At 64.9% G+C, this 57,671-nt stretch carries 46 protein-coding genes (2 of these 46 running past the window's edge); 31 read left to right on the forward strand and 15 right to left on the reverse strand.

What is annotated here, in order from left to right:
* The 11 genes from Pla111_RS17250 to Pla111_RS11035 all read left to right on the forward strand — a co-directional run.
* On the forward strand, positions 1-110 hold the 3' portion of the coding sequence (locus Pla111_RS17250) for a hypothetical protein (RefSeq protein ID WP_197524957.1). It extends 61 nt beyond the left edge of the window; the window shows 110 of its 171 coding nt (coding positions 62-171); its start codon lies off the left edge, out of view; it ends in the stop codon at positions 108-110.
* A gap of 68 nt (positions 111-178) precedes the next feature.
* Entirely contained in the window at positions 179-733 is a 555-nt protein-coding gene (locus Pla111_RS10990) for a hypothetical protein (protein ID WP_146574307.1), read from the forward strand.
* A 25-nt stretch (positions 734-758) separates the two neighbouring features.
* The gene (locus Pla111_RS10995; protein ID WP_146574309.1) at positions 759-2,039 is read left to right on the forward strand and encodes an NAD(P)/FAD-dependent oxidoreductase; all 1,281 of its coding nucleotides are present in this window, start codon (positions 759-761) and stop codon (positions 2,037-2,039) included.
* A 136-nt stretch (positions 2,040-2,175) separates the two neighbouring features.
* Positions 2,176-2,394, forward strand: coding sequence for a DUF3311 domain-containing protein (locus Pla111_RS11000; protein WP_146574311.1), 219 nt, complete (start codon positions 2,176-2,178; stop codon positions 2,392-2,394).
* A complete protein-coding gene (locus tag Pla111_RS11005) occupies positions 2,391-4,013 on the forward strand; it encodes a sodium:solute symporter family protein (protein WP_146574313.1) in 1,623 nt (540 codons plus the stop codon). The genes Pla111_RS11000 and Pla111_RS11005 overlap by 4 nt, the downstream gene beginning before the upstream one ends.
* Positions 4,014-4,061: 48 nt before the next feature.
* Complete coding sequence (locus Pla111_RS11010) at positions 4,062-5,357, forward strand: glycosyltransferase family 4 protein (RefSeq protein WP_146574315.1); 1,296 nt, start codon at positions 4,062-4,064, stop codon at positions 5,355-5,357.
* Positions 5,358-5,444: 87 nt separating this feature from the next.
* Entirely contained in the window at positions 5,445-5,717 is a 273-nt protein-coding gene (gene rpsR, locus Pla111_RS17495; RefSeq protein ID WP_231930954.1) for a 30S ribosomal protein S18, read from the forward strand.
* Between the two features lie 181 nt (positions 5,718-5,898).
* The gene (locus Pla111_RS11020; protein ID WP_146574317.1) at positions 5,899-6,327 is read left to right on the forward strand and encodes an acyl-CoA thioesterase; all 429 of its coding nucleotides are present in this window, start codon (positions 5,899-5,901) and stop codon (positions 6,325-6,327) included.
* 105 nt (positions 6,328-6,432) lie between these two features.
* Positions 6,433-7,113, forward strand: a complete 681-nt coding sequence (locus Pla111_RS11025; protein WP_146574319.1) for an ABC transporter ATP-binding protein — start codon at positions 6,433-6,435, stop codon at positions 7,111-7,113.
* Positions 7,114-7,159: 46 nt separating this feature from the next.
* Positions 7,160-7,549 carry a hypothetical protein gene (locus Pla111_RS11030; RefSeq protein ID WP_146574321.1) on the forward strand — a complete coding sequence of 130 codons (390 nt, stop codon included), beginning with the start codon at positions 7,160-7,162 and terminating at the stop codon, positions 7,547-7,549.
* A 35-nt stretch (positions 7,550-7,584) separates the two neighbouring features.
* Positions 7,585-9,240, forward strand: coding sequence for an ABC1 kinase family protein (locus tag Pla111_RS11035; RefSeq protein WP_146574323.1), 1,656 nt, complete (start codon positions 7,585-7,587; stop codon positions 9,238-9,240).
* 100 nt (positions 9,241-9,340) lie between these two features.
* Here the strand turns inward: Pla111_RS11035 and Pla111_RS17255 are convergent, their stop codons facing one another.
* Positions 9,341-9,478: a hypothetical protein gene (locus Pla111_RS17255; protein ID WP_197524958.1), complete on the reverse strand. Its 138-nt coding sequence runs from the start codon at positions 9,476-9,478 to the stop codon at positions 9,341-9,343.
* 275 nt (positions 9,479-9,753) lie between these two features.
* On the opposite strand from Pla111_RS17255, the gene rpsU reads away from it, so the two are divergent.
* Complete coding sequence (gene rpsU, locus Pla111_RS11040) at positions 9,754-9,948, forward strand: 30S ribosomal protein S21 (protein WP_146574689.1); 195 nt, start codon at positions 9,754-9,756, stop codon at positions 9,946-9,948.
* 282 nt (positions 9,949-10,230) lie between these two features.
* Here the strand turns inward: rpsU and Pla111_RS11045 are convergent, their stop codons facing one another.
* The 4 genes from Pla111_RS11045 to ligA all read right to left on the reverse strand — a co-directional run bounded on the left by Pla111_RS11045 (position 10,231) and on the right by ligA (position 16,771).
* Positions 10,231-11,424, reverse strand: coding sequence for an Lpg1974 family pore-forming outer membrane protein (locus Pla111_RS11045; RefSeq protein ID WP_146574324.1), 1,194 nt, complete (start codon positions 11,422-11,424; stop codon positions 10,231-10,233).
* A gap of 403 nt (positions 11,425-11,827) precedes the next feature.
* Positions 11,828-12,640, reverse strand: a complete 813-nt coding sequence (locus Pla111_RS11050) for a PEP-CTERM sorting domain-containing protein (RefSeq protein ID WP_146574326.1) — start codon at positions 12,638-12,640, stop codon at positions 11,828-11,830.
* An 824-nt stretch (positions 12,641-13,464) separates the two neighbouring features.
* Complete coding sequence (gene nadC / locus Pla111_RS11055) at positions 13,465-14,385, reverse strand: carboxylating nicotinate-nucleotide diphosphorylase (protein ID WP_146574328.1); 921 nt, start codon at positions 14,383-14,385, stop codon at positions 13,465-13,467.
* A gap of 49 nt (positions 14,386-14,434) precedes the next feature.
* The gene (ligA, locus tag Pla111_RS11060) at positions 14,435-16,771 is read right to left on the reverse strand and encodes an NAD-dependent DNA ligase LigA (RefSeq protein WP_146574330.1); all 2,337 of its coding nucleotides are present in this window, start codon (positions 16,769-16,771) and stop codon (positions 14,435-14,437) included.
* 158 nt (positions 16,772-16,929) lie between these two features.
* Here ligA and uvrA point away from each other — a divergent pair, with 158 nt between their 5' ends.
* The 3 genes from uvrA to Pla111_RS11075 are packed head-to-tail and all read left to right on the forward strand — an operon-like array spanning position 16,930 to position 21,792.
* Entirely contained in the window at positions 16,930-19,920 is a 2,991-nt protein-coding gene (uvrA, locus tag Pla111_RS11065; protein WP_231930956.1) for an excinuclease ABC subunit UvrA, read from the forward strand.
* Complete coding sequence (locus Pla111_RS11070) at positions 19,910-20,710, forward strand: hypothetical protein (RefSeq protein WP_146574332.1); 801 nt, start codon at positions 19,910-19,912, stop codon at positions 20,708-20,710. Before uvrA ends, Pla111_RS11070 begins: the two co-directional genes overlap by 11 nt.
* Before the next feature lie 26 nt (positions 20,711-20,736).
* Positions 20,737-21,792 carry a ThiF family adenylyltransferase gene (locus Pla111_RS11075; protein WP_146574334.1) on the forward strand — a complete coding sequence of 352 codons (1,056 nt, stop codon included), beginning with the start codon at positions 20,737-20,739 and terminating at the stop codon, positions 21,790-21,792.
* A 118-nt stretch (positions 21,793-21,910) separates the two neighbouring features.
* Here Pla111_RS11075 and Pla111_RS11080 read toward each other — a convergent pair whose 3' ends face one another.
* Positions 21,911-22,204 (reverse strand): hypothetical protein, encoded by a 294-nt coding sequence (locus Pla111_RS11080; RefSeq protein WP_146574336.1) that lies wholly within the window; start codon positions 22,202-22,204, stop codon positions 21,911-21,913.
* A 223-nt stretch (positions 22,205-22,427) separates the two neighbouring features.
* Between Pla111_RS11080 and Pla111_RS11085 the strand changes: the two genes are divergently transcribed.
* The 3 genes from Pla111_RS11085 to Pla111_RS11095 all read left to right on the forward strand — a co-directional run bounded on the left by Pla111_RS11085 (position 22,428) and on the right by Pla111_RS11095 (position 24,519).
* Positions 22,428-23,345: a serine/threonine-protein kinase gene (locus Pla111_RS11085; RefSeq protein ID WP_146574338.1), complete on the forward strand. Its 918-nt coding sequence runs from the start codon at positions 22,428-22,430 to the stop codon at positions 23,343-23,345.
* Positions 23,346-23,422: 77 nt separating this feature from the next.
* Complete coding sequence (locus tag Pla111_RS11090; RefSeq protein WP_146574340.1) at positions 23,423-23,842, forward strand: ComEA family DNA-binding protein; 420 nt, start codon at positions 23,423-23,425, stop codon at positions 23,840-23,842.
* 101 nt (positions 23,843-23,943) lie between these two features.
* Entirely contained in the window at positions 23,944-24,519 is a 576-nt protein-coding gene (locus Pla111_RS11095; RefSeq protein ID WP_146574343.1) for an NAD(P)H-dependent oxidoreductase, read from the forward strand.
* A 93-nt stretch (positions 24,520-24,612) separates the two neighbouring features.
* Here Pla111_RS11095 and Pla111_RS11100 read toward each other — a convergent pair whose 3' ends face one another.
* Positions 24,613-25,275, reverse strand: coding sequence for an MBL fold metallo-hydrolase (locus Pla111_RS11100; RefSeq protein ID WP_197524959.1), 663 nt, complete (start codon positions 25,273-25,275; stop codon positions 24,613-24,615).
* 325 nt (positions 25,276-25,600) lie between these two features.
* Between Pla111_RS11100 and Pla111_RS11105 the strand changes: the two genes are divergently transcribed.
* A complete protein-coding gene (locus Pla111_RS11105; protein WP_197524960.1) occupies positions 25,601-26,479 on the forward strand; it encodes a nucleoside hydrolase in 879 nt (292 codons plus the stop codon).
* A 33-nt stretch (positions 26,480-26,512) separates the two neighbouring features.
* Here the strand turns inward: Pla111_RS11105 and Pla111_RS11110 are convergent, their stop codons facing one another.
* A complete protein-coding gene (locus Pla111_RS11110) occupies positions 26,513-27,460 on the reverse strand; it encodes a DUF1559 domain-containing protein (RefSeq protein WP_146574346.1) in 948 nt (315 codons plus the stop codon).
* A gap of 188 nt (positions 27,461-27,648) precedes the next feature.
* Positions 27,649-28,086, reverse strand: a complete 438-nt coding sequence (locus tag Pla111_RS11115) for a VanZ family protein (RefSeq protein WP_146574348.1) — start codon at positions 28,084-28,086, stop codon at positions 27,649-27,651.
* 270 nt (positions 28,087-28,356) lie between these two features.
* On the opposite strand from Pla111_RS11115, the gene uvrB reads away from it, so the two are divergent.
* The 4 genes from uvrB to Pla111_RS11135 all read left to right on the forward strand — a co-directional run bounded on the left by uvrB (position 28,357) and on the right by Pla111_RS11135 (position 35,162).
* Positions 28,357-30,441 carry an excinuclease ABC subunit UvrB gene (gene uvrB / locus Pla111_RS11120; protein WP_146574350.1) on the forward strand — a complete coding sequence of 695 codons (2,085 nt, stop codon included), beginning with the start codon at positions 28,357-28,359 and terminating at the stop codon, positions 30,439-30,441.
* A 48-nt stretch (positions 30,442-30,489) separates the two neighbouring features.
* Positions 30,490-32,499 carry a mechanosensitive ion channel family protein gene (locus tag Pla111_RS11125; protein ID WP_197524961.1) on the forward strand — a complete coding sequence of 670 codons (2,010 nt, stop codon included), beginning with the start codon at positions 30,490-30,492 and terminating at the stop codon, positions 32,497-32,499.
* Between the two features lie 46 nt (positions 32,500-32,545).
* Complete coding sequence (locus Pla111_RS11130) at positions 32,546-33,697, forward strand: SGNH/GDSL hydrolase family protein (protein ID WP_197524962.1); 1,152 nt, start codon at positions 32,546-32,548, stop codon at positions 33,695-33,697.
* Between the two features lie 136 nt (positions 33,698-33,833).
* Positions 33,834-35,162 carry an alpha/beta hydrolase gene (locus Pla111_RS11135; protein ID WP_197524963.1) on the forward strand — a complete coding sequence of 443 codons (1,329 nt, stop codon included), beginning with the start codon at positions 33,834-33,836 and terminating at the stop codon, positions 35,160-35,162.
* Between the two features lie 24 nt (positions 35,163-35,186).
* Here Pla111_RS11135 and Pla111_RS11140 read toward each other — a convergent pair whose 3' ends face one another.
* Positions 35,187-37,541 carry a carboxylesterase family protein gene (locus Pla111_RS11140; RefSeq protein WP_146574358.1) on the reverse strand — a complete coding sequence of 785 codons (2,355 nt, stop codon included), beginning with the start codon at positions 37,539-37,541 and terminating at the stop codon, positions 35,187-35,189.
* A gap of 308 nt (positions 37,542-37,849) precedes the next feature.
* Between Pla111_RS11140 and Pla111_RS11145 the strand changes: the two genes are divergently transcribed.
* The 3 genes from Pla111_RS11145 to Pla111_RS11155 all read left to right on the forward strand — a co-directional run bounded on the left by Pla111_RS11145 (position 37,850) and on the right by Pla111_RS11155 (position 40,652).
* Positions 37,850-38,371: a hypothetical protein gene (locus Pla111_RS11145; RefSeq protein WP_146574360.1), complete on the forward strand. Its 522-nt coding sequence runs from the start codon at positions 37,850-37,852 to the stop codon at positions 38,369-38,371.
* Between the two features lie 146 nt (positions 38,372-38,517).
* Positions 38,518-39,927, forward strand: coding sequence for an HD domain-containing protein (locus tag Pla111_RS11150; protein WP_146574362.1), 1,410 nt, complete (start codon positions 38,518-38,520; stop codon positions 39,925-39,927).
* 260 nt (positions 39,928-40,187) lie between these two features.
* Positions 40,188-40,652, forward strand: a complete 465-nt coding sequence (locus tag Pla111_RS11155) for a DUF1569 domain-containing protein (protein WP_146574365.1) — start codon at positions 40,188-40,190, stop codon at positions 40,650-40,652.
* Between the two features lie 98 nt (positions 40,653-40,750).
* On the opposite strand, the gene Pla111_RS11160 is transcribed toward Pla111_RS11155, so the two are convergent.
* From Pla111_RS11160 to Pla111_RS11180, 5 genes are all read right to left on the reverse strand, one after another.
* Positions 40,751-42,238: a DUF1501 domain-containing protein gene (locus Pla111_RS11160; RefSeq protein WP_146574367.1), complete on the reverse strand. Its 1,488-nt coding sequence runs from the start codon at positions 42,236-42,238 to the stop codon at positions 40,751-40,753.
* Positions 42,239-42,243: 5 nt separating this feature from the next.
* On the reverse strand, positions 42,244-45,183 hold the full coding sequence (locus Pla111_RS11165; RefSeq protein WP_146574369.1) for a PSD1 and planctomycete cytochrome C domain-containing protein: 2,940 nt from the start codon (positions 45,181-45,183) through the stop codon (positions 42,244-42,246).
* Positions 45,184-45,256: 73 nt separating this feature from the next.
* The gene (locus tag Pla111_RS11170; protein ID WP_146574371.1) at positions 45,257-46,858 is read right to left on the reverse strand and encodes a hypothetical protein; all 1,602 of its coding nucleotides are present in this window, start codon (positions 46,856-46,858) and stop codon (positions 45,257-45,259) included.
* Between the two features lie 31 nt (positions 46,859-46,889).
* The gene (locus tag Pla111_RS11175) at positions 46,890-49,769 is read right to left on the reverse strand and encodes a protein kinase domain-containing protein (protein ID WP_146574373.1); all 2,880 of its coding nucleotides are present in this window, start codon (positions 49,767-49,769) and stop codon (positions 46,890-46,892) included.
* The gene (locus tag Pla111_RS11180; RefSeq protein ID WP_197524964.1) at positions 49,766-50,398 is read right to left on the reverse strand and encodes a sigma-70 family RNA polymerase sigma factor; all 633 of its coding nucleotides are present in this window, start codon (positions 50,396-50,398) and stop codon (positions 49,766-49,768) included. Before Pla111_RS11180 ends, Pla111_RS11175 begins: the two co-directional genes overlap by 4 nt.
* Before the next feature lie 206 nt (positions 50,399-50,604).
* On the opposite strand from Pla111_RS11180, the gene Pla111_RS11185 reads away from it, so the two are divergent.
* From Pla111_RS11185 to Pla111_RS11205, 5 genes are all read left to right on the forward strand, one after another.
* Entirely contained in the window at positions 50,605-51,048 is a 444-nt protein-coding gene (locus Pla111_RS11185; RefSeq protein WP_146574377.1) for a putative quinol monooxygenase, read from the forward strand.
* Positions 51,049-51,087: 39 nt separating this feature from the next.
* On the forward strand, positions 51,088-51,924 hold the full coding sequence (locus tag Pla111_RS11190) for an Fpg/Nei family DNA glycosylase (RefSeq protein ID WP_146574378.1): 837 nt from the start codon (positions 51,088-51,090) through the stop codon (positions 51,922-51,924).
* On the forward strand, positions 51,921-52,205 hold the full coding sequence (locus tag Pla111_RS11195; RefSeq protein ID WP_146574380.1) for a DUF3253 domain-containing protein: 285 nt from the start codon (positions 51,921-51,923) through the stop codon (positions 52,203-52,205). The genes Pla111_RS11190 and Pla111_RS11195 overlap by 4 nt, the downstream gene beginning before the upstream one ends.
* A 60-nt stretch (positions 52,206-52,265) precedes the next feature.
* The gene (locus tag Pla111_RS11200) at positions 52,266-57,125 is read left to right on the forward strand and encodes an Lhr family helicase (RefSeq protein WP_197524965.1); all 4,860 of its coding nucleotides are present in this window, start codon (positions 52,266-52,268) and stop codon (positions 57,123-57,125) included.
* An 89-nt stretch (positions 57,126-57,214) separates the two neighbouring features.
* A protein-coding gene (locus tag Pla111_RS11205) for a DNA-formamidopyrimidine glycosylase family protein (RefSeq protein ID WP_146574382.1) crosses the window boundary here: on the forward strand, positions 57,215-57,671 show its 5' portion. It continues 476 nt past the right edge of the window; only the first 457 of its 933 coding nucleotides appear in the window; its start codon is at positions 57,215-57,217; the stop codon falls past the right edge of the window.

Raw genomic sequence — 57,671 nt, forward strand, 5'->3', positions numbered from 1 at the left:
CTTTGCTGAGCAACTGGGGCTTTGGCTTCGCCATCCCCGAGCCGCAGGCGCTGCTGCTGGCGCTCGCAGCGTGTGTAGCCGGCGGCCGGCGGAGGGTTGCCGTCAGGTAAGCGGGCTGTCTTCGGCTATAATCAGGGCTGGCCCGTCGTGCGATCGTTCCCCTGCTGGTGCCAACACCATGCCCGCTCCGCCGCTGACCGAGCAGCACAGCGCTCTCCATCGGAACGAAGCCGAGGCGCTGGCGGTGCCCTTCTTTCCGCACCTGGGCGAGCTGGAGCCGGTTGGCCTGGCCGACCTGCCCCCCGCCTACCAAACCCTGCTGGGGCACGAAGGGCACATGACCGTCACGCTCGAAGCGTGGCACGAGTCGCTCATGGACGTACGGGTGGTCGGCGAACACGCCGAGGGAAGCCAATACGCCCGCCACAGCTTGCTCGCTCGTCAGTCGGACGGCCGGGTCGTACAGTCAGGGGTCATGCGGATCGACCTGGCGGGTCTCCCCCCCGAGGTGCAGCAGCGCGTCGCCGCAGGGGGCTGCCCGCTGGGACGTATCCTCATACGCAGCAACCTGTTGCGCGAAGTAGAGCTGCTCGCCCTGTGGCGCATCACGCCGGGCGAACAGCTGGCCGCAGAGCTGCAAACCGACGCTGGTGAAGTGATTTACGGCCGCTGCGCACGGATAATAGTAGAGAACCGCAACGCGGTTGAGCTGCTGGAAATCGTGAAACCCTAGCCCCTTGAGTCTCACTCACGATCGCATGAGTCCCACGCAAGACGCCTACGACTGTGTTGTTCTTGGTGCCGGCCCGGCGGGCTGCACGGCCGCCACGCTGGTTGCCAAAGCCGGTTTTTCGACCCTGCTCGTGGAACGCGAAAGCCTGCCGCGCGAGCACGTGGGCGAATCGCTGATGCCCGAAACCTACTGGACCTTCGAGAAGCTGGGCGTGCTGGACAAGCTCCGCGCGAGCCGCTTTAGCAAGAAGGTCGGCGTGCAGTTTGTCGACGCGTCGGGCCGCGAGTCAAAGCCGTTCTTCTTCCGCAGCCACTTCGACCACGACTCGAGCGATTCCTGGCATGTCGAGCGGGCCGAGTTCGACCGCATGCTGTTTGACAACGCCGCCGAGCACGGTGCCGAGTGCCTCGACCAGACGCGCGTGCTGGAGGTGCTCTTCGACAACGAGCGCGCGGTGGGCGTGAAGCTCAAGACCTCAGCGGGCGAGCGCCGCATCGCGAGCCGCGTGGTGATCGACGCCACGGGACAGTCGTCGCTGATCGCCAATCGGCTGGGGCTCAAGCAGATCAACCCGGACCTCAAGAAGGCGGGCATCTGGCGGCACTATCGGGGAGGGGATCGCGACGAATCGGGCGGCGGCGTCAAGACGATCATCTCCCACACGTCCGACCAGCAGGCATGGCTGTGGTACATCCCCCAATCGAACGATGTCATTAGCGTGGGCTGCGTGGGCGACGCTGACTATCTGCTGAAGGGCCGGGGCCCCGCCGCGCAGGTGTTCGACGAAGAACTCGCCAAGTGCGAAGGGGTCGCCCGCCGCCTCGTCGACGCCGAGGCGGTAGACGATCTGGCGGTCGCCAAAGAGTTCTCTTACACGACGACCCACGCCGCCGGTGACGGATGGACGCTGGTCGGCGACGCCTGGGGCTTTATCGATCCGGTTTATTCCTCGGGCGTGTACTTCGCGCTCAAGTCGGCCGACATGGCGAGCGCCTGTGTCGTCGATGCGCTGCGGACCGACGATTGCAGCGCTGCGCGGCTGGGCGCTTGGAACGCCGAGTTCAAGGCGGGCACGCAGTGGGTGCGGAAGCTGGTCCACGCGTTTTACTCGGGCTCGTTCCGCGTGGGGCAGTTCGTTAAGGAGTATCCGCAACACGCCGGCCCCCTGACCGACCTGCTGGTGGGGAAGATGTTTGCCCCCGAGATGCCGGCGCTCTTCGCGGACCTCGATCCGTGGCTAGAAAAGGCGGCCGCCGAGGGGGGCTCGGCCGGCGATTCGGGCGAACAGCTAGCGGCAATCGCCTAACGCCCCGCGATCCGCACGCAACCGACCCGAGGTGGCTGGCAGGCAAGCAAGGACGGGGCGCTCTGGGGCGCTCTCTGGGCGGGGGCCGTGGAGCCCTCTAGACTCGTGGGGTCTCTCTGGCTCGCGAGGATTAACGATGGTGAAAGTTGTTTGGGCCCTCGTGCTCCTCCTGATCGTGCTCCACCAGGACCTTTGGTTCTGGGAGGATCAGCGTCTGGTGTTCGGATTCTTGCCGATCGGGTTGGCGTGGCACATGGGGATCAGTATGGGTGCCAGCCTCACCTGGCTGCTCGCCACGTGGTTCTGCTGGCCTAAGGGTGACGCCCACTCAACCGCCCCTGGAGACGCAGCATGATCCAGCTAACCATCATCATTGGTTACCTTGCGCTGCTGTTGCTGCTGGGCTTCGGTGCCAGCCGGTTCGGACGCGGCACGTCGAAAGACTACCTGCTCGCCAGCCACTCGATCGGGCCGGTGCTGCTGCTGCTGTCGCTGTTCGGCACGACGATGACCGCCTTTGCGCTGGTCGGTTCGACCGGCGAGGCGTTCCGCCGCGGTGTTGGCGTGTACGGCATGCTGGCCTCGTCGAGCGGCATCATCCATTCGCTCTGCTTCTTCGTGCTGGGCGTGCCGCTCTGGCGGCTTGGCCAGAAGTATGGCTACCGCACGCAGGTGCAGTTCTTCCGCGATCGGCTCGACAGCGATCGCATCGGGCTCGTGCTGTTCCCGGTGCTTGTGGCGCTGGTGATTCCGTATCTGCTGATCGGCGTGATGTCGGCGGGACTGTTTATCAATGTCGTTACGCAGGGTCGTGTCGTCCCCGGAGCCGAAGGCTCCATGACGATCCAGAATCCGACCTTCAGCGAAGGCACTTTCCCCAGCTTTCTCGAAGCAGGCTACGCCACCCCCGCAGGCAGCAAGGGGGGTGTGCCGCGTCACTTGGCGTCGCTGGTGATCTGCGGCGTGGTGCTGAGCTACGTGTTCTTTGGCGGCATGCGCGGCACGGCATGGGCCAACGGCTTTCAGACGCTGCTCTTTATGGTGCTGGGGGTCGTGATGTTCTATCTGCTGGCGCAACAACTCGGTGGCGAGACCTCGTTCTTCGCGAACCTCAAAAAGCTTGGCGCAAGCATCCCGCCCGAGAAGCTCACGCGGAGCGACATCTCGCCCTGGAAGTTTCTCACTTACATGTTCGTGCCATTGTCGGTGGGGATGTTCCCCCACTTGTTCCAGCACTGGCTCACGGCCCGCAGCGCGGAGAGCTTCAAACTGGCGGTCGTGCTCCACCCGGTTTTTATCATGATCGTGTGGGTGCCCTGCATCCTGCTGGGTGTGTGGGCCGCGGGAGAGCTGGTGAACGTCCCTCCGCCCGTCGCCGCCGAACCCAACAAGGTGCTGGCCTTTATGGTCAAATCGACGGGCTGGCCCGTTCTGGCGGGGTTGCTGACCGCCGGTGTGCTGGCGGCCATCATGTCGAGCCTCGACAGCCAGTTCCTCTGCCTGGGAACCATGTTCTCAGAAGACGTGATGCTGCACTACGGCGGCCGCGATCGGTTCACCGACCAGCAGCACATTTGGACCGCGCGAATGTTCATCATCGCGATTGTCGGCTTGACCTACTTCTTCAGTCTGTTCGAGCCACGCCAGGTGTTTACGCTGGGCGTCTGGTGCTTCAGCGGTTTTGCCAGCCTCTTCCCGCTGGCGGTGGCAGCGCTCTACTGGCGCGGGCTGACCAAAGCGGGAGCCTACGCCGCTCTACTCACCGCGATCGGCATGTGGTTCTGGCTGTTCCGCGCCTCGGGCTACGCCGACGACGAGGCTTACGCGATCGCGTTCAACGTGGGCGGCACGCTGATCGAAGTCATGCCCGTCGCGCCGATGGTGCTCGCCTCGACCCTGGGGATGATCGTCGTTTCACTCGTAACGCCCAAGCCCAACGCCGCGACCCTGGCCAAGTTTTTCCCGGCCAGCTAGTTCACCGGGATATCGAATAACTGTCGGGTCGTTTGTGGTTGCCCCTATATGCGGATCGCTTATCTAGCCGCCGGCGCAGGGGGCATGTATTGCGGCAGTTGTCTGCACGACAACACGCTGGCGGCTGCGCTGCTGGAGCGCGGCGAAGACGTTACGCTCATCCCCACCTACACGCCGCTGCGGACCGATGAACGCAGCGTCGCTAGACGGCGGGTGTTCTTCGGGGGCGTTAACGCCTACTTGCTGCAAGAGTCGGCTTGGTACCGCCGCGTGCCGCGCTGGCTGCGGCACCTGCTCGACACACCTTCGCTGCTCCGACTCGCCACCCGCGGAGCGGGGAGTGTCGATCCCGCGCAGCTGGGCCCGCTCACCGTTTCCACGCTGGAAGGTCTTGCCGGCAACCAGCGTGATCAACTCGCCGAGCTCGCCGATTGGCTCGCCACGGAGATCCGCCCCGAGATCGTCCACCTTAGCAACTCCATGCTGCTGGGCATGGCCCAACCGATTGCCGCCGCCTGCAACTGCCCAGTGGTTTGCAACCTGTCGGGCGAAGACCTGTTTCTCGAAGGCCTCGCGCCCCCCTACCACGATCAAGCACTCACTCTGCTAAGAGCTAACGCCCAGCATGTCACGGCGTTCACAGCGCTCAACACCTACTACGCCGACTTCATGGCCGATTACCTAAGGGTCGAACGTGATCGCGTTCATGTTGTGCCGCACGGCTTGCGGCTCGACGAAGCGGTTGCGGTCCGCGACGCCGAGCCCGCTTCGCCCACGCCGATCATTGGCTATCTGGCCCGGATCTGTGAAGACAAGGGATTACACCTGCTGGTCGAGGCCGGCATGCTGCTCGCTGAACGCCTCCCCGATCTGCCGTTCGAGATTCAGGCCGCCGGGTATCTGGGAGCTGCCGACTGTGGCTACCTGATCGATCTGCATCGCCGCGTGGACCGAAGTCCCCTGGCCGGCCGGTTTCGGTACCGGGGAGAGCTCACGCGGGACAAGAAGTTTGCGTTCTTGCGTTCGCTGGCGGTGTTCTCCACGCCAACCGTCTACGCCGAAGCCAAGGGCCTGCCGGCGCTCGAGGCGTTAGCGGTCGGCGTGCCGGTGGTGCTGCCCGACCACGGGGCGTTCCCCGAGCTGATCCGAGCCACCGGCGGCGGATTGCTGCACCCGCCACGAGACGCCACCGCCCTGTCCGCAACGCTCGAAGCACTGCTCGAGGATGCGGATAACCGTCAATCGTTGGGGCAAGCCGGGGCCGCGGCGACCCGCGAGCGGTACTATGCCGACCGCATGGCGCAAGAGACGCTGGCGGTCTACCAGCACATTTTGGGGGACTAGCCGGGGTGGCACCGCTTGCGTCGGGCCGAGAAATCCGTATCCTACGGAGCTCGGAACGAGTCTTTCACCATCTTTCAGCAGTTCGTTATGCCCGGTCCCCGTCGCCCCCGTCGCGCCCCCTCCAAGCGTCGCCCAAAGCTCAAGACGCCGAAGAAGGATCCGCTGTACATCGATGGCGTTAAGCCGACCCCGATGTACGTCGATTACAAAGACATCGATCTGCTGAGCAAGCTGACCAATCGGCACGGCCGGATTGTCAGCCGCCGCAAGAGCGGTTGCCACGCAGCCAGCCAACACGCGGTCGCCCGCGGGATCAAGCGCGCGCGGTTCATGGCTTTGATGCCCTACATCGCGGACTGATGCCGATCGGCACACAAACAACTAGCAGCCGCCCCCATGGTTAGAAGGGGGGCGGCTCTTTTTGTTTGCGGCTCGGTTTTTTGTTTGCTGCGAGGTTCATTTTTTCCGGTTTGGTACATCGCCCCAGAGGGTTCGCCCAACGCCCTCCCCCGCTGCCTCTCTCTTTTCCCCCGCTCAGCCGATGCCCGCCACGTTTCGCTTCCGCCGGATGGTCGATTTTTCCGACACCGACATGGCCGGCATCATGCACTTCGCGGCCTTCTTCCGCTTTATGGAGTCGGCCGAGCACGCGCTGCTCCGCAGCTTGGGGCTGAGCATCTACCAGCAACACGAGGAGGGCGTGGCGCTGAGCTTCCCCCGCGTCAGCGCGCGGTGCGACTACCACAGCCCCGCTCGCTGTGAAAACGAACTCGACATTGAGGTCGTCGTGCACCGCTTGGGCACGTCGAGCATCACTTACGGTTTCCGCTTCAGCCACGCCGATCACGAATTGGCTGTCGGAGAAATGACGAGCGTCTGCTGTCTGATCCAAGAAGGCGTCCGCCCTAAGCCCACGCCGCTGCCACAAGATATTGTCGCGCTGCTCAAGCCGTACCTCTCAGCGAGCTGATCGCCGGCCCAAAACGGACCGCATGCAGGTGGGGGCCGGTATTCTGCAGGCAGGCTGCCGGTGCTGCGGTTGCGAAGCGGGCAAGGGCCGCGGAGAATCGAACTTATGTCCCTTCTCGAAGTAGACCAACTCGGCAAACAGTACCCCACGCCGGCCGAGCCGCTCGTGGTGCTTAAAGACGTGAACCTCCGGGCCGACCGCGGCCAGAGCGTTGCGGTGCTCGGCCCCAGCGGGTCGGGCAAGAGCACACTGCTAGCGATCCTCGGCACGCTCGATGAACCAAGCTCGGGAGTTGTGCGGGTCGAGGGGCAAGATCCGTTTCAGCTTTCCGAGACCGCGCTGGCCGCTTTCCGCGCGGATCGCATCGGGTTTGTCTTTCAAGAACACTATCTGCTGCCGCAGCTTTCGGCCTTTGAGAACGTGCTGCTTCCGCTGTTGGCAACCGGACCAGCAACCGCCGCAGGAATCGCTCGGGGCGAATCGTTGCTAGAACGGGTGGGCCTCACCGATCGACGCACGCATCGTCCGGCAGAACTCTCGGGGGGCGAGCGCCAACGGGTTGCGATTGCACGGGCTTTGGTGCGCGATCCGCTGCTGCTGTTGGCCGATGAGCCGACCGGCAATCTCGACGCGGCTACCGCCGAAACGGTGACCGAGCTGCTCGTCGGACTGCAAGCGGAACGCGACGGTGTGCTGGTCGTCGTTACCCATAGCGAAGCCCTTGCCAACCGGCTTGACCGCCGTGTGCGGTTGATCAACCACGCTCTGGAAGAGGCGTCTGTCTGACGCGTAATCCCCTTCTTCGCCCCGCTGCAACCAGGAACCTCACGGCATGGACGACCCCTACGAGCTCGCGGCCCGACTGCAAAGCGGCACACCCGCTGAGCGTCTCGACGCCGCCGACCGCCTGTCGCGAACGGGCGATCAAGCCGCAACGGTCGCGGCAGCACTGGTAGAGGCGTGCGCTGATCCGACGCTTCAGCCGGTCTGTGTGGGCACGCTCGAAGAGCTGGGTTCCCCGGCTGATCATCAGCTGGGGCTGCTCGGTCCGCTGGTCGCGAGCGAGCACGACGTGGTGGCCTACTGGGCCGCCACGCTGCTCGGCCGCGCCGGTTCCGCAGCGGCCGAACATCGCCCAGCGCTGGAAGCGGGCGTTCGTACTGGCGTGACCGAGGCGGTCCGCAAACGGGCAGCCTGGGCGTTGGAACGTCTGCCCGCCTGAGCACGCTGCCCGCCGGGACGGGTTATGCTAGAGCGATGAAATTGACCTCGATCCCCCAGCTGTATCGCAACGCCAAGCGTTGGCGCGAAGTCCTTGGCGTGCTGAGCAAGCACGGCTTGGCGGACTGGCTGAGCCGGATCGACGCCCCGCTCGCTAGCCGGCTGCTCCGTCGGCAAAACGCCAAAGGCTCGTCACGCACTCGCCGCGAAGAGCGGTTGCGGCGTGCTTTGGAAGAGCTGGGGCCCACCTTCATTAAGCTGGGCCAGGTGCTCGCCACGCGGCCCGACCTGGTCGGCAACGAAGTGGCGGATGAGCTCGTGAAGCTTCAGACCGCGGCACCCGCGACCCCCGCCGATGTGATCCGGGCCACGATTGCCGCCGAGCTGGGGCAAACGGTCGAAGACTGCTTTGCTACGTTCGAAGATGTGCCGGTGGCGTCCGCCTCGATCGGACAGGTACACCGCGCCACGCTGCACGACGGCACCGCGGTCGCGGTCAAGGTCCGTCATCCGGGGGTTAAGAAACTGCTGCGCGCCGATCTCGAAATTCTGCTGGGACTGGCTGAACTCGCCGAGAAACTCCCCGATCTACAACCGTACCGCCCGGTCGCTACCGCCCGCGAGTTCGAGCGACAGTTGCAGCATGAGGTCAATCTGTCCGACGAGGCGATGCGTCTGCAACAGTTTGGAGAGATGTTTCGCGGCGACAAGCGTCTGCATGTTCCTCGCCCCTATGAATCACTCTCCAGCGAAGCCGTGCTGACCCAAGAGTGGATCGAAGGGATCAAACTGAGCGAACCGCGGCTGGCTGAGATGGTTGACGCGGACCTCGCCGCGGTGGCTCGCCACGGAGCCGAAGTCTATCTGGAGATGATCTTCGAGCACGGGCTGTACCACGCTGACCCCCACCCTGGCAACCTGATGGTCATGCCGGGCGGTGTGATCGGCATGGTCGATTTTGGCATGGTCGGTCGGTTGTCGGATCCGCTCCGTGAGAACCTTGAAGACGTGCTGATCGCGGTCGCGGCAGACGACGCTCAGCAGCTGAGCGCCGCTTTGCTACGCGTTGGCAAGGCACCGGCGGAGCTAGACGAGGCGCGTTTCGGAGCCGAGATCGTTGACTTTGTCGATCGTTATGGCAACCAAGAAGTAGGCAGCTTTGATCTGCGCGGCGCGCTGACCGACCTGGTGCGCCTAATCCGCGAGCACCGCATCGCTCTGCCCGCCCCGATCGGCATGCTGCTGAAGCTGTTGATCATGCTCGAGGGAACCGCGCAGCGCCTGTCTCCGCAGTTTTCGCTGCTAGAGGTGCTCGCGCCCCTGCAGCGGCGGATGGTGCTCCGGCGGCTCTCACCCCTTCGGCAAGCCAAACGCGTGCGGCGCCTCTACGGCGAGGTGGAGCAGCTTGCCGAGGAAATGCCCCGGCGCATTCGCGACCTGCTTAATCAGTTCCAGTCGGGTCGATTCGAGGTCCACCTGGAACACGGCGGGCTGGAGCCCTCGGTGAACCGGCTGGTGCTCGGCCTGCTTGCCAGCGCGCTGATTGTCGGCGGCTCGCTGATGGTCAGCCGTAACGTCTGGCCGGTTGCGGGCGTATCGGCACCCGGCGTGATCGCGTTCGTGCTCAGCGGCCTGCTAGGAGTGCGACTGTGGTGGGCGATCGCGAAGTCGGGGTGGCTCGACAGCCACTAACGGCGAGCCAGCGGGGCGGCCGGTTCCTAGCGAGCCGGCAACCTGCATCAGCAGGCGAGCCGCCTGGCACGCCGCAGGTAAGTGCCCCTTCGGTGCGGTGCTAACCCTGGGCGAGGTCCGTCAGGGCGGCCTCGATGCGGTCGTTCAGACTGTCCAGCTCCGCTAGCACATGATCGTGACGACGCTCAATTTCCACCATCTGCTGATCAGCGCTGGGCAGCTTTGTGGGGTCGGGCATGGGGTCTTCCTGCGGGGTGTCGTGCAGGATCAGATCGTCCGCCAAAGCCCCACCGCCCCACCGAGATGCCCGCTGATCGATCGAACTAAACCCCGTCAGCGTCAAACTTTGCGGCTCGTGTCGATTCGGCCGATCGGGGCCTGTTGGCGACCCCTGGAAGACGGCTATGGCGTTCTGGGTCGTGGTTTGTTATTTTGATGGGCTACCCCAAACCGGTACCCCACGCCCACGGCACCCCTGCCGATGGCACCATAGTTCAGGAGCAGCGACGCGTTGTGGTCAAGCTTACGCTGAGAGACAAAGAGACCGCTCAAGAAGCGGTTCGCCGATTCCGCAAGCTCGTCGAGCGGAGCGGTATCAAGAAGGAAATGCGCGTCCGCGAGTTCTACGAGAAGCCCAGCGCCACCAAGCGCCGCGCTAAGATCCGTGTCGAGCGTCGCAATCGCCGCGAGCGCGTTCAGCCCCGCTGATCGCCCGTCCGGCTCTGTCGCCCGTCCGGCTCTGTCGCCCGTCCGGCTCTGTCGCCCGTTCGGCTCTGTCGCCCGTTCGGCTCTGTCGATAGTTCTGGCTGAGCGATCGCTCGCTGGCTATCAATCGCTTTGATCTAGCGCCAGCTCTGAGATTCGCGGCCGACCTGAACTGGTAGTCCCCCCCTCCGGGATTCGCCGCACCAACAAAACAATAAAGCCCGCCGCGGAGTAATCCGCGGCGGGCTTTTTTCGTTGCCTCGCTCAGAGCTCGAACACGAGCGATCAGAAAGCGGCCTCAGCACGGAGGAAGAAGCCATCCCAAGTCATCAGGTTAGCGTCGTCCATCATCTGAATCTGTGTCGTCGTGCTGGTGTAGTCGTACTCAGCGCGGTGGCCCAGGTCGTGCCAAGCCGACAGCAAGTAGCCACCCGAGACCGAGATCCGCTGCGTCAGAAACGCCGTCACACCGGCTTCGATCTCGGTGACAGGCACCACCTGTGTCGATGTGAACGTTGTCGTGGGAACGTTCGATCCACTAATAACCGTCTCCACGTCGCCCAGCAGCAGCGAGATATCGCCCTTCACATAGGCGCTCAGCATGCCACGCTTGCCGAAGTAGCGGCGACCGAGCAGCCCGGTCCGGAGGCCGACGCCGTCGAACGAAACGCTGCTCTGAGCGTTGCGGTTGGCGTTGGGGCCGCCGTTGGCGGTAGCGATGTCCGAAGCATAGTTGAGCGTCGAATCAACGTTCGAGATCCGGATGGCACCGGTCCACTGGAGATCCCAGGGAGGGCAGCCGCAGCAACCGGTTCCGCAGCCGCCACCGCAGCTGTCGCCGCAGTCCGAATCACAGCAGCCGGTGTCACAGCAACCGGTATCGCAGCAGAAGCCGCCCAGCGGGATCGTCTTCGAGAAGGCGATATCGTAGTCGCGGAGCTGCACGCTCGCCGAGCCGAAGAGTCGGTCGCCGTCGCCGGCGGTGATCACTTCAAAGGGCGCGGTCACGAAGGCGAAGCCGCCGTCGAGGTCAACCGGACCCGAATCAAACGAGCCGTTGCTATCGAAGTTCGAGTGCGTGAAGCGGATCTCGCCACCACAATCGCACAGGCGGTAGCCGCCGTAGATGCGGTACGAGTCGCCGTAGTCGAATTCATACTGGCGGAAGTCTTCGGTCGGCGGCGGACCGACGCGCAGATCGCGATAGGCGGTCGCCTCGCTGAAGTTGGCCCGTAGCGACAGGTACTCAGCACCAACAAAGACCTGACCACGGCGGCCCCCGACGCCATTCATGAGCCCCAGGCCCGTTCCCGCATCGCAGGTGTTGCAGCCCGCGGGCTGAACCGCCGGATCAACGATCATTTGACCATTGTCGGCGAAGGCTTGCGATGCGGCGTTATCTGCCGCCGTTGCCGAAATACCGCAGGCCAGAGCCGCGGCAAACATGAGCGCGCACGCTCTGCGCCAATCTCGTGACATCTTTTGGTTCCCCCCAAAAAAATGATTGTCGGGGCAGCCCACTCTGCCACACGCGTGGCGAGTTAGACTCCCGGCTCCCGTTCCGTTCGTGCCAGCGCGGGTGATTCCACTCCCTCCGCGTCGGCAAAACCGTCGGTTCCCCTACCATCATCGGAAGTGGTGCCACACATCTTGCGAGGATTTCCGGAACAAGCCGCGGGAGTGGTGCCATCGCTGCAAACCAACCTTCTTTCGCAGAGCGGGCATAAAAAACGGGGGCTCCCGATGATGGAGCCCCCGTTGGTGGGGAGATCGTGTTGATGTCGTCGCTAGGGGGTAAACCGAGCGCTAAGCGTTGGCGCCTCAACGCCGGTGCCTGTTTCGCCCTCAGTAGGACGGTGTCGGTGGGGGGTGTCGCGAGAAGCTACTCGCGACGACGACCCCCGAGGCCCAGCATTGCCAGGGCTGCTAGCAGCGCCGTGGCGGGCTCAGGGATGGGGTCCGTAATGTTCAGGGGCACCAGCGGATCGATCATCTGCATGATGTTGTACGAACGTGGCGTGCTGACCGAAGCCATCATCGAGTCGCTCAGATCGTAATTCGGCAGCTGCACCGAGGTGGTCTGACCGTTCGAGAAGCCGAGGCCAACAATCGAGTTACCCTCGATATTCGAGCCGCCATTGGCGTCAAAGAACACCTCGGTGTACGAGGCAAGGTTCGCCTTCTTGTCGGCCGGGTTGTCGGAGTTGATATCGACCTGGAAGCGCGCCACCTGACCCGGCTGCAGACCGCCGTTGAGGAACTGGATCACCAGCTTGTCACCACCGTCGGTAACGAAGCTGTTGAAAGCGATCCCCGGTGTGGTCATGCCGAGCAAGGCGGGCTGGCCGGTGATGCCCACATGGCTGGCGTTGGTCCACGCCTTGCCGGCGAACTCGGTGCCGAAGTTGTAGGCGGTGTCGCCGATCGTAAGCGAAAGCTCCGTGATCGGTTGGTCATCGGCATCAGCAGCCAGCTCGATGAACGGGGTGTTGTACTCGTAGACCTGCGTAAACCACGCGGTCCAGAGGGCGTACATCTTCGCGCTCATGTGGCCCGGATCGGCGAGCACCGTCTCCAGGCTGCTGAAGTTGATCGTCGCGGCCTGCGTTGAAGTGGCGGGCAGCGAAAGCAGGGTCGTCATCACAACGGCCAAGCTCAAAAAGGCACGGCGTGCCACACATCGGGAGTTAGTCATGAGAGGCGCCTCGGGTAGGCCCTTGAGCAGGGAGAGCGATCCGTTGTGGATCACTTCGCGCCAAAGGGCAGTGGGTCGGGATGTTCGGAACAGGCAAAGAATCGAGATATGTGAGCGGGCGTAGACGAGCGCGATTCAGGGCGGGTGAAGCCTCGACCCGCCTTTAACTGGGGGCCAAACACTTATCCATGCGCCAGGGATATGCGCCGCCTTTGCCGTAACCAGACCGCGGCTTTCCAGCACGCGCATCCAGCGGCTAAGCGGGGGTGAAAGAACTCGGACGCCCAGAGAAGCGTTGCGCTATGCGGGCACCGTCATCACGACGCGCGCACCGGAAGTCGCAACTTGCGGCGGAGTCAGCAGCTGTCGCAGGAGAGAGCGACGGGCGGATCAAAAGCGGAGTAGCCGATCGTTCGATCGACAGGCCGTGCAGGCTCGAACTCAGGAAGAGATCGTCTCTACAAAGGCCAAGCTACAAGGCTTTACGCCTTGCACAGCCGCGAGGAGCAACGGCTCAGAATGAGCCAGTGAACCAGGAGAGCCATGCTCAGGAATGCCCGACGACGCCTGCGACGGATTGCTCCGCCGGCGCCGAGTTGACATTCATGAGACGACTCCCGTTTGCTCGTTAATCAGTTCTCTCGAATCACGTACCACCTAGCGGTAGCACGGGAGAGATGCCTATGACTCTTAGAATAATGAGGGGGGCAGCTGTGTCAACGACTTTTTCGGTCAGATAAAGGCTAACTGCGTGCAGACGGGGCTATTCGCGAAGCGGACCACGCTATCTGCGGGAAAACCGCAGCCCTGCGCCCGCGAATCGGTTAGTCCTGGCCCCGCCAGTCCAGGCCGAGGTCGAGCGACCGTGCCGCGTGCGTCAGAGCCCCCACACTGATGCGTTCGACGCCAGTTGTAGCAATTGCAAGGATTGTGTCGAGACGGACCCCGCCTGAGGCCTCGAGCTGCACCCCTGGGGCGAGGCGGCCCCGCAGCTCCACCGCCTGCTGCAACTGCTCGATCGACATGTTGTCCAGGAGCACAATATCGGGAAGGGCATCGGAAACGGCGTCAGGACTGACCGGCAGGATCGCCTCGAGCTGGGCGAGGGTATCGACCTCGATCTCGACCACCCTTTGCGGATAGCGCGCCCGGGCGCGACGGACCGCCTCGGAGAGCGTCAGCCCCGCCTCGCCTGCCACTGCCAGATGGTTGTCCTTGATCAGGATCGCGTCGTAGAGACCGATCCGGTGATTGCTTCCCCCGCCGCAACCGACGGCAAACTTTTCCAGCCGACGCCACCCGGGCGTGGTTTTACGCGTGTCACAAACCGCGGCCTTGGTCCCGGCGATCGCCTCCACGTACTGCCTTGTGAGTGTCGCAACGCCGCACAAGCGGTTCATCAGATTCAAGATCGTCCGCTCGCAGGAGAGCAGGTCGGCCGAAGCCCCCTCCAAGCGGCCAACCACCACCCCGGGCTGCAACTCGGTGCCGTCTTGCACCGCAGGGGTCCAAGTGGCGTCGGCAGCGGCCTCGGCGAGGACGAGCCCCGCAATCCGTACGCCCGCCGCGATCCCCGCCTCGCGTGCGACCACGTCCGCAGCACCCCGCCGATCAGCGGAGACGATCGCCTGGGTGGTCAGGTCGCCGGCATCGGCCAAGTCTTCGCCGAGCGCCAGACGAATCAATTGCCGCGCGTCGTTCTCCAGCAAGGCGTCCCAGGCGATCGGCGGAAATGGCTGGCTCATCTGGACTGACCTCGGGCGTTGGACATTGAGTAATGACAAGGTAACGCACTCACGGTTCGCCGCCCGCAAGCAGCGCTTCAAACTGCGCCTCGTTGAGCACCGGCACGCCCAACTGCGCGGCTTTGGCGAGCTTGCTGCCCGCCTTCTCGCCGGCAACCAGATAGTCAGTTGCTTTGGACAGGCTACTGCCCGGTTTGCCACCGGCGGCCTCAATCCGGGCATGGGCTTCGTTTCGGCTGTATCCCGCTAGCGTGCCGGTCACCACAAGCGTCTTTCCCAACAAGGGACCCGAGCGTGCAGCAACGGCCGGCTTCTCTTCGCTCAGGACGATGCCAAGCTCACGCAGGTCCTCGAGGATCGCCACGCCGCGTTCGCTGTGCAGGTACTCGAAGATCGAGCGGGCAATCTCGGGGCCGATCCCCGATTCAGCGCCATCCGTCTGGAAGGACTCTAGTTCTGAGACACTGGCCGCAAGCAAGGCGTCGAGCGAACCATACTGTCGGGCAAGCACCGTCGAAGCCGTGGAACCGATATGGCGAATCCCCAAGGCGGCGAGGACCCGAGCGAGTCCCCTTCCCTTGGCGGCCTCAATGCCGGCCAGCAGATTGTCCACCTTCTTTTGGCCCATCCGTTCGAGCTTGACGAGATCCGCGCGACGCTCGTGCAACCGGAACAGGTCTCCGTACGAACGAACCAGCCCCGCTTGCAGCAGTTGCTCGATGACCTTCTCGCCCAGGCCGTCGATGTCCATCTGCCCGCGGCTAGCAAAGTGCCACAACCGCTCCTTGAGCTGTGCCGGGCACGCGGGATTGGGGCAGTAGCGGCCTGATTCGTCCAGGATCGAAACGGGCGGCGGCTCGGCCGGCGGTTCGGGCTCGCGGCCCTGTTTGGCGGCGAGTTCCTGCTCACGCTGAACACGACGCGGCCATCCCTCGATCTCTTGCAGCCGGCGCTGGTCATGCTCGATCACCACGGGGGTGTCGCACCACGGGCAAACACGGGGGGGCACGACGGGATCAGACCGACCGGGGCGGTCCGGGTCGAGCACCTTCACCACCTGCGGGATGATCTCACCCGCCTTTTCAATGAGTACGGTGTCGCCGATGCGGACGTCCTTGCGGCTCATTTCTCCCACGTTGTGCAGCGTCGCATGCTGCACCGTTGTCCCCGCGACGAAGACCGGCGTCATCTTGGCCCGCGGCGTGAGCTTGCCCGTCTTGCCCATTTGCCAGTCGATAGCGAGCAGCTCGGTCGGGGCTTGCTCGGTGGCGTACTTGTAGGCGAGACACCACCGCGGAAAGCGGCTCGTAAAGCCCAAACGCTCCTGCAAGTCAAAACGATCCACCTTCACAACGACCCCATCCACGCCGTAGTCGAGCGACTGTTTCTTCTGCTCAAAGCGTTCGATGTATTCCAACAGTGCGTGGGTGGTCGCACACCGTTCGGCGAGCGGATTGGTGGGCAGACCCCACGCGCGGCACCGCTCAAGCAGCGCGCTCTGCGACTCCACCACGCCCGGATCGATCGCGCCGCGCCCGTGTACCACCAGCCGTAGCCCGTTCCGTGCCGTGATCGCGGGGTCCAGCCGTTTGAGCGCTCCGGCCGTACCGTTGCGGGGATTAACCAGCGGCTCGTCTCCGGCGGAAACGAGCTCTCGGTTCACGCGCTCGAACTCCGGCTGGGGCATGTAAACTTCGCCGCGAACCTCGATCACGCCGATGTCCGAAGCGCTGCCCTGCAATGCCAGCGGCACGCTGCGCAGCGTGCGGAGGTTCTGGGTAATGTCGTCCCCGCGCACGCCGTCACCGCGTGTCACCCCCAGCACAAAACGCCCCGCCTCGTACCGCAGACTGGCGGCAACACCATCCACCTTGGGCTCGGCACAGTAACCGCCGGCAATCGGATAGCCCTCGCGTTGAGCCGCGTCGAGCCGGTTATCTCGCGCGGCACGCAGCTCCGCTCGGCGGGCGTTGAGGGCTTCGCGCTGCTGTCGAGCGGCGTCGTCTCGCTTCCCTTTGAGGCCGGTCTCGCGGTCTTCTAATTCCTTCAGCTCCGAATCGATCGCGACAATCTGCGGATCGACCGCTTCGTAACACCGGCGGGCCCAGTTGGTAAGCTCCTCTGCCTCGTACGAGTTGTCGATCGAGTACATCCGCTGCGTGTGCTCGACGGCGCGAAAGGCGTCCAGCGGCTCGCCTCCGATGCGCTGCGTCGGGCTGTCGGACGCAACGAGATCGGGGTGATCGGCTTCGAGGCGGCGGAGCTGCTCGAGTAGCGCGTCGTACTCGCGATCGCTGATCGTCGGAGACGCCTCGACGTAGTACCGGCGATCGTGGTCGTGGATCTCGGCCGCAAGCCGCTGGATCTGCTGGGCGACGTCGGTCATACCAAACCGGGAAAAAACGTGCAGGCTGGTGGGGGGTAGCGAGCCGCGTCGCGAGCCAACGCGCTGCTGTCTTGCTAGCCCGCAGCGGCGGTCGTGGTGGCGGCTTACGCAGCTGAGGGGTATCGTACGGGACTCCCCCCGAGCCAGCCACGCCCGCCATGTGTTCCTCCCCCGATAACGCTGGACTCACCACTCCTCTGGGAGACACTACGCTGTCACGGGGCACCGATGCCGGGGAAGCCGGGCCGCACGACCCGACGATGATCCGCGTGCGCGGCGCAGCGACGCACAATCTGAAAGAAGTTGATCTCGACCTGCCACGCAACCGGCTGATCGCGTTCTGCGGGGCCTCGGGTAGTGGCAAGACCTCCATGGCGATCGACACCCTCTACGCCGAGGGCCAACGCCGTTACATCGAGAGCTTCTCCCCCTACACACGGCAGTTCTTGCAGCAGCTCGATAAGCCCGACTACCAGAAGATCGAAGGCCTGCCGCCCGCGATCGCGGTCACTCGGGCCAGCGGCAGCCGCAGCAATCGGGCGACAGTCGCCACGGCCACGGAAATCGCCGATCACCTGCGGTTGCTGTTTGCGCGGGCGGGCCGCTTGTGGTGCAGCACCTGCAACGCCCCCGTGCGGCGTGACACGATCGATTCGATCGTCGATGCGCTCCGTGAGCTACCGGAAGGCACACGCGCGATGCTGGGCTTTGAGGTCGAGCTGGGCGCGCAGCCCGCGGATCGTCTCGCCGAGCTGATCGAGGCCGGCTACGTCCGCGCGCTCGTCGAGGGCGAGGTCACCGAGCTTGCGACGCTGGCACAGACTTCCGCCCCCCCCGCTCAGCTGATCGTGGTCGTCGATCGATTCGTCGGTGGCCGCATCGAAGAGAGCCGGTTGGGCGAGTCAATCGAGACCGCTCTCGATGGCGGCGCAGGGTGCTGCCTGGTGATCGTGCCCGCCGCAACCGATCCGTCGAGCGCGGCCCCCGAGCCCCTACGATTCGATACGCGGCTGCGCTGCGCAGGATGTGACGAGAGCTTCGTTCAACCCGAACCGCAACTGCTGAACTTCAACAGCCCGCTGGGCGCGTGTGAATCGTGCGAGGGTTTTGGCAGCGTTGTCGAGCTCGACATGGGACTCGTTGTCCCGGACCGCGCCAAGTCGCTGGCCGGGGGGGCGATCGCGCCGTGGACAACGCCGGCCTATGCCCACGAACTGGAAGAGCTGCTGGCGCTCGCGCCGGACTACGGCATCCCGACCAACGTGCCGTTCGAGGAACTCTCCGACGAGGCGGTGCAGCGGATCGTCCAGGGCGTTCCCGAACGAGATTTCGGGGGGCTCAACGGCTTTGTTAGCTGGCTCGAGCGGCGGAAGTACAAGATGCACTTGCGCGTGTTCTTGAGTCGCTGGCGGTCGTATCGCCCGTGCCCCGCATGCGACGGTGCGCGGCTGCGACCCGAAGCGCTCGCCGTGCGGATCGGCACCGAGAACCTCGCTAGCGTAATGCATCGCGAGGTGCGTGAAGCGGTCGCGTGGCTCGAAGCCCTGCTGCAAGACGAATCGCTCGACCCCGCAGCGGCGGCGATCGCTCTGCCAATTGTCGAAGAAGCGCTCGCCCGCGGGCGCTACCTGGTGCAGGTTGGACTCGGCTATCTGACCCTCGACCGTACCCTACGAACACTCAGCACGGGCGAGCTGGGCCGGGTCGCGATGACGGCAACGCTCGGATCGAATCTCGTCGAGATGCTGTACGTGCTGGATGAGCCCTCCGTGGGGCTGCACCCCGCCGACGCCCTGGGCCTTGTGCGGGCGATCGAGCGTCTCCGCGATCGGGGCAACACCGTGGTGGTGGTCGAGCATGAAGAATCGCTCCTGCGCGCGGCGGATCAGCTCGTGGAGTTCGGGCCCCACGCCGGAGCCGAGGGGGGCGAGATCGTTTACGCCGGCCCAACAAGCGAGATCGTCCACTGCCCTGAGAGCCGTACGGGCGACTGGCTGGCGGGCCGCCGGATCTCGGCCGCGACCGCGGCCAATCGGCGCCCAACCGATCAGGGTCGGCTCTCGATCGCCGGCGCTACGGGTGCCAACCTGGGGGGTAACTCACCGGAAGGGCTCGACGTTAGTTTTCCGCTTGGGGTGCTCTGTGTGATCACCGGCGTCAGCGGAGCCGGCAAGAGCAGCCTCGTCCGCCGCACGCTTTATCCGGCGCTCTCCCAGCGGTTGCACGATCGCGCGAAGTCGGCCGGAGAAGCTAAATCGGATCACGATCGACCGCTGCCGCTCCGTGACCTGACCGGCATCCGCCAGCTGGACGACGTGATCCTCGTCGATCAATCACCGATCGGCCGCTCACCGCGGTCCAATCCGGTGACGTACCTCAAGGTGTTCGATCCGATCCGCGAGCTCTTCGCCGAGCAGCCCGACGCTAAAGCCCGCGGCTTCAAAGCGAGCCACTTCAGCTTCAACGTCGATGGCGGTCGGTGCGACGCCTGCCAGGGAGCCGGCCATATCGAGGTCGATATGCAGTTTCTCGCCGACATCTACATGCGCTGCGGCGAGTGCGATGGCCAGCGCTATCGGCACGAGGTGCTCGAGGTCCGCCACCGGGGGCGCAACATCGCCGAAGTGCTCGACATGACCGTGCTCGAGGCGTTCCGCTTCTTCCGCGGCCAGCCCAAGGTGCAATCGCGGCTGCAACCGTTGATCGACGTCGGGCTGGAGTACCTCCAACTAGGACAATCCGCGACGACGCTCTCCAGCGGCGAAGCGCAGCGCTTAAAGCTCGCCGGAAGGCTCGCCAGCAAGGGGGCCGCCCGCACGCTGTTCGTCATGGACGAACCCACCACGGGTCTGCACTTCTCCGATGTGGAGCGGCTCACCGAGTGCTTTGGCGCGCTGCTCGACGTGGGGCACTCGCTCGTAGTGATCGAGCACAACCTGCAGATGATGATGGCCGCCGACTGGATCATCGATCTGGGCCCCGGCGCGTCGGCCGAGGGGGGCCGGATCGTTGTCGAAGGAACCCCCGAGCAGGTCGCCGCGTGCAAGGCGTCCGCCACCGGACGGGCCCTCGCCGAAGCGTTCGCCCAACGCGACGCGGCGCTCGCAGAACTCGAACGCGAAGAGGCGCTCCTCGCCGATGAGCCCTAACACGCTGATCGAACGGGTCGATGTGCGGCTCGGACCGGCAACCGACTCGCGCGCGACGGTTTATCTCACGCCGCGCTGGGCGGCGGGAACAGACCTCGGCGACAACTGGCGGTTGCACGGCGAGCTGCGCGGCCCACGCTGTCTGTACGCCAAAACGCTCGCTTCGTCGTTCGCGCTCCGCGATCGGGGCCCCGACCCGCACCCACTGGCGAGCGTCGAGGTTCTCGAACCGTGCTTCTGGACCCCCGATCTGCCCTACCTGTACGACCTGCGGCTGGAGGTTTACGACGGAGACCGTCTGATCGCCGAGCATGGCCAGACTCTGGGACTCAAGCGGTGGGCCGTTGAACGGGGCCGCTTCTGGCTCGACGGCAAACCCCATGTGCTACGGGCGTGGCAACGGCCCGCTGAGGCGGTTGCCCGACCAACCGACATTTTGTGGGGCCCCCTGCGTGAGGCGCGGCTGGCCCTGTGGTGCGAAGCCCCCACCGCAGCACTACTGGCCCAAGCGTCGGTCCAGGGCGTGCTAGTGGTGGTTCCGCCGATAGATTCTCCCACGGTTCCCTTCGGAGAAGCTGCCGCGCTCGCGCCCGCGGCGGTATGGCTACCGGCTGAGCGTGTCGCGCTCGTGACGCCCCCCGTCAACAGCTGCCTGCTGTGCGCTGACCTGGCGACGATCGCAACGCGCTTTGACCCGGCGCTCAGCGCTGCCCGCGCTGCCCGCGCTGCCTGCGAACGCTTACAGCGTGATTGCGCGCCGTTCACCAACCTCGCGGGCTACGTGGTTTGACGCCCCTGCCGAAGCCCCCCCCAGCGATGAACAAACCACCCACCAACGATCCGCCGACCGATCCCCCGGACCGCTACGCCAAGCAGGTGCGTTACGCGCCGATCGGCGCTGCCGGTCAGCAGCGGCTGCAAGCGAGTCGGGTGCTGGTCGTCGGCTGCGGAGCGCTGGGCTCGGTGACGGCCGAAACGCTCGTCCGCTCCGGCGTGGGGCACGTGCGGCTGGTTGATCGCGACATCGTCGAGCTCTCAAACCTGCAACGTCAGGTCCTGTACACCGAAGCCGACGCCGCGGCGGGAAGCCCCAAAGCGATCGCCGCCGCCGAGCGGCTCCGCACCATCAACTCGACGATCACGATCGAGCCGCACGTTGCCGACGTCACGCACCACAACCTGCCGCAACTGGCCGCCGGGGTCGATCTGATCCTGGACGGGACCGACAACTTCGCAACGCGGCTGCTGCTGAACGACTACGCCCACGCCACCGGCACGCCGTGGGTTTATGCGGGCGTGATCGGAGCCGAGGGGCGTGTCATGCCGATCGTGCCCGGCCAGACCGCGTGCCTGGCGTGTCTCATGCCAACGCTGCCGGCACCGGGCGACACGCCGACCTGCGACACGGCGGGGGTCATCGGCCCGGCGGTGAACGTGGTCGCCTCGGTCGCCGTAGCGGAGGGGATCAAGTGGCTGGTGGGCGCGTCGGCGAAACCCCTCGGCGAGTTGACGGTGCTCGACCTGTGGGCGGGCGTCTGGCGGAGGCTTCGCGTGCCGCGTGCGGCAGACTGCCCGGTCTGCCAACAGGGCCAGTACGACTGGCTGGCCGGCCGGCACGCGGCGACGTTCACGCTGCTGTGCGGCCAAGGGGCCGTGCAGATTTCGCCGGCGGCCGACGCTCGCCCGCCGGACCTAGCGGCGCTCCGCCAGCGGCTCGAACCGCTGGGAGAAGTGAGCGGCAACGCTTTTCTGCTGCGGTGCCGGTTTGAGCGCTGGCCGCTCACGCTGTTCGCCGACGGCCGCGTGATCGTCGGCGGTGTCGAGACCGAAGCGGAAGCGCGCACGGTGCTAGCGCGCTGTTTGGGCGGGTAACGCCTTGCCCAGGGCCAGCCGGGGCGGGCACCTACTAGGGGGGCACCAGCGCGTTCGCGGCGGGCCGGGGCAGCTTGGCGGCGCAGCAGCGTGGTTATTCTGGCTAAGGGCTAGATGGCTAGCCTGCCGCTTGCCTACGGCACGCGTCGGCTGCAAGCGCCGCGAGCGCCAGCAGCAGCGTTTGCGGCTCGGGCACGGAGGAGGTCCCCGTGATCATCCCGGGCACGCCGCTCGCGGGGGGATTAAAAATGCCCACGCCCCACAGGCCGAGCAGCTCGTTCAGCTCGCTGTTGTCGATTGTCGGGCCCTGCGGCGGGCGGGGAACCAGCTTTCGCGAGCCGGCGGCGGGGCCCGCAACGACGACTCGCCCCGCGTCTGCCCCAGCACAGCACAATAATTGCCCCTCCTCCACAGGAGGAGGGGCTAGGGGAGGTGGCAGAACCCGGGTACACGCGGTCCCCCCACCCCCCCGTCTCCCGCAATGAAGGGGCCTCCCCCTCAACGGGGCGGGGGGCGGCGGTGCTAGCGGTGGTAAACCGGCAGCCTCAACTCACGCGGTGGACTTTGCCGATTAGACCAACAGAGCGTGCGCACCGTGCGTACCGCTGTCGGCTTCGGTTCCTTGCTAGCACCCTATGGCGATCACCTCGGCGACTACCGATCGGTCCGGCGGGCCCCGGCTTGGGCAGAAGCGTCCGCTCGCGCGGAAGGCGATCGGGCGGATGGGTCCCTGGCAGCTGGTACGCGTGCTGGGCGAGGGTGCCATGACGCGTGTCTACCTGGCACGCCCCGCCGAACACGAAGACGCCCAGCCGACCTACGCGGTGAAGTCGCTGAAGCGCGAGTGGTGGAGCGAGCCGGCGGCCATCGCGGCGCAGCGCCGCGAGGCGTGGATCGGCGGGCGGGTTTCGCACCCGAACCTGGCCCCGGTGCTCGCCTCGGCGGTGACGGCACCGCCGTTCTATCTGGTCACGCCCCGGCTGGGGGGACAAACGGCCGAGGCGATGCTCGGCACGGGCGTGAAGCCGGCGCTGCCGGTGGCGTTGTGGATCGCGCGCCAAGCGGCGCAGGCGCTCGAGGCCCTGCTCACCGGCGCGGGCGTGATCCACAGCGACGTGAAGCCCGGCAATCTGATGGTCGGCCCCGACGGGCACACCACACTGCTGGACCTGGGCTTCTGCCAAACGGCCCACGAGGCACGCAGCTGGGTGGATCGCCCGGTGGTGGGAACGCTGCGCTACCTGGCACCCGAGCGCGTGACCTCGGCCACCACGATCGATACACGCAGCGACCTCTACAGCCTGGGGGCGACGCTCTATGAGCTGATCGCGGGGCGTCCGCCGTTTGCCGGCGAGACCCCGGCGGCCCTGATCGCCCAGCACCGCGAGGCACGGCCCGCGTGCCTCCACGAGGCGGTCCCCGGCACGCCCAAGCGCGTCGCCTCGCTGGTGCATCGGCTGCTGGCGAAGGATCCCCTGCGGCGGCCTTCCGCGCCCGCAGAAGTGATCGACGAACTGATGCGGCTCGAGATCGAGTGTTTTGGGGTGCGTTAAGCCCGCACGGGGACGCAGCGACCGGCCTGCTACACTAGGGAGCACGTTCGCTCCAGTTCTCTCCGGCTGAAACCCCGATGGCCTCTCCGCTGCTCCGCCGCGCGGATCAACTCTCGATCGCGGTGCTGACCGGCATCGTGCTGGCGGGGATCGTGGCGTGGTGGATCGGCAACGGCGGTCACCGGGGCGAGCTGATCACGATCGACAACGCGCCGCCGCTCGAGTATCGGTTCTTGGTGAATCTGAACGAGGCCGCTTGGCCCGAGCTGGCACAGCTGCCGGGCGTGGGCGAGACGCTCGCCAAACGGATCGTCGCCTCGCGCAATGCCGACGGCGCGTTTCGGGCGGCCGATGACCTGCGGCGTGTCAACGGCATTGGTCCCCGCAAGCTGGACGCGGTGCGCCGCTACCTGCTGCCGCTGGCTGATGAGGCGCAAGTGGCTCACGAGGCCGGTCCGCCCGCCAGCGCCGTGAACGCCGCCGAGAAGCGCGGCTAGCGCTATCCGTGACAAAGGGGTGCAGGCTGGTCAGCCGAAACGGGTTTGGCTTAAGCTCGGTTTCGATTTTGCCCGCAGCCCCTGTCAACTTGCTAACTCCCATGCGTATCACGCTGCTCGATGGTCACCCACGTTCAGGAAGCCTCTGCCACGCGCTGTGCGACGCCTACGCCCGGGGTGCCGAGTCAGCGGGGCATGAGGTGCGCCGGCTGGTGGTGCGCGAGCTGGATTTCGACGCGTTCCAGAAAGGCTACAAAGAGGCGGAAGCGCTCGAGCCCGATCTCATCGCGGCACAAGAGATGATCGCGTGGTGCGAGCACCTGGTAGTGGTGCATCCGGTCTGGTGGGGCTCGTCGCCCGCGTTGCTGAAAGGGTTTATCGACCGCGCGTTCCTACCCGGCTGGGCGTTCAAGTTCCACGCGGGCAAGACTTGGTGGGATCGTCTGCTCACAGGCCGCAGCGCACGCGTGATCCAGACGGCCGCGACGCCGAACCTGTTTATCCGGCTCGCCTACTGGAGCTGCGCTGCAGTGGCGATGAAGGCGGGCACGCTGGAGTTCTGCGGCTTCAAGCCGGTGCGGCTCACGCAGTTCGGCGGTATCGGCATGGGCTTTACCGAAGCGAAGGCGCGGCCGTGGCTCGCCAAGTGCGAGGCGCTCGGCAAAGCGGGTGCGTAATGGCCAGACAACGCCACTCCCATCACTAAAAAACCCCAAGCCGCTTCGCGGCGCTGGTCTTAAAAGATTGGTTGGCTGGCCAATGGCGGGACTTCAAGGCGCGCGGAACTTCTTGCCGTGGCCCGGAATGATCCAGTCGGCGATCTCCAGCACCTTCTGCCGGCTCAGCTCGAGCGCCGCGGCGTCTTCCGCCAGCGGATCGACCGCCGGCTGCATGTCTTCGTTCCACCAAACGTGGGTGAGCACGACCACTCCCTCGGTCGTTTCAACCACCAGCGAGGCGTCTTCGCGTGTGTGGCCCGGAGTCTGCATGACCCACACGCCCGGGGCGATCGGGTGGCGGTCGGGGTGATCGCGCCAGATGTCGTTCTCGAACTCAAAGGCAAAGTCGATCACCTTCGCGCGGGGGAACATGCCGATGTTGATCGTGTGGTCGGGATGGTGATGGCTGACGTAGACATGTGTGACGTCGTCCACTTCGACGCCGTGCGCGGCGAGGCCCTCGGTTATCAACGCCCGATCGGCAACCATGCCGGGATCGGCGACAATCGTCGCTCCCTCGGCCAGGATCAGCACCACGGTGCTCGCGACGCGGCGTTCGCCGTCAGGCGTTTTGCCGGGGATGAGTTCCTTACCCTCGATCGGGGCAACGTAGCCCTCGCTGAGAACATGGACGACAGGGGCCGCAGCGGCGGTGCTCGTCATCAGTAGCCCGACGAGCAACACGAGCAGCAAGCGAAACTTTGCAGACATCATCGACACCATCGGGGGGAGAAGTAGCGACCGTCAAGGCCTATGAATTGCGATGCCTGTAGCGGGGCCCGTAGCGGGGTCGCTAACGTAACCGCTGCCGTACGGGGCACAGCATCCTACCGCAACGGTTCGCGGTGGAAAAACACAATAGTATAGGCAAATTGTTGGCTGAACTCCCTACGGCAGAGGCCTTATACTTGGTGCCCCCCCGCCACGCATCTGGCCGGGCCGCTTACCGCCTCTTGCCCGTTAGCTAGTCCGACCGTCCCCGAGGGGGGCAACGCTCATGTGGTTACGCTGTCTGCTTGCTGCGATCCTTCTAAACGCTTTGGCAGCTCAAGCTGCGGCGGCATCGCCCAAGCCCCGGCTGGTACTCGACGCTGACACCGCCAACGAGATCGACGACCTGTTCGCGATCACGCGGATGCTCCGACAGGATCGGTTCGAGGTTGTGGCGCTAAACTCGACACAGTGGTTCCACTATCTGGCCAAAGATTGGATCGGCCCCACAGAGACCACCGTCCAGGCGAGTCAGCGTTACAACGAAGAGTTGTTGCAAGTCTTGGGACGCCTCGATCTGCCGCACCCTCAGGGATCGGAGGAACCGCTCGGCAAGCCTTGGGGGGGCTTTGATCCAAAAGACTCTGCTGCGGCCCAGGCGATTATCGAGCACGCTCGTGCGACCCCGTCCAACGAAAAGCTGACGGTCGTATGCCTGGGGGCGGCAACGAATCTGGCGACCGCAATCCAGCTAGCGCCGGACATCGTTCCGCGGCTGCGCTGCTATGTGCTGGGCTTTCGCTACGAGCCCGAACGGGCCGTGTGGAACAAGTCAGAGTTCAATATTCGGCGTGACCTAAACGCTGCCGATTTGCTGCTCGATACAGCGGTGCTAGAGCTGCACGTGATGCCCGCAAATATTGCCGAGCCGCTGACCTTCGACCGACAGAGGACCTGGCGTCGGCATCAGGAGATGGGCGAAGTCGGCCGGTTGCTAACGTCAAAGTGGCGCGAGCGATTTGGCGATTTCGCAACTTGGGTCATGTGGGACCTAGCGCTCGTCGAAGCGATCCTTGAGCCGCTGTTGGCAACCGAGCGGCTCGTCGCAAACCCACCGGAGAACACCTCGCGCGAGGTCTGGGTCTACGATTCAATCAACCCAGACGCGATGCGCGATGACTACTGGCAGGCCGTAACTCGGCCATAGGTCGTGAAGCCCGTTTCCGCCGTCAGACCACCATCAGTCGTCGAAGACGCCGTCGGGGATGTCACCGCCATCAGCGACGGCTGACAGGCTCTTGAACACCTCAACCTCCAGATCGTAGGGCAGCGTGTGGACGCTCCCGTCGAGAAAGGCGAAGTGCGAGAGCTGGCTGTGCTCGCTCCCGAACTTGCCCCGATAGGTGTCTTGCGGCCCCTCCGGGAAACCGGCCGAGCTGCGGCGGATAACGGTGTGGCGCGAGTTGCCGGCAAAGAGCGCCGTATCGCCCCGCAGATAGTCCTCGGTGCCGTCATCCGCGTCGGGGATTTCGGGCGGCAGATACTTCTCACCCATCGCAAGGGTTTTTGAGAGCCCATCGGTCACCCATTGCGCCGGTACACGCGAGCGGGTGAAGATCGGACCGAACTCGCTGCCGTCGAACTCCTCGCTGCCAAACGACGCCATACCGTGGCGTGTGCTGGTGCCCGCGTTGGCGGCGTAGTCACCACCGGCAGCCACGCCCGGGGCTACTGAAGGCGCTTCGTCATCGCCGAAGTCACTCGAATCAAAATCGCGGTCAGCGGCCGGTGAACGACGCGAGGGGCAGTAAAACGCATCCAGCGGCGTTCGCATCGCCGTTGCGTTTAGGTCGGACCATGCCGGCTCGTCCGAACGCCATGCGTCGTACTGGGGCTGGGCTTCTAGATACGGCAGCAGTGCGAAGGCCCACGAAACCGCGTACTCGTCGGTCCCGTCAGGATGCTGGCGCGATCCGTACCGGGCCGGCGGGAAGTAGCCACTTGTGTCGTGATACATCTGCGTTGCCAGACCGAGCTGACGCAGATGATTCTTGCACTCGGTGCGTCGGGCGGCCTCGCGGGCGGCTTGCACGGCGGGCAAGAGCAGCGCGACCAGGATCCCGATGATCGCGATTACCACCAGCAGTTCTACGAGGGTGAACCCTCGACGCACGCATCGGACGGACATGGCGTTCTTCCCCTCAACGAAACCCGGCCGAGGCTCTGCCCGGCTGAGGCTTCCGATAGATCTTCATAACGGTTAATTCACCTTATGGGGTCGGGGAGTGGTTGGCAACTATCGCAGACACGCTGTTGGGGGGTGGGGGACGACTCGCGGGTGTTGCTTATTGAGCAATCCGCCTTCGGCAATCACGATCATCCCCCGTTCGGGGCGGCGTGGGGGCGGTAGAGCTGCGGTCGGTGCGACGCCAGCCAGGCGCCCAGGCCCTGCGGCCCGTCGCGCAGGTCGCTGAGCCACGCCACGGCCGAGAGCGTCACAATACCCGCATAGTCGGCTAGCAAGTCGGCCACCGAGCAGGTGCGGTGCGGCGTGAGCGCGTTGGTAGCTTCTTCAATCGTGGCAAGAATTGCAGCGATCGCCATGCCTGCTAGCAGGCTGGTCGCTGGTCGATAGCCATGCCGTCTGATCGCCCGGGCGACAAGCACCGCAAACAGGCCGACGATCAGGAAGTGAACGACCTTATCGCCAACGAAAACGCCGCCGATCCACAGCGGCAGGCCGTGGGCCGCCCCGTGATTTGCCGCGTAGGTCCAGGTCGCCACGAGCGACGAAAAAGTTGCTAGTAAGAACATGTCGGCCCCTCTCTAGTCCGAAATCCTCCGCCGGTGCGACGCAGAGCGTTCCATCGCTCCGTCTGGTTTCACGCCAGCTACGAACGACAGAGCGAAAGGCGTGCCAAAGGCCAATCTCGGTTCGGTGAGCCGGCCTCTCCACTGGTTCACCTGCGGGCGAAGATGCGGTCCAATAGAAGATTGCGCCCCCGCACGGCTTGGCTGATCGTCAAGCTCACCCGCCTGGGTGCCAACGCGCCCCCCTCCCGCCCCTGCGCCCTGCGGATTGGTATGCCACCCTTCCAACTCACCAGCGACTTCAAGCCCGCCGGCGATCAGCCGGCCGCCATCAAGTCCCTCGTGGACGGGCTCAAGGGGGGCAGAAAAGAGCAGGTGCTCATGGGCGTCACCGGCAGCGGCAAGACGTTCACCATGGCGAATGTCATCCAAGAGTTGCAGCGGCCGGCGCTCGTCTTGTCGCACAACAAGACGCTCGCCGCGCAGCTCTACAGCGAGTTCCGCGAGTTCTTCCCCAACAACGCGGTCAGCTACTTCGTCAGCTACTACGATTATTATCAGCCCGAAGCCTATATCCCGCAGCGCGATATCTATATCGAGAAAGACGCGTCGATCAACGAAGAGATCGACCGCATGCGGCTGGCGACGACCAGCTCGCTAGTCAGCCGCCGCGACGTGATCGTTGTGGCGAGCGTCTCGTGCATCTACGGCTTGGGTTCGCCGGAGGACTACAAGCAGATGATGGTCGGGCTGGCCGTGGGCGACCTCGTGGACCGCGACGAGGTGCTGGCCAAGTTGATCGACATCCAGTACGACCGCAACGATCTGGATCCCGAGCGCGGCAAGTTCCGCGTGCGGGGCGACTCGGTCGAGATCTGGCCGGCGTACGAGGAGTTTGCGTACCGCATCGAGTTCTGGGGAGACGAGGTCGAAAAGCTGTCGATCATCAACCCCACCAGCGGGCAGGCAGTAGATCAGCTTCAAGAGATCTACATCTATCCGGCCAAGCACTTCGTGCTTCCCGAAGAACGGATCGCTAAGGCGATCGATCAGCTCAAGCTCGAACTCTCCGGACGCCTGGAGTTCTTCAAGCGCGAAGGAAAACTCCTGGAGGCGCAGCGCCTCAACGCCCGCACGCGTTACGACATCGAGATGATGCTCGAGATGGGCTACTGCCCCGGGATCGAGAACTACTCGGCACCGCTCTCGGGCAAAACACCGGGCGAACCGCCCAACACGCTCTTTGATTTCTTTCCCAAAGATTACCTGCTGTTCGTCGACGAGAGCCACGCCACGGTCAGCCAAGTGGGGGCCATGTACAACGGTGACCGGGCACGCAAAACCACGCTTGTCGAACACGGTTTCCGACTACCCAGCGCGCTGGACAATCGCCCGCTCAAGTTCGACGAGTGGCAAGAGCGGATCAACCAGTGTGTCTACGTCTCGGCGACCCCCGCGGACTATGAGTTAGAACGCACGGGGGGCGAGGTCGTGGAGCAGATCGTCCGGCCCACGGGCCTGCTCGACCCGGTGATCGAGCTCTCTCCCGCCCGCGGCCAGGTGCCCCACCTGTTGGGCGAGATCCGCCAGCGCGTTGCAGCCGGCGAGCGGGTGCTCGTTACCACGCTCACCAAACGGCTCGCCGAAGACCTCTCCGGCTATCTTGCGGATCAAGGTGTGCTCTGCAAATGGCTGCACTCCGAGCTGGACGCCTTTGAACGAGTCGAGCTGCTGCGTGATCTGCGCCAGGGCAAGTTCGACTGTCTGGTGGGCGTCAACCTGCTGCGTGAAGGGCTCGACCTGCCCGAGGTGTCGCTGGTCGCGATCCTGGACGCCGACAAGGAAGGCTTCCTGCGGAGCGAAACGTCGCTCATGCAGACCATCGGTCGCGCCGCGCGGAACGTCAACAGCAAGGTCATCCTCTACGGCGATAAGGTAACCGGCAGCATGCAGCGCGCGATCGACGAGACCGATCGGCGCCGCAAGCTGCAAGAAGAATACAACCGCGCGCACAACATCACTCCCGAGACCATCAAGAAGGCGATCCGGAGGGGCATCGAGTCCGACGCCGCGGCCCACGCCCGCGCGAACGCCGCGGTCGGTCACACCGATGAAACACAGTACGTCACGCAGGAGTATCTCAACGAGCTCGAGAAGGAGATGTACGAGGCCGCGGATCAGATGGAGTTTGAGCGGGCTGCGATCCTCCGTGACCGCATCGAGAAGATGCAGGAGAGCATCGGCATGAGCATCAAAGCGGTCGAAGCGGGCCTCAAGAAGTCGGTCGGCAAGAAAGGTCGTCGCGGCAAAGGGGGGACGAAGAAAGCCAAGGTCCCGCGTCCTAAGAAGGGGGTCTGAATGCCGACTTCGGCCGTTCCGACGGCAACACACGCTGTAAGACCAAGCATGCCCAAACGACTCGACAACCCGCTCCCTCACGACAAGTCCATGCTCTCCTGCTACACGAAGTTACCCGGCAAGGTGGCTGCCATTGTCGCGGGCAGTCCGCTCTGCAGGTTGCTGATGTGGGGGTTGCTGCCGTGCGGGTTGCTGCTGTGCGGGCCCCCGGCATTGCTTGCGCAAACGCCGTTACCCATGCCGGCAGCGACGGATCCCGCAGAGCCCGCGAAGCCCGCCGCGCCTGTCGCAACCGAGATTGCCGACGAGTTCACCACCCCACGCAAGGCTTATCGCGCCTTCTTGGAGCGGATGACCGGAGACGAGAAGAAGAAAGCGGCGGAGCTGCTAAACCTTTCCGATCTGAACGCCGAAGCGGTTAAGGCCAAAGGGCCCGAGCTGGCTTACAAGCTGTACTTTGTGCTCTCACAACTTGTCACCCTCCCCGAAGGGGTGAAGTGGCCGCTGACCACCGACGGGGCCTACGCGGCGATTCCGAACGAACCCGACGCAGACACCCCTTGGATCGTTGGGTCGCTAAATCGTTTTGTTGACTATCGCGCTACTCAGATCGAGCTGACCCGCGACGATCAGAAGCGTTGGCGCTTCAGCCGTGATACGGTCCAGCGGATCGAAGACCTGTTTGCCGAGGTCGAGATCGAGAGCGAGCGGCTTGCGATCGCCAAGGCGAAATCTCCAGCCGCGCCGTCCCAAAAGGGCATCCCCGCCGATCCGTTCCGCGACGCGGAAACCCCTGTCGCAAAAACCACCAAACCGTTCCCGATCTGGTTCCGCGAGCTGTTCCCCGCTTCGCTCCGCACCAAGGCGCTCGCCTGGCAACTGTTGCCAACGTACCAATGGATCTGCTTGGCGCTGATCGGCGTGATCGGCCGCGTTGTCGAGCGTCTGAGTCGCAGCGTACTGACACGCTCCAGCGACGGGGTTTTGCACCGGATCGATCCCGATTTTGACGACACCACCCGCAAGGTGTGGCGCCCGGTCGGTCGGCTTGTAAATGCAGCGGTGTGGTACGGCGGAGCCCTAGCGATCGGCCTCCCCTACGAGGTGGTGAACATTTTACTGGTCGTGCTGCGTGTCTTCACGATCTTTGCCGCGGTCTGGGCGGCGTTTGCGATTATCGATCTCGTGGCGGGCTACTTCTCTCGTCGGGCTAAGCGGCGCGCGTTGAAGTTTGACGACCTCGTGCTGCCACTTGCGACCTCCACCGCCAAGGTCGTAGCCGCGCTGGCTGGGGTGCTGGTGGCAATCGCGACGCTCTTCGACACGCTCCCCTCGACGCTGATCGGCGGTCTAGGTATCGGTGGTTTGGCGATCGCCCTGGCTTCGCAAGAAACTCTTGCCAACTTCTTCGGCTCGATCACGGTGCTGTTCGATCGCCCCTTTGAAGTGGGCGACTGGGTGCTGGTCGAAGGAATCGAGGGAGAGGTCGAGTCGGTTGGCTTCCGCAGCACACGGCTCCGCACGGGGATCAACTCGCAGGTGACGCTGCCCAACAGCAAGCTCGCCGCGGCAAGCGTCGACAACTGGGGCCGTCGCAAGTACCGCCGCTATCGCTCGGTGCTCGGAGTCGAGTACGGAACGCCACCCGATCGGGTCGAGGCTTTTTGCGAAGGCATCCGCGAACTGATCCGCCGCCAACCCCACACCCGCAAAGATTTTTACGCGGCGTACTTCAACGACTTTGGTGCCAGCTCGCTCGATATTTTGGTCGTGGTGTTTTTCGAGGTTCCCGACTGGCCCACCGAACTCCGCGAGCGCAGCCGACTGCTCTTGGATATCCTGCGGCTGGCGGAGCGGTTGGGGGTTGGTTTCGCCTTCCCCACGCAGACCGTGCATCTATTTAAGGGGGAAACTCCCCCGCACCCCGTCGACCTGACGCATACTGAGCGCGACGGCCAACGTCTTGCCGCGGAGATCGCCGGCGAGCTGCTCAATTATCAGGATCGCCCCGGCAAGGTGAAGTTTACCGGTCCCACACCGATCGAGCGAAAGTTGTGAAGCCCAATTTTCGCCAAGACAGGCGCTGCCGGATAACATGAGCCGCATGAATCTTGCCTCGCTTAAAATCCGCTGGCTTGCCGTCTGGGTGTTGGGGCTAACTTATGCGGCCACGGAGACACCAGCGAGCCCCTACTCAGACCTTGTTGTCTTTGGCGACAGCCTGTCCGATCTGGGTAACACCTCGGCGGCAACCTTCGGGCTGCAACCCGGTGCGGGGTATTTCAGCGGTCGGTTCAGCAACGGACCGGTCTATGCGGAACACCTCTCGACAGGGCTCGGCCTAGGCACGCTCGCGCGCAGCGGCACAGGCGGAACGGGCTACGCTTATGGCGGTGCCGAGACTAACGGCCCGGACGGCTTCACCGGGGTGTTTATCAAGTCGCTTGTTGAGCAAGTCGACCTGTTCCTCAACCGGGTCGGCAGCGGTGCGGATCCCGCAGCCCTGTATGTGGTCTTCATCGGGGCCAACGACTTGCTTGGCGGTCAGACCAACGTGAATCAGCCGGTCGGCACGGTGCTCGCCCAGATGTCGCGACTCGTTAACGCGGGGGCTCGGCAGTTCTTAGGGATCAACCTGCCGTTGCTCGGTTTAACGCCCGACTACAACACGAACGCCACCTTGGCAGCGGCGATCAGTGCCACCACTGCCGACTACAACGCGGCGCTGGCCACGGCTTACGACTCGCTCCAAGCGGCCACCGCGGGGGTGATCGTTCACGAGCTCGATCTGCAATCGCTGTTCTCGCAGCTCGTAGCAACGCCCGCGCAGTGGGGATTCACTAACGTCACCGGCCGCGGTCAGAACGTTGCCAGCGGCTTAAACGCGCCCGGCTACATCTTTTGGGACGGCGTGCACCCCACACGCGAGGCGCACGCCCTGCTGGCCGACGCCGCGATCCGTGCGGTCTTGCCCACGGGAGACTACAACCGCGACGGAGTTGTCACCGAGGCTGATTACTTCGTCTGGCGTGACGGCTACGGCACCGCCTTCAGCGCAACGCTCGGCCAAACGAGTGGCTTGCAAGCCGACGGCAACGGCGATGGCCGCATCGATGTGGAGGACTACACCCTGTGGCGCGACGCGCTGAACTCGGCGAGCCGCTCCGTGCCGGAACCCACCGCCTGGGCGCTGGCAAGCCTGCTCGCAATGCTAGGTGGAACAAGATCTCCGCGTACCGCCCGACCCATTTGCTGATAACTTTCTACTGGCGGGCACCCACTTTTCTCACGGGACTAAGCAGCCCCCATGCATTGTCACCGCTTAACGAGCTCCTTTGTCACCACACCAGTCGATGCGCACTCAGCAACTCTGCGACTCAGGAAACATAACCATGCCGAAGATCCGAACGCTGGTGCTGCTCGGTCTGTCCATGCTGGTGGCCCCCACCTACGCGGCAGCACAAGCGCCACCCGACCCCGATTACGTGCGGCGACCGCTCTTTGAAACGTATGCCGACTTCCGCGACGCACTCGATGCGGCGACCGGCATTGGCGACGCCGCGACGCGCACCGCCGCCGTCGATGTCCTCTGGCAAGACCTCACCAATGCGGGTCAGACGCCTTTTGCCGTGGGCAACCGGGTGGCGTTTCTGTATCGCGGTGCCGCTACCAGCGTCGGCTGGCGTGGTGACTTCAACCGCTGGGGAGTAGCGGCCGGTGTTAAGCTGGGTCAGTCCGATGTGTGGATTCATGAAGCGACTTTTCCCTCCGACGCGCGCACCGACTACAAAGTCTTTTTAAACGGGTCCAACTGGGTTCTCGATCCGGCGAACCCGCTTCAGATGTGGGGCGGCTTCGGTCCCAATTCTGAGCTGCGGATGCCCTCGTATGAGTATCCCCAGGAAACGATCCGCAAAGCGGGCGTTGCGCGGGGCACGCTCACCCCCCCGATCCGATTCGCCAGCCAAAACCTCGGCAACGCACTGAATTATCGGGTCTATACCCCAGCGGGTTACGAGCTCGGCGAACTCGCCAACCTGCCCACGGTGTACGTTACCGATGGTCACGAGTACGCCGCCGACCACTTGGGCAGCATGGCGGCTGTCATGGATAACCTGATCGCCGAGGGGACTTTAGCACCGGCCATCGCCGTCTTTATCGATCCGCGTGACCCCGCAACGGGACAGAATCTCCGTGCGGAGCTGTACTTGGCTAACGCGGAGTTCGCCGACTTCGTTGCCGACGAGCTAATGCCGACCATCGATGCCGCCTTCCGCACCGACGCCCGGCGCGAAGCCCGGACCATCCTGGGCACCTCGTACGGCGGCTTCTTCTCGGCATATTTCGGCGCATACCGGAGCGATGCCGTGCGGAATCTCGCGCTGCAATCGCCGGCGTTGTCGCTTCCTTTGATCGATGTCTACGCCAATTATCCGCTGCAGGGGCAGAACATCGTGATGACCGGCGGCACCTTCGGAGACGACACCAATCCCAACGCTTTGGCCGACGCCCTCACCGCAGCAGGCTACGACTTCAGCTACGAAAAGGTGAACGACGGGCACTCGTGGGGAGCATGGCGGGCTCAGCTCGATAGCGTGCTGCTCAAGACCGTCGGCCCTCCGATCCCCGAACCATCAACCGCCGCGCTCGGCATGTCGTCCTTAGGGCTGGTCTCGCTGAGCGGCTTGCTGCTCGGCCGTGGACACGCTGTGCGTGACTGAACCTACGTGTCGCGCGCCGACCGACTAGGGGGCTGTCACACGTGCCCAGTACGGACGGTAGCGATCGGCACGCGTGCGGGCGTCTTCCAGCAGCACCTCGATCGAGGGTTCCACGCGTTCACCGCGTGGGACAAGGCTGCGACCGTTCCAGTCGATCTCAAGCGGCTCCGCAAAGTTCACCAGCTCGGGCGAGAGCCACACGGTCAGCTTTTCCGTCTTGCCGAGAATGCTCAGCTTGTTGCCGCCGTACTTGCGAGCGCGGAGTTTGGCGGCTCGCACGCCACGCGCCGGTGGCCAAGCGGCAGGAGCGACCATCGACTTTTCGTTCAGGCCTTCCACCTCGATCCACCAGAAGTAGTTGTCCCACGGGCGAAGCGTCGCGACCTCGAACTCCTCGGGCGGAGCGCCGCGCTGCTTGCGCCCCATCCAGTCGAACGCCTGCTGCAAGTCATCGCTGAGCGGGTCATATCCCCGACCGCGGTACTCAACGACCGTGGCATCGAACCGGGGTCGTAAATAGCGGTCAAGCTCTCGCGCGTTGATCTTGAGCTTATTGCCATCGAGCTCTCCCATCACCACCCGCCAAGCAACGTGCTCGGCGTTCTGCCAGTACCAGCCGCAATACCGATCAGCACGCGCGAGAAACGGCAACACGCCGGCCCACGCATCCGGGTGTGCCAGCGCAATATCCCAGGCCGCGTCACCACCATCGCCATGGCCCGTCAGATAGACTCGGTCCGGATCGATCGCGACGCGCCGCATTGCTTCCCTCAGCGAACGGAGCACCGCCGCGTGGTCTTCCGCCGAGTACTCGTAACGGCGCTGATCGGGACGAGCCCAATCGATCGCAATCGTGATATAGCCACGACGCGTGGCCTGTCCAACCCGTCCGGCTCCGGGGCGATCAGCCCCCGCCCAGAAATCGAGTTGCCGTTCGGGGGCCACGCCAATAGCACCGAGCGTGACGATCGTCGGATACGCGCGAAGCGGATCGTACTCGGGCGGAAGCTGCACTACCGCGCGCACGATGCGCCCAGCGACATCCGTTTGCAGCTCGTGCTGACCGCGAACAGGGGCAACTACGGGGTCAGCGACAGGAGCGTCGGGCAGCGACGGAGCAGCCCCCTCGGCGGAATCGGCAGCGGCCACGAGCGGCAGCGGAGGCTCCATGCGACGCAGCAGATCGGCGATCCGCTCGGGTGTCGCCGCTTGTGATTCCAACAAACCAGTGAGCGCGGCGTCGCGGGCCGCGGCGTCGTCATCGCCCAGATAGATTCGGACTTGGTCGCGAACGCGCACCAACTGCAAAGCGAGCGGCAACTGGGTAACGGCGTTGTTGCTGCCCAGCAACCAACCGCTAATCGCCACCGCTGAGAGTTCCTCTGCCGAGAGGGTATCGCCCGAGACCAGTCGGCGAAACGTCGTGAGTCGGCTGGCTGTGGCAGGAGTAAGTCGCGCTGCAATCTCGTTGACAATTCGGTCAGCCACCGCCCGTGCCGACGGCTCCGTGAGGCGTTTGGCTGTTTCGCGCAGACTTTGCAGCGCCTGCTCGCGTTGCTCGCGCTGCGTGTCGATTTCGTCGAGCAACTCGCGAACCGCCCGCAGGGTCTCACCCGGCACCCCCTCAGCGGGGAAGCTTTCAAGCAAAGTGGCAGCGAGTTGGTACTGGCCCGCATCGCGTCGCAGCCGAATCTCATCGAGCAGGCGCTGGGCCGATAGCCGCCGCAGGGTGCGGATCTCGTCGGCAAAATTCACGCCCGTAGCGGTCGGACGATTCGCGAAATCACGCTGCACCGCTTCGAGCTCGCGTCTTGAATCGCGGTACCGCTCCGCTTGTAAATAAAGGCGCACCACTTGCAGTCGCGCGTCAAGATCATCGCGCGGAACGGCATTCTGCAGGATCCGCTCCAACGTGTCGCGCGGGATGCTGCTGGTGGCGAGCCGTTGATCCCAAACGTAAGTGCGCGGGTCCGCACGCAAACCTTGCACGCGTGTGTAAACCGGCGTTACCTCGGTCACGCCTTGAACCACGGCGATCGGGCCGTCGGCAGTCAATGTTTCAAAGATTCGCCGGCCATACTCATTGAAGGGGGTCACGCGCGTTGCGGCACCGATCGATCCGAGCGAGAAACCGCGCTCCGCGACGTTCTGCCAATCCTTCAAGCGGATACGGATGCTCGGTTCGGCCGACTCGTCGAGCACTTCACGGACGCTGCTCTTGTGCAGATAGATCCTGCGCAGGCCGTCATCGATAACCACGATCGGCGTGAGCGCAACACCGCCCGCCGAGGGATCAGGTGCAAGCGGGTCTTCGGCGACACCCCCCACCTGACCAAGTTCCCCAGTAAGCGTCCGCCCGTCTTTCAAAAGGAGGGTCACCGCGGGAGCACTGGCGGCCCCCCCGAGGGCCAGCGAAATCACTAACCCGATGAAAATCACTGCCGCCGAGCGCCGCACCGCGAATAACGACGTAGAGTTTAGATGGGCCATCGCGGCTTCACGGTACGGGAGAGAGTCTGCCCACAATTGTTGGTCAGCGGCGGCGGGGGTCAAACCGTCAAGCCGACCGATCTGTGTGGATAGGCGTCAGCAGAGTACCTGCCGGGAAGGTTCCACCGATCGTCGCGACTATAGGGCGCCGGCGGGTTCTTGTGCGCCTCTCACGATCTTTGCGGGGAGTCGAAGCTATGAGCGAGCAACGGGCAGCCAGCTCGGCCGCGGCCGACTTAGCGGCCGATTCCGCGGCCGATTCGGTCATCGCCACGACCGGGCGTTTGGCGTGGGCCACTTCGGCCTTTGCCTTCTCGGTTGGCGGTACACGCTTTGTTTCTCCCCAAGGAGAAGCGCTCGACGCCATTCTGGGGATCGTGGTCGGAGGCGGGGCGGCCTATCTGGCACTCGCGCTACACCGTGTACCGCGGGCGGTCGTCGGTGCAGCGCGGATCGCGCTCGTGGCGGGGATTGCTAACGGCCTGATGCTTCCTGTTGTGGTCGTGGCGTGCGTCGGTGGCATGGACTCGGCCCAGTGGCTCGGAGTCGGGGCCAGCGATTCGCAGCGCATCCTGGTGGCGAGCGGCGGGATGCTGATCGTGCTGGTCGCGGTTGCGACACCATGGTGCTTTTACTGGGCGCTGCGGTCGCGCTACGCCCGCCGATGGTTTGCCGGCGCGGGTCACCTGCCAGCGGGCCTGTGGGCTGCCGACACCTAGGCATCGCAGCGCGGTGGCACGGGGGGCTGGTCTCTAACGCGGGGGGCGGCTGGGGCAGGCGCGGCGAAACGAGTAGGGTGAATGCACGATGCGCCGTACGGACGGCGTTGCAGCCCCCCGCTCCATGGACGACACCGCGCCCCGCGATGAAGGACTTTACCCGCGAAAGCCTGCTCCACGACCCGGTCCACGGCTACGTGCCATTTGTCTCACGTGTGCCAGCCGGCGAAACCAGCGAACGCACGCTGCTGGACCACCCCTGGCTGCAACGGCTGCGGCAGATCCACCAGCTGCAAACCGCCTGGTGGGTTTACCCCTCGGCCGAGCACACCCGCTTCCAGCACGTTGTGGGTGCCATGCACATGGCCAGTCGCGCGGTGGCGACACTCTATGAAAGCCTGCACGAGGTCTGTCGCGGAGAGTTGCCCAGCCGCCACGCCGTGGACTGCCTGTGCCGCATGGCGGCCCTGCTGCACGACGTCGGCCACGGCCCCTTCGGGCACTTCTTCGACGCTCACTACCTGAAGCCCCACTACGGTCTGACGCACGAGACACTCGGGGCCCACATCCTGCAAGAAGAGCTGGGCGATCTACTGCGCGGCGTGCGCGAATGCCCCGCCGGACGCATGGCCGATGGCGAAACGATCGATCCGCAGCACATCGCGATGCTCATCCAACGCCCCCGACAAGATGACGCGGAGGCGTGGCCCCGGTGGCTCGTGTTGCTACGCAGTCTGTTCTGCGGCCTGTACACGGTCGACAACCTCGACTTTGTGCTGCGCGACGCGTACATGACCGGCTACAGCGAACGGGCCTACGACCTCGAACGCTTGCTGCGGTACAGCTTCTACAGCGAGCGCGGGCTCACGATCCACCAAAAGGGGGTTGGCGCGCTCATCAAGTTCATGCAAACCAAGAGCGAACTCTTCCGCGCTGTGTACTTTCATCGCACGGTGCGGGCGATCGATAAAACACTCGAAGGGCTTTTTCGCGACAGCCGCGAGCGGCTCTTTCCGGGCAACCCGCTAGAGCACTTGGCCGCCTATCGGCAGTTTACTGAGTGGTCGCTGCTGATCGACGTCTCGCGTTGGTCGGCCTCGGAAGATCCGGGGACACGCGTGCTGGGCGAACGCTGGGATCTGCTCTTAGGCCGACAGGTCGATTGGATTGCGGTCGAGGACCGCAACCTAACCTACCGTGCAGGCGAATCAGAGCAAGCGAGCCTGTTCAGCGATGCGGCGTTGCTCGAGAGCGCACTCCGCGGACGACTGCCCGCCAACCTGCGGGAGATCGAGATGCAGATCGATCTGCCGCGGCACATCTATCGTCCCGACGCGTTGGCGGCCACCAGCGGGCAGAACTTTCAGTTCAAGCCCTCCACCGGCAAGGTGTATCCGCTCACCGACGATCAGCTGTTCGCGCAGCTGCCGGTTGCGCACCGCGCGTGTCGCGTGTATCTGCGGAAGGATCACTCCCCCGACCAGGCGGCGGCGATCGGGGCGGCACTCGACGCGATCGGCGGCAGCCGCAGCGAAGATGATCTCACGAACATGTGAGTTGGGGGCAGCGGGCAGCTGGCAGACGGCTAGAAAACACGCGCTCCCCGATTCAGACGCGGTAGCCGTTACGACACATGCTTGCTTTGGTGAGCTATCTCACCCACCGCGTTAGGGATCGCACGTCCTGCTGCGACACATCGTCGCAAGAAGCCTAGCGCGTCTCGGGATCGCGCGCGGGGTGGGGTAGAATCACCACTTCGTGACGCGGCAATCGGGCCGCGCGGCACCGCGAATCTCTTGCTGAGGCAATCTTAAAGATGAAACGACGCCCGCTCGACCTGCGCACCCTGGACGACGTGCGCGATGAGATCATCCGCTTGCGCGACCACGGCTATACGGCCCGCGGCAAGTGGAACCTCGCACAGATCTGCGCCCACGTGAGCGAGACGATCCGGATCGGCATCGATGGCGACGAGCCGCGGCTCCCCTGGATCCTGCGCAAGATCTTTGGCGTGGTCTTTAAGATCGTGCTGCGGACTCGCACGATGATGAGCGGCGCGCCGACTGTCCCACGGCTTACGCCCCCCGAACTGCCGACCGACGATCCGGCGGTTATCGATCGGTGCCTAGCAACGCTGGCCGAGGCGCGCGACTTTGCGGGTCCCCTGCCCCCCTATCCGCTGATGGACGGCATCACGCTGGCTAAGTGGAAAGACCTGATGGTCATCCACGCGCAACATCACTTGCGGTTTCTCGAGCCGCAGCGCTCAGCGCAGGCTTAACGCAGCGACGGATTCGATTCCTGCCGCGCGTCGCCACGCTGCCGATGTCGGCCCCAGGCCGCGGAGTTGCTCTAGTTCGGGCACGGTGTGGGGATCCCTCAAGCGAGGAGTTCCTCAACCACGTGCGCCTTCTCAACGCCCGTGAGCCGCTGATCAAGGCCGCGGGCGGGAAAAACAAGACGCTCGTTATCAAAACCCAGCAAGCGGAGCAGCGTGGCGTGCAGATCGCGCACCTGCACGGGAGCCGTTATCGGCCCATAACCCACCGGATCGGTCTCGCCGTGCGAGTAGCCCGCTTTCACACCGCCGCCGGCCATCCAGAGCGTGAACGCCTTGGCGTGATGATCACGTCCCAGGAAGGGATTGGCCTTGCCCCCCCGATTCTCCGCCATGGGGGTTCGGCCAAACTCGCCCGCCCAGACAACGAGCGTTTCATCAAGGAGGCCGCGGCGTTCAAGATCCTCAAGCAGCGCCGCGATCGGCTGATCGATCTCACGCGTCTTCTTGGCAAATCCTCCGCCCAGGTCGGTCGTGTCGCTCGTGCCGTGCATGTCCCAGCCCCAGTCAAAGAGCTGCACGAATCGTACGCCGCGCTCAACAAGTCGGCGTGCCAACAGGCAGTTGTTCGCAAAGCTCTCGGCCCCGGGCTCGGCGTTGTACAACGCGAGCGTCTGGGCGGTTTCTTCGGAAAGGTTCATCGCGGTGGTGGCTTCGAGCTGCATGCGGCAGGCCATCTCGTATTGGGCGATACGCGTCACCGTCTCAGGGTCCCCCATTTCGGCGTGGGTTTCTTGGTTCACCCGATTGATGGCCTCGACCACGCGCCGGCGCAGCGTGGCGTCGATGCCGTCGGGGTTCGAGAGGAACAGGACCGGGTCTCCCTCGCTGCGACACTGCACGCCCTGGTAGACACTCGGCAAGAAACCGCTCCCCCAGCCGGCTTGGCCCACACTGGGGTTCTTGCCGCCCGAGAGCAGCACGATAAACCCGGGCAGGTTTTGGTTCTCGCTCCCCAGGCCGTACGTGGTCCACGAACCGAACGAAGCCCCTCCGCCACGCGGCGAACCGGTATGCACCAACAGCTGCGCCGGGGCGTGGTTGAACTGATCGGTCTGCATGGTGTGGACAAAACAGAGCCGATCGATCACCCGCTCAAGGTGAGGCAAGCGATCGCTGATCCAGCGGCCGGTTTCGCCCACCTGATGGAACGGGTAATTGGGTCCGAGCAGCTTGGGCACGCCGCGGATGAAAGCGAAACGCTCGCCCGCGATCAGCGACGCGGGGCACGGTTGCCCGTCGAGCCGCGCCAGCTCAGGCTTGTAATCGAACAGCTCAAACTGGCTCGGCGCGCCGGCCATGTGGAGGAAGATCACGCGCTTCGCACGCGGGGAAAAATGCGGTGCCCGCGGGGCCCAAGGATTGGTGGGGTCGACCTGGATCGCACCAGCAGACGACGCGGCCGCCGGCAGCGACAATCCCTCGGCCGCGAGCCAGCAAGCCCCCAGACCCGCAACCCCTTGCTTGAGGAAGTGGCGCCGGGTCGCGAGGGAGCGTGATTCGCTGAGCTGATGCTGCCAGAGATTCATGATTTTCACTTGGTGAGGGCGGCGTCCAGATTCAGCAGCGTGCTCGCAACGATTGTCATCGCAAACCGCTCCGGCGGATCACTCTCAGGCCGGGGATCGCGTGCGTCGGCCGCTACCAACGCCGCGCTATGCAGGCTGAGCAGCTCACGCAGTGCGGCAGTGGTCGGCACCGTGCTTGTGGTCTGCGTGTAACCCCAGGCGACCCGCTCTTCTAGCGATGCGTCGTGCTCGAGCATCCGCGTCGCGAAGCCTTCTGCCAATTCGACGTAGGCCGGATCGTTCATCGTCACCAGCGCCTGCAGCGGCGTGTTGGTCCGGTCACGTTTCGCTGCACACTGCTCGCGGCTGGGCATGTCGAAGGCCATGAGGCTTGGGTATCCGGCCGTCCGCTTCCAGTAGACGTAGATCGCCCGACGGAAGCGTGCTTCATCGTCCGCGGCTTGCCAGCGGGCGGTGCTGTGTACCGAGTTCCAGACGCCCTCGGGCTGGTAGGGCATCACCGGCGGACCAAACGCTTTCGGATTAAAGCGACCCGAAAGAACGAGCGCTTGGTCACGCACCATCTCGGCCGTGAGCCGTGTGCGTGGTCCGCGGGCGAGCCATCGGTTGGACGGATCAAGAGCGAGCGTCGCAGGGGTCGCACGGGCATCGCGCCCGTAGGCGCGGGTCAGCGTCAACTCGCGGAGCAACTGCTTGAGGCTCCATTTCCATGTGCTGGAGAAACGAACCGCCAAGTGATCGAGCACTTGCGGATGGGTGGGGGTTTCGCCGGTCGAGCCGAAATCATCCACCGTCGCTACGATCCCCGTTCCCATCAACTCACGCCACACGCGGTTGACGAAGACGCGCGCAGTGAGCGGTTGCTCGGGCGAGGTGAGCCAGCGGGCTAGCATTAACCGATCCCGCACCGGCTGGTCGTCGTGCCGCAGCGCCGCGGGAACATCGGCTTCCAGCGGCGCACCGGGCGAAAGCCAATTGCCGCGTTCCATGAGCCGCGTCGGCCGACGCAGTCTTTCGGGCAACTCGGCCATGATAGGGGTCGAGACGCTCGCGATGGCCTTGCGCTGTTGACGCAGTTCGTGCTCTTGGAGACGATCCGCGGCGAACGCCTCGTCGCGGATCAACTCGGTCCAGCGCGTGTCGCTTGAGAACGCGGCGCGGAGCCGACGAATCAACAACGCGTCCTGACCGTCGGTCGCCTTGTCGTGCTTAAAACGGAAGCGAAGACGGTCCCCCGCCGCGAGGGTGACCGCCCGATCGAGAACGAACACCGCCCACCGGGGCTGACGCTGCTTGGTATAAACGCTCCAGCCACCCGGATTATCTTCGAGCGACTCGTCGGCTGCGATGAAGGGATCCGCCTCGTCAGCGAAACCCGCGACAAAGAAGACCTGCTCTTCAACAGGCGGCTCACCCTCAGCCGCGGGGCTCCGCTCGATCGTTAGCTCAAGCTTCGAGAGCACGAATCCCATCTGCGGCAGGATCGCCGCCGTCGCGGGATCAAGGGGCAGCGCCTCCAAACGCAACGCGGTCACGGTCAGGGGAGTCGCGGCAGCGGTGGCAGCATAGATCGATCGATCGGTCAATGTGCCGACCGCAACGATCTCGTTTCCACCTGCCGGTGGGAGCGCCAGCGCGGCAGATTCAATAGGGTCCACCGCGCGGACCTCAAGCGTGGTTTCACCGGTAGATTCGGCATGGTCGAAGGTCACGCCGCGCCATTGCTGGAGTTCACTGGCGAGCGGGCTGATCCGTTGAAACAACCGCTCGAGTGTGGCACTACGCTCGCGATCGAGCCGCTGCGCCTCTTCGTACCGGCTCGGATCGAGCGGCGCTTGTACGGTGGGCCATTCCTCGCGTAGATCGACGTCGGCCGTGGAATTGAACAAATCGAACAGCCGATAGTAATCCGCTTGGGTGATCGGATCGTAGGGATGGTCGTGGCACCGTGCGCAGCCCACGGTAAGTCCTAAAAGAGCTTGGCCCGTGGTATCGACGCGGTCCACGACCGCGATGATGCGAAACTCTTCATCATCGGTCCCGCCTTCGATATTGGTTGGGGCGTTGCGATGGAAGGTCGTGGCGAGCAGGTCTTCCATCGTCGGTTCGGGCAACCGATCGCCGGCGAGTTGCCGAACGAGGAACTCGTCGAGCGGCTGATCGCGGTTGAAGGCGCGGATCACCGCGTCGCGATAAGGCCAGGCGTCGCGATGGGGGTCACGCTCGTAGCCAATCGTGTCGGCGTAACGCGCCAGATCGAGCCACACCGCTGCCCAGCGTTCGCCGAAGTGGGGCGAGGCGAGCAATTCGTCGACAATCTGTTCACGCAGCGGGGGCGTCAGCCCCGCCGTAATCGACGCGCGGTGGGCCGCGGTGGGCGGAAGCCCAACAAGATCAAAAGACACTCGCCGCAGCCACTCCTCAGCGGGTGCCGGCCCTCCGGGCGTGAGACCGGCAGACGCCGCTTGGGTATCGATCATTCGATCGATGAACTGGCGATCGCTATCGGCAGTAGCGGGACCAAGCGGATCCACGGGCACCTGGAACGACCACGGGTCGCTCCAAGGTGCGCCCGCATCGATCCACGCGCGGAGCGTCTCCACTTCTTCCGGCGTAAGCCGCGGTCCGTGCTCGGCGGGGGGCATCCGCAGATCGTCGTCGGGTTCTTTGATGCGCTCCATCAGCACCGACTCAGCGGCGTTGCCCGGCAGGATCGAGGGGTCGCCCGAATCGGTGGTGGCGAGCGCTTGCTCGCGCGTGATAAACGAAAGGCTCCCCTGCTGTCTCACGCCGCCATGACAAGCCAAACAACTCTTGACAAAAATCGGCCGGACGCTGGCATTGAAATCCACCGCCCACACTGGCTGCGCGATCAACAGGCAAACCACCAAAGGCAGGCGCTGTCGTGCGATCGATAGAGAAGAAAAGAGTGCTCGGGAGGGCATCCTCCTAGCTTAACCATTCCCGGGTCGAGAAGTACCCAACACGGGCGAAAAGCGACCCTTACGGCCCGGCGTGTCACTTTCTGGAGCGCGGGCGCCGCCGTGTAAGGGCCAGCGAGCCCGGCAGGGCCGCTGCAACCGTTGCGAGCCCCCCCACTGTCGCTGAGGCCCGACTCAGCCAGCCCAGAGAGTCTTCCTGAGCCTCTACCTCGCGATCGTCCAGCCGAGCCCCCGCGGGGGGGACCGTACCAGCCGGCTCGACCGGATCGCTGGCGTTATGCAGCTCGGCAGGAAGCTCGCGCCCGCCAGCCGGAGACGCTTCGCGTCCGTCGAGCGGTGTCAACAAGACGGTCCGTGTCCACGGTTCCAGCGCGAACGCCAGATCGATCGCCATCAGGCGCTGCGAAGCGACCGCTTCTTGCTGCCAGGCGGCGTGGGAGACGGGCTCGGGGGCGTCTAGTAAAGCGCCCAGATCGATCAATCCCGCTTGTAGCGCAGCACCCTCGGTCAGCACGTCACTGCTGGGAACAGCCTCTACCGCAGCCGTTGGGTCGATAGCGTCGCTTGTCGTTGACGGTAAGTCGGTGACTTCGTCGGCAGACGCCGCCTTGGCGGACAGGAGGATCAGTCGGGGAATCTCCTCCGCTGTGGAACCGCTGGCGGGCCTCAGCCAAGCGGCCGTCGGCTGCGTCACGTCGGCTTCGTCGCGGAAACTTTCGTCCGCAATCTTTTGGTCCACGACCAACAACAATCGGTCGGCAGACTTCGCCGCTGCGTCGGCGATCACCTTCTCTGAGGCAAGGTCGGAGGGATTGCCGGGCGATGACTTGGCTTGGATCGGGTAACGCCCCTGCTCGACGCTGACGCCTTGCGATCCGGAAGCGTCAGATCCCGTGACGAAACCGTTGTCACTCTCTTGCTTCGTGTCGTACCCCGAGGTGCCTTGGTCAAAAAGGGGGTCGGTCGTCGCGGTGTCGTACCACGCAATGCCGTCGTCATAAGCAGCGGGATCGGTCCCGCTGAGTACTAGCGACCAGACCTCGTCTCCTCGTGCTTCGAGTTGCTCGGCAATCAGACCGAGCCGGAAGCGCGAATCCTCACCCGTAGACGATCGGTAGTCCGTCGCGCGCATCGCTTCGCTCGCAACCGCAAAGGGCCGGAACGCCGTCGAGGCTTCCGTGCGATACGCATCTCCGATGGCATTGGCAATCAGGTGCTCAATGCTTGGTGACGACAGCTCGATACGTTCTCGCACCGACGGCGGCAACGCCACGGGAGCGACCCCCGCCGCCTCGTACGGCGACGTTTGGCGGACCGTGAGCGTGAGGTCCAGGCCCGGCGACAAGAACAGGCTGATCTCGCCGTGCAAGGCAGCGTCGTGGTCGCGGGCGTCCAAGCCGTTCCCAAGGGCCTGAAAGGCGTTCGAGAAGGCTCCCGTGGTAGAGAAATCGTTACCGACAAGCCCACCGGTGATCGAAACGCCTCCCGCTCCTTGCGCAGGGGCCAGGATATCAACGCTGTCGGCAAGGGCCCGATCAACCAAGGAAGTTGAGCCCCAGGAATCGCTCACGCCCGGATCGATCGCCAGCGCGCTGGCGGAGAGCAAGTCGCGTGCTTCGCAGCGTTCCAGCCCGAGCCGGGTGACGCTTCGTCGCTGAGGTGATCGTGAACTGGCCATGGTAGTAGGTCTCTTCGGTGCTGGGCCCGAACTATTGGCGTACGACTTCGGTAGCGGACTGTGTCAGCACCGAACGGCGCAGGGTTTCAGCGCGTGCCGCCTCGTCCAAGCGACCCAAACGGCTGAGCACCTGGGCGTGGTTGGCATAATGCAACGCAAGGAGTGTCGGCGCGCCTTGCGGCAGCGAGGCCAAGCGCCGCTTCTCGATCCGTACTGATTGGCCAAACGCGTCCGCGGCTTCGTCCAGCCGACCTCGGTCGCGCAGCGCAACTCCCCGATTGTTCCACAACGCGGACCGCTGTCGCAGGTGGCGTGTGTCGGTCGGAAAGTCTTCCGCGAGGCCTTTCAGATGCTCGTCAGCCCGATCGAACCAACCGTCCGAACGACTTTCCTCGCCGCGGCGTGCGAGCACGAGCGCTAGGTTCGCCTCGGCAACGGCCAACTCACTCCTGTGCCGAGGAATCATCGGCGCACGATCGACGAGACGCGCGAGTTCATGGACGGCCGATTCATAGGCAACCGCGGCCGCTTGAAGGTCGGCCCGATCCGCGGCCAGCGCGGCCCGGTTGCTGTAGGCCATTGCCAAGTCCGCTCGATAAGGATCCAGCTCCGGACGTTGGGCGACCAACTCGCGGAGCAGATTCACGGCGCGCGAGGCGGATCGCCGCGCCGCAGCGGGGTCAGAGGATCGAAGCACTTCGCTGAGCGTGCTGTGCGTAACCGCCAGACGGCGTGTCATCCGTGCGTCGGCCCCCGTCTTGGCAACCGCATCGGAGACCATGTTAATCGCCTCAAGGAGCAACTCTTGGGCACGGTCGGGCTCATCTCCGGCGAGCATCGATGCCTTCGCGATCAGCGTGGCTGCCAGCTGGTCGGTTCGTTCGACGGTCGTGCCGCCGGTTGCGAGCAGCGCTCGGCTGACGGTGATCGCTTCGTCAAACGCCACAAGTGCCGCAGTGGTCTCGCCACGCGATGCGAGCAGGTTCGCACGGTTGGCTGCCGCCAACGCCAGCCACGAACGTGCCGCATCGGTAGGATTGGCCTCACGCAGCTCGCTGATCGCTTGCTGATAAATCTTGAGCGCTTCATCGGTTTTTCCGAGACGCTCTGCCGCCGCCGCCGCTTTGATGCGGGTCTCTAGTACCGACTCTCGCAAACCGGGTTCGTGCTCGGCCTGATCAAGAAACGCTTGATAGTAACCGAGCGTGTCGCTCAGCAGCTCACGTCGCAGGGGCTCGCTACCGGGCAGCAACGCGAGACGGTCGCTGAGGGCCGCTCCGAAACGATCAACGACTTCTCTGGCCTGGGTGAAGCGTGTCTCGGCGCGGTCGGCTTGTCGCTGCGCCTCTTCCAATGCTAAAGCCGTACGTTGCTGCGCACGCCAAACACCGAGGGCCCCCGCAAGCGAGACCACCGCTACAACCAACGACGCTGCGGCGATCCCCGCTACCATCTTCCGGCGGCGCGTCAGCCAACGGCTCACTCGGCGGGTGAGACCCGCCGGACGAGCGATCGTCGGCAACCCTGCGAGAAAGCGGCGTAGGTCTTCCGCCATCGCTTCGGCATTGGGGTACCGCGTTGAGCGATCCTTTTCCATTGCCCGCAGAACAATGCTCTCAAGATCGGCCGGAATATGCGAATTGAGCCAGCGCGGACGTAACGGTTCAACGCGCTCGATCTGGTCTAGAACCGCTTGGCGATGCTCACCCCGGTGGGCGTGACGCAGTGTCAGCAGCTCGTACAGCGTGGCGCCCAGGCCATACACATCGGTTCGGCCATCGATCTGATCGGCCCGTCCGCGCGCCTGTTCGGGGCTCATGTAGCGGAGCGTGCCAACCAGGTCACCCGTGGCGGTAACTCCCAAGTCCGACTGGATGCGCGCCAAACCAAAGTCCGTGATCCACGCCTTACCGGCGGCGTCGAGCAGCAGGTTCGAGGGCTTCACATCGCGGTGTACCACCCCGTACTCGTGGGCGTGGTGCAGGGCGTCGGCGATGTCGGCACCCAAACGGGCGACTGCCTTAAAAAAGTCATCGGTACGATGCGACGGACCCAGCGAAGCTCCGGCCAGGGTAATCCCCACCGCCGTTGGGCTGCCCAACGGGTGCCCCGATGCGGGAGCGACACCGCGTGAAAGGCTGGTAGGACGGCTCGCTCTTTTGTCGGCCGCCAAAGCGTGGCTGGTCGAAAGGGTTTCGGCCAGGGAATCGGCTTGAGCGCTACCGCGCAGGGCGTCCAGCCGAAGCTCATCGATCGCCTGGGCGACCGACTGCCCTTCGATGTATTGCATGGCGTAATAGTGCACCCCACGATCCTGGCCGATCGCGAACACCGGCACGATGTGGGGATGATGCAACTGGGCCGCCGCCTGGGCTTCGTTGCGGAAGCGCGCGATCTGCCGTTGATCGAGCACCGCGGCAAAGGGCAGCACCTTGAGCGCCACGCGACGCCTGAGCGAGCGCTCTTCCGCTTCGTAGACAACGCCCATCCCGCCACGACCGATCTCGCCGCGAACCAGGTAGTCTCCGATCTGGCTGGGCTCTCCCGCTGGGGCGACGGGCCTGTCAGACGCGGCTTCTGCTTCGTGCGGGGGCACAGGTGCTGAAGGCGGAGCTAAGGGCGAATCGATCGTCGCGTCGCTGTCTTGCTCATCGGGTCGCGCCAGCCGGACTGCCCGATGAATCGTCTCGACCCCTTCCAGGCACTCGACAAGATCGGCTGCCAAGTCAGGATGCTCGGCGAGCACCTCGGCAGCGTGCGGGGCGCGGCCCGCTTCGAGCGCCGCAACATAGTGGTCCAAAACCTCAACGAGCCGCTGTTCACGCGACTCATCCGGCGCGGGCAGCGCTCCGCTGGACGCGTTAGCACCCAGGGCAAGGCCTGGCGAAGCATGAGGATCGGCAGCGCTCATTCTTCCCCTCGTTCGGCATACAGCGTACGCAGGCGGCGCACGCCCCTCAGCCAGAGCATGCGGACGGCACCGGCGGTGCGTCCCATGCGGTCGCCGATCTCTTGAAAGTCGAGCCCTTCTTGATGCCGCAGACGGAGTACCTCGCGGTAGTCGTCCGGCAGGGTGTCGAGCAATTCGGTCAGCGTGCGCGCGTTCTCGCGGCGCTCAAAGCAGGCCGACGGGGTTTCCCCACCGTGCGGCAACTGGGGCGCTTGACCGCCGGAAGACCAATCTCCTTTCGCCCCCGTGCGGTCGAGCGAGACCTCGCGGCGGATGTCACGCTTAGCGGCTTTGACGTGCAACTCGATCGCCCGCAGCAAGTTGTTCATGAGGATCCGGCGGATCCAGCCCAAGAACTCCTCGGGCGAGGCACCGCGGAAAGCGGGAAAATCGCGATGCGCCTCGAAAAAGGTTTCCTGCACCACATCGGACGAGCTGACCCGGGCTCGGAGCCGATCGTCCAGTTGCGCGCTGACGACGAGCTTCAAATAGTCCGCGTGGAGCTGCATCAATCGGCCCAACGACCCCTCGGAGCCCTCGCGGGCTCGGGCTAGCAGTTGGGTTGGGAGGGATTCAGAGGGGCTGAGCATCGTGACAATCTCCAGCGGGACTAGGCCGATTTCCAGCATAGTCGTCACACGGATTTTTCGCTCTGCGTGGCGATCGGCTAGGGATCACTTATCGCCAAGACCTTGCTAGCAATGGCTTTACGGCCGCCACCTGCGGTAGTATAGCGGCCCCGACGGGGACCGTTTTTACCTTGCTTCGCGTCAATCTGCTTCTGGAGAGTTTGCCCATGCTTCGCTTCTTGCCCCTTCCCCCTTTGGCCTTTCTTTTGCTTACGGTGGGCTTAATCAGCGTCTCGCATGCTAGCGACGCCGATCACACCACCGCCGAGGCCCTGCATCCGATCGCCGAGACCGCTGCGTCTAAACTCACCGACGTTAACGAACCCTTCGTGATGACGGTGCAGTTCTTTGTGAAGCCTGATTGCGTGGAAGGCTTCCTCGCCGCGATGAAGGAACCTCTGCTGGAAACCGTCAAGGAAACCGGCAACCGGGCCTACGAGTTGAGCCAAAACCCGCTCGATGAAACGCAATTCCTGCTGTACGAGAAGTGGGCCCATGTCGAGGCGCTCAACCGTCACTTGAATCAACCCTATCTCGCCAAGCTAGGTGCCGCGCTGGGCGATTTGCTGACGGTCGATCCGGTGATCAACCATTACACGCCGATTGAATAGCCGCTCTGCGGTTTGAGACAAATAGAGCCAGACTTCCGCATGCCTGAAGGCCACACGATTCACCGGGTTGCAAAGGACCACGGCTCTGCGTTGGTCGGTGATAAGTTGGTCGCCACGAGTCCGCAGGGACGCTTCGCAGAGGGTGCCCGCGAGCTCTCGGGACGCACCCTCGAAAAGATCGACGCCGTAGGCAAGCATCTGCTCTACCACTGGCGTGGACCGCGGCGGACTTGGGGGCCAATCTTGCACGTCCATCTCGGGCTGTACGGCAAGTTCCGTTTGCATCGCTTGGAGGCCCCGTCAGGTAGCCCGACAGGACCCCGGTCGGTGCCCGAGCCGCGTGGCGCCGTACGGTTACGGCTGGTTGGCCCCCGGGCGGCGTTTGATCTGAACGGGCCCACCTGTTGCGAGCTGATCGACGAGGCGCAGCACACGGCGCTGCTGGAACGCCTGGGCCCCGATCCGCTGCGCAAAGACGCCGATCCCGAGCGTGCCTGGAACCGCATCAGCAAGAGTCGCACGGGCATCGGCGCGCTGCTGATGAACCAATCGGTCATCGCGGGGGTGGGCAACATATATCGGTGCGAAGTGCTGCACCTAGAAGGCATCCACCCCGATCGGCCCGGCAAGGAGCTGCTCCGCTGCGAGTTCGATGCGATCTGGGAGCGATTGGTGGAACTCATGCGGATCGGGGTGCGCCACAACCGAATCATCATCAGCGATCCGGCCGACATAGGAAAACCACGTGGGCGGATGACGCGCGACGAACGTCTGCGGATCTATAAAAAATCCGCCTGCCCCGGCTGCGGCGGAGCGATCGCCGAGTGGCAGATCGCCGGACGCAAGGTGTTTGCCTGCCAGAGCTGTCAGTCATGAGCGCTGCAACGGCCCCGGGGAACGATCCGGACAAGCTTGCCGAGCAGCTAGAAGTCGCGATGCTTGCGCTGTTAGCACACCGCGGCGTAGGAAAGACGATTTGCCCCTCCGAAGCGGCCCGCCGAGTGCAGCCCGACGACTGGCGCCCGTTAATGGACCTGACCCGCACGGTAGCCTGTCAGCTGATCGACCAGGGCCGACTTGTGGCCACCCAACGTGGGATTGCGGTTGATCTGGTTAACGTCCACGGGCCGATCCGTTTACGGCTTCCCGTGCCATAACGGGGGTTGCGCTCCTTGGTGGCCTCGGCAGGTCTCTCTCTAATAGGTGGCAACGTGCCCGTGACCCTCGCCCCCGCCGATGCGCTCGCTTCGTTCCACGAGCCTACCCGCACCTGGTTCGCCGAGGCGTTTGCCGAGCCGACGCGTGCCCAACAGATGGCGTGGCCGGCGATTGCCTCGGGCGAGAGCACGTTGCTGCTGGCTCCCACGGGTTCGGGAAAAACGCTGGCGGCTTTCCTTGCGTCGCTCGATCGATTGATGTTCGCTCCGCGACCCGCGGAGAAGAACGAGGGCGTGCGTGTCCTCTACATCTCGCCGCTCAAAGCGCTCGGCGTTGATATCGATCGCAATCTACGAGCACCGCTGGCGGGCATGCGAGCCACGGCCGGCAGGCTCAACTTTCCGCGTCAAGAAATGGAGGTCGCCGTCCGCACGGGCGACACCGACCCGCGTGAGCGGACGCGCATGGTGCGTCATCCGCCCGAGGTGCTCATCACCACGCCCGAATCGCTCTACCTGATGCTCACGAGTAAGGCGCGCGACATTCTCACAAGCGTCGAGACAGTGATCCTCGACGAGATCCATGTGATGGTCCCCACCAAGCGGGGCGTCCATTTATTCTTGACGCTCGAACGGCTCGAACGCTTGCGGCGGCAGCGGGCCGCGCAGACGGAACAACCTTACACGCCGCTGCAGCGCGTCGGCCTCTCGGCGACGCAGCGACCGCTGGACGAGATCGCCCGACTGCTCGGCGGAGCCGAGGCGTCCGCCGCCCCGGACGAGCCGGTCCGCCCGCGCCCCGTCCGGATCGTTGATGCGAGCGAGCCCAAACGGTTACAGATCCGCGTTGAGATGCCAGTCGAGGACCTTGCGCGGCAGCAGACGCCGACGCACACGTCGCTCGGTGGCAGCCTGGGCGTAGCCGACGACAAGTTGCCCCGCCTGGCCGCCGATGCGGACGAATTTACTCGGCCAAGGGAGAATCCTTTTGCCCCCCCACCGGGCGCGGGCGTGCCCGGGCTCAATGGTGCCCCGCAACAGGCCGGCAACACCGCGAAGGGGCCCTCGGCACCAAGCCTCTGGCCCGCTTTGCATCCGCGGCTGCTGGAGCTGATCCGTCAGCACCGCTCGACGATGATCTTCGTCAACAGCCGCCGCCTTGCCGAGCGGCTCGCGGCGGCGATCAACGAACTGGCCGCCGAAGAAGCGGCGGCCCAAGAGCCTCACGAAGCACGACCAACCGAGCCCGTCGAGATCTGCCTAGCGCATCACGGCAGCGTCTCGAAAGACACACGGGCAGCGATCGAAGATCGGCTCAAACGGGGCGTGCTGCCGGCGATTGTCGCGACGAGTTCGCTCGAACTCGGGATCGACATGGGAGCCGTCGATCTCGTGATCCAGATCGAAGCCCCGCCGTCGATCGCGTCGGGCGTGCAACGCATCGGCCGCAGCGGACGCGGCGTGAACCTGCTGTCCAACGGCGTGATCTTTCCCAAGTACCGGGGCGATCTGCTGGCGTGCGCCGGTGCCACCGGACGGATGCTGACCGGCCATGTCGAAGAGACCTATTATCCGCGCAACCCGCTCGATCTGCTCGCGCAGCAGATTGTGGCGCTCGTCGCGGAGGGGCCGATCGGTGTTGATGAGCTGTACGCCACTTTCCGCGGAGCGGCACCGTACGCCGATCTGCCGCGCGGCTCGTTCGAGGGGGTGCTCGACCTCCTCTCGGGCAGGTATCCGAGCGACGAATTCGCCGAATTACGGCCCCGGCTGACGTGGGATCGGCTCTCGGGGGTCGTCTCGCCGCGTAAAGGAACGCAGCGGCTAGCGGTGCTCAACGGTGGAACAATCCCCGATCGCGGGCTGTACGGCGTGTTCCTGGTGGGCGATGGCCCCGAGGGGGCCGGCGGCAGTCGCGTCGGCGAACTCGACGAAGAAATGGTGTTCGAAACCCACACGGGCGATGTCTTCCTACTGGGTGCCAGCAGCTGGCGCGTGCTGGAAATCACCAAAGACAAAGTCCTCGTCGCCCCGGCACCGGGCGAGCCGGGCAAGATGCCCTTCTGGCGCGGCGACGGTCCGGGCCGACCGCTCGAATTCGGCAAGGCGATCGGCGAGCTGGCCCGCGAGCTAACCCGCAGCGACGAGGCCGAGGCCACGGAGCGGCTTACGCAGCGTCACGCCCTAGACGATCAGGCCGCCGACACGCTGCTGCGTTACCTGCGTGATCAAGCAGAAGCCACCGGCGAGCCGCCCAGCGATCGCACCGTGATCGTCGAGTCGTTTCTCGACGAGATCGGCGACTGGCGCGTGTGTGTGCTCTCGCCGCTGGGCTCGCGTGTCCACGCGCCATGGGCCCTGGCCGTTGCGTCGCGGCTGCGTGAGGAGGAACTCGGCGAGGTCGATTACAGCTGGACTGACGACGGCATCGTCTTCCGTTTGCCCGAGTCGCCCGCCCCGCCAGCGGTCGAACTGTTCGTGCCCCGCTCGGACGAGGTCGAAGAGCGCGTCACCTCGCAGCTCGGTTCGACGGCGATGTTCGCGGCGCGGTTCCGCGAGAACGCCGCCCGTGCGTTGCTGCTGCCCAAGCGCCAACCGGGTCGCCGATCGCCCCTGTGGATGCAACGCCGCAAAGCCGCCGACCTGCTGGCCGTGGCCGCACGGTACCCCAGCTTTCCGATTCTGCTGGAAACCTATCGCGAATGCCTGCGCGACGTGTTTGACCTGCCGGGACTCGTGACGGTGCTCCGCGGCATTGAGCAGCGGTCGATCCGTGTCGAGGCGGTCGTCGCGCAGCAGGCGTCCCCCTTCGCGGCCTCGCTGCTGTTCAACTACATCGGCAACTTCATCTACGAGGGCGACGCCCCGCTGGCCGAGCGCCGTGCGCAGGCGCTCACGCTCGATCACGCGCAACTACGCGAACTGCTGGGTGGTGCCGAGCTGCGCGAATTGCTCGACGGCGAGGTGATCGACACGCTCGGACTCGAGCTCCAGAAGCTCGCGGATCCCTACACAAAAGACGCGGACGGCGTGCACGATCTGTTGCTCTCGCTCGGTGACCTGACCGAAGAGGAGGTGGCCGCCCGCTGCGACCCGGTTGCCGCCCCACGTGCAGAGGTCGCCCGCTGGCTGCACGAACTGAGCGACGGCCGCCGGGCGATCGCGGTGCGCGTGGCTGGCGAGACACGCTACGCCGCGGCAGAAGACGCCGCCCGACTGCGCGACGCGCTGGGAGTGAACCCCCCCGCGGGACTGCCCACCGCGTTCCTTGAATCCGTTGCCGATCCGCTGGGCGATCTGATCTCGCGCTACGCGCGGACGCACGGGCCCTTCGTGGCCCTCGACGCCGCGCGACGGTTCGGCCTTGGCGAAGCGCCCGTGCGGGCAGCGCTCCAGCGGCTTGGCGATGCGGGGCGTGTGGTCGAAGGGGAGTTCCTTCCGGGCCGACGCGGCCGCGAGTGGTGCGACGCCGGCGTGCTGCGAACCATCAAACGGCGCTCGCTCGCGCGGCTCCGCAGCGCGGTCGAGGCGGCCCCTGCCGAGGCCTACGCCCGCTTCTTGCCGGTGTGGCAAGGCGTTGCGCAACCGCGGCGAGGGCTGGACGGCGTGCTCGACGCGGTCGAGCTGCTGCAAGGCGCACCGCTGCCGATGAGCGCCCTCGAAAGCGAGATCCTGCCCACACGGGTGCAGGACTATCGTCCTGGCCTGCTCGACGAGTTGTTCCACGCCGGCGAGATCCTCTGGCAAGGCATCGATAGCCTTGGCACGACCGACGGGCGGATCGCGCTCTATCTGGCCGACTCGTTCGGGCATTTGGGGCGGATGACCAGCACCAATCTTCTCCCCCGGCTCGCATCGGGGGCGCGCAGCGGTTCGCTGGAAGGTCGTGAGCCTCTCGCGCAAAGCGAGGGTGGATTCGCCGTCAGCAGCGACGAAGCCGATCCGCTTGTCGCCCAGCTGCGTGCGCTGTTCGCTGAGCGTGGCGCGCTCTTCTTTGATGAAGTGGTCCGCTCGACCCGCGCGTTCGCCAACGATGTGCTCGCCGCGCTGTGGCGACTCGTATGGCAAGGGGAAGTGACCAACGACACGCTTGCTCCGCTGCGGTCGCTCGTGGCGACCGCCGGCGGCGAGGCGCGACGCACCGTCGGAGCCGCCACCCGGCGCGGTCGCCACGCTTTCCGTTCACGCCGCGCAACGCGGCTGCCCGGTTCCGAAGGGCGATGGTCACTCCTCGCACAGAACGAGCTCACGGCGCGCACGCCAACCGAGCGGCTGATGGCCCTCGCGCAGCAGCTCGTGCAGCGACACGGCATACTCACCCGCGATCAGATCGCGCGCGAACAGGTCGAGGGGGGCTTCTCGGCCATCTACCCGGTGCTCAAGGCGATGGAAGAGTCGGGCAAATTGCGGCGAGGCTACTTTGTCGAGGGGCAAGGTGCTGCGCAGTTTGCCGCAGCGGGAGCCGACGAGCTGTTGCGTGCCAAGCCGCGCGACGCGGACCAGGAACCCGCTACCTACGTGCTCGCGGCGACCGATCCGGCAAGCCCCTTTGGGGCCGCCCTGCCCTGGCCCGAACGCCCGGGCGATACCGACACGGGCCGCCCGCAGCGTGCCGCCGGTGCGCTGGTGATCATTTCCGACGGCGCGGCGCTGGGCTTCTTGAGCCGCACCGGCACGGCGCTCACCACGTTTCTTTCGCCCGACGAACCGCTCCACACGCAGCAGGCACAGCGTCTTGCGCGAGCGCTGGCGGAGCGGGCCGCGCGGCGGAGTGTGCTGCTGGAGAAGGTTGACGGCACCAGCGCAACCGGTGGGCCGCTGGCGGGCATCTTCGCCAAGGCCGGCTTCACCGCCACGACCAAGGGACTGCTGTGCCGCAGCGACTTCATGGCGGGAAGACCGGCACCCCGCCGACGCTGAGCGGCTGGGCGCTCGGCCGGTGACGTGCGTAAATAGGTTTGCCGCGTCGGCAACCGCCGCGTTACGCCCCACCCCCAATTCGTACGCCCATGCCCGAAGGCGACACGCTCTATCGCGTTGCGACGCTGCTCGGCCCCGTGCTGCGCGGGCAGACGATTCTCGATGCGTCCAGCAGCCCTGCGGAGGCGGCGGGCGAGACGCCGGCCCCCTCTCCGAGTAACCCCTCAGCGCCGCCGACGTTTGCCTGGAGCGATCGCACAGGCACATGGAACGATCGTACCGGCCTGACGATCGACGCCGCGTCGCTCATCGGTCGGCGCGTAACCGAGGTCGCGCCGCGCGGAAAGCACCTGCTCATCACGCTGGACGACGAGCGGGTGATCCATTCGCACCTGGGCATGACCGGCTCGTGGCACGCCTACCCGCGCGACGAGGCGTGGCGCAAGCCGGCTCGCCAGGCGTCGCTCGCGCTGTGGACCGCCGAGCACGCCGCGGTGCTGTTTCTGCCGAAGCAGCTCGCGCTGATGTCGGCCCGACAGTTGCAAC

The sequence above is a fragment of the Botrimarina hoheduenensis genome (assembly GCF_007859815.1).
GTDB classification, from domain to species: Bacteria; Planctomycetota; Planctomycetia; order Pirellulales; family Lacipirellulaceae; genus Botrimarina; species Botrimarina hoheduenensis.

Bases quoted from the DNA above. Each gene is read 5' to 3' on its own strand.
- Pla111_RS10990 (WP_146574307.1), top strand. From the start codon at position 179: ATGCCCGCTCCGCCGCTGACCGAGCAGCACAGCGCTCTCCATCGGAAC.
- Pla111_RS10995 (WP_146574309.1), top strand. From the start codon at position 759: ATGAGTCCCACGCAAGACGCCTACGACTGTGTTGTTCTTGGTGCCGGC.
- Pla111_RS11000 (WP_146574311.1), top strand. From the start codon at position 2,176: ATGGTGAAAGTTGTTTGGGCCCTCGTGCTCCTCCTGATCGTGCTCCAC.
- Pla111_RS11005 (WP_146574313.1), top strand. From the start codon at position 2,391: ATGATCCAGCTAACCATCATCATTGGTTACCTTGCGCTGCTGTTGCTG.
- Pla111_RS11010 (WP_146574315.1), top strand. From the start codon at position 4,062: ATGCGGATCGCTTATCTAGCCGCCGGCGCAGGGGGCATGTATTGCGGC.
- rpsR (WP_231930954.1), top strand. From the start codon at position 5,445: ATGCCCGGTCCCCGTCGCCCCCGTCGCGCCCCCTCCAAGCGTCGCCCA.
- Pla111_RS11020 (WP_146574317.1), top strand. From the start codon at position 5,899: ATGCCCGCCACGTTTCGCTTCCGCCGGATGGTCGATTTTTCCGACACC.
- Pla111_RS11025 (WP_146574319.1), top strand. From the start codon at position 6,433: ATGTCCCTTCTCGAAGTAGACCAACTCGGCAAACAGTACCCCACGCCG.
- Pla111_RS11030 (WP_146574321.1), top strand. From the start codon at position 7,160: ATGGACGACCCCTACGAGCTCGCGGCCCGACTGCAAAGCGGCACACCC.
- Pla111_RS11035 (WP_146574323.1), top strand. From the start codon at position 7,585: ATGAAATTGACCTCGATCCCCCAGCTGTATCGCAACGCCAAGCGTTGG.
- Pla111_RS17255 (WP_197524958.1), bottom strand. From the start codon at position 9,478: ATGCCCGACCCCACAAAGCTGCCCAGCGCTGATCAGCAGATGGTGGAA.
- Pla111_RS11045 (WP_146574324.1), bottom strand. From the start codon at position 11,424: ATGTCACGAGATTGGCGCAGAGCGTGCGCGCTCATGTTTGCCGCGGCT.
- Pla111_RS11050 (WP_146574326.1), bottom strand. From the start codon at position 12,640: ATGACTAACTCCCGATGTGTGGCACGCCGTGCCTTTTTGAGCTTGGCC.
- nadC (WP_146574328.1), bottom strand. From the start codon at position 14,385: ATGAGCCAGCCATTTCCGCCGATCGCCTGGGACGCCTTGCTGGAGAAC.
- ligA (WP_146574330.1), bottom strand. From the start codon at position 16,771: ATGACCGACGTCGCCCAGCAGATCCAGCGGCTTGCGGCCGAGATCCAC.
- uvrA (WP_231930956.1), top strand. From the start codon at position 16,930: ATGTGTTCCTCCCCCGATAACGCTGGACTCACCACTCCTCTGGGAGAC.
- Pla111_RS11070 (WP_146574332.1), top strand. From the start codon at position 19,910: ATGAGCCCTAACACGCTGATCGAACGGGTCGATGTGCGGCTCGGACCG.
- Pla111_RS11075 (WP_146574334.1), top strand. From the start codon at position 20,737: ATGAACAAACCACCCACCAACGATCCGCCGACCGATCCCCCGGACCGC.
- Pla111_RS11085 (WP_146574338.1), top strand. From the start codon at position 22,428: ATGGCGATCACCTCGGCGACTACCGATCGGTCCGGCGGGCCCCGGCTT.
- Pla111_RS11090 (WP_146574340.1), top strand. From the start codon at position 23,423: ATGGCCTCTCCGCTGCTCCGCCGCGCGGATCAACTCTCGATCGCGGTG.
- Pla111_RS11095 (WP_146574343.1), top strand. From the start codon at position 23,944: ATGCGTATCACGCTGCTCGATGGTCACCCACGTTCAGGAAGCCTCTGC.
- Pla111_RS11100 (WP_197524959.1), bottom strand. From the start codon at position 25,275: ATGATGTCTGCAAAGTTTCGCTTGCTGCTCGTGTTGCTCGTCGGGCTA.
- Pla111_RS11110 (WP_146574346.1), bottom strand. From the start codon at position 27,460: ATGTCCGTCCGATGCGTGCGTCGAGGGTTCACCCTCGTAGAACTGCTG.
- Pla111_RS11115 (WP_146574348.1), bottom strand. From the start codon at position 28,086: ATGTTCTTACTAGCAACTTTTTCGTCGCTCGTGGCGACCTGGACCTAC.
- uvrB (WP_146574350.1), top strand. From the start codon at position 28,357: ATGCCACCCTTCCAACTCACCAGCGACTTCAAGCCCGCCGGCGATCAG.
- Pla111_RS11125 (WP_197524961.1), top strand. From the start codon at position 30,490: ATGCCCAAACGACTCGACAACCCGCTCCCTCACGACAAGTCCATGCTC.
- Pla111_RS11130 (WP_197524962.1), top strand. From the start codon at position 32,546: ATGAATCTTGCCTCGCTTAAAATCCGCTGGCTTGCCGTCTGGGTGTTG.
- Pla111_RS11135 (WP_197524963.1), top strand. From the start codon at position 33,834: ATGCCGAAGATCCGAACGCTGGTGCTGCTCGGTCTGTCCATGCTGGTG.
- Pla111_RS11145 (WP_146574360.1), top strand. From the start codon at position 37,850: ATGAGCGAGCAACGGGCAGCCAGCTCGGCCGCGGCCGACTTAGCGGCC.
- Pla111_RS11150 (WP_146574362.1), top strand. From the start codon at position 38,518: ATGAAGGACTTTACCCGCGAAAGCCTGCTCCACGACCCGGTCCACGGC.
- Pla111_RS11155 (WP_146574365.1), top strand. From the start codon at position 40,188: ATGAAACGACGCCCGCTCGACCTGCGCACCCTGGACGACGTGCGCGAT.
- Pla111_RS11160 (WP_146574367.1), bottom strand. From the start codon at position 42,238: ATGAATCTCTGGCAGCATCAGCTCAGCGAATCACGCTCCCTCGCGACC.
- Pla111_RS11165 (WP_146574369.1), bottom strand. From the start codon at position 45,183: ATGCCCTCCCGAGCACTCTTTTCTTCTCTATCGATCGCACGACAGCGC.
- Pla111_RS11170 (WP_146574371.1), bottom strand. From the start codon at position 46,858: ATGGCCAGTTCACGATCACCTCAGCGACGAAGCGTCACCCGGCTCGGG.
- Pla111_RS11175 (WP_146574373.1), bottom strand. From the start codon at position 49,769: ATGAGCGCTGCCGATCCTCATGCTTCGCCAGGCCTTGCCCTGGGTGCT.
- Pla111_RS11180 (WP_197524964.1), bottom strand. From the start codon at position 50,398: ATGCTCAGCCCCTCTGAATCCCTCCCAACCCAACTGCTAGCCCGAGCC.
- Pla111_RS11185 (WP_146574377.1), top strand. From the start codon at position 50,605: ATGCTTCGCTTCTTGCCCCTTCCCCCTTTGGCCTTTCTTTTGCTTACG.
- Pla111_RS11190 (WP_146574378.1), top strand. From the start codon at position 51,088: ATGCCTGAAGGCCACACGATTCACCGGGTTGCAAAGGACCACGGCTCT.
- Pla111_RS11195 (WP_146574380.1), top strand. From the start codon at position 51,921: ATGAGCGCTGCAACGGCCCCGGGGAACGATCCGGACAAGCTTGCCGAG.